Genomic DNA, 57,177 nt, shown 5'->3' on the forward strand with positions numbered 1-57,177 from the left:
GAACACACACCCGCCAGCCACGTCACTTGGCTGCTATTGGCCAACATCACCTTGGGCCTGAACCGATGCCGCTGATTCCCCAACACCCTCTAAGTACCGCAGCCCCGAGCGGCCCTCCGCGGTGCGCATAGCGGCCGGGCGAACCCCGCAAGCCGTAGTGCTTACCGTGCAGGATAATGGGTTGGGCTTGAGTGAGTTGCAGCAGCGCCAGCTGTACGGGCTGTTTCAGCGCCTGCATACCCACGTGGAGGGTACGGGCGTGGGGCTCTACATTGTGAAGCGCCTGATAGAAAACGCGGGCGGCAGCATTGCGGTGCAGAGCGAAGTAGGGGTAGGCACCACGTTCACCGTCACGTTTCCGGCCTGATTGCCGGCCCACAAACCCTACCCATACACCTCGTAGGCCACCCGGAAGGTGTTGCAGTGGGCGTCCACAATGTCGCGGAGTTGCTCGGAGTAGCCCCCGCCCATACTCACGGCCACGGGCAGCTGGTGCTGCCGGCAGAGGCGCAGCACGTACTCGTCGCGGCGGCGGCAGCCGGCCTGGGTGAGGGCCAGCTTGCCCAGCTTGTCGGTGGCCAGCACATCTACCCCGGCCTGGAAGAAGATGAAGTCGGGGCGGGTTTGGGTTAGCAAAGGGGGTAGGGTTTCCTCCAGAATCCGGAGGTAGGTGGCGTCATCGGTGCCCAGGTCCAGGGCCACGTCCAGGTCCGACTGCTCTTTGCGCAGGGGGTAGTTGGCGCCGGCGTGCATGCTGAAGGTAAACACGCGCGGATCATCCCGGAAGATACTGGCCGTGCCGTCGCCCTGGTGCACATCCAGGTCTACTACCAGCACCTGCTGCACCAACTTGTGGTGCAGCAAATGGGCGGCGGCAATGGCAATGTCGTTGAGCACGCAGAACCCTTCGCCCCGGTCGCGGAAGGCGTGGTGGGTACCGCCGGCCAGACTCATACCAATGCCGTGCTCCAGGGCCTTACGCGCCGATTGCACCGTGCCGGCCGAGCTACTCAGGGAGCGGCGCACCAGCTCCGGGCTCTGGGGCAGCCCCAGGCGGCGCACTTCGGCGGGCGTCAACTGCAGGTCGCGGACGCGGTGCCAGTAGTCTTCGGAATGCACCCGCAGAATATCTTCTTCGGCGCAGAACCCCGGGTCGTAGAAATCCTCGGGCGGCGCAATGCCCTGCCACAGTAGCTGCTCCCGAATCAGGGCGTATTTGGCGATGGGGAAACGGTGGCCGGCGGGCAGCTGAATGCTGTAACGGTCAGAAGTAGCAAGGCAGGGCATGCGGGAATGGGCAGTAGCGGGGAGCTTGCTGTACGAAGAGAAGCCGAAAGAAGGCGAAGGGCCGATATCAGCCTGGTTAATCCGCCTCAACCTCTCCGTTAGTCTGGCTTAAATCGAGCAGCCACCGCGGCGGCTCGGCTTCCAGGGCCAAGGCTGCCACATTAAGCCAGGCCCCGGCCCGGTCAAGCACGGCCGAATCAGATGTCACGACGATATCCGGGGTGTCGGCCAGCACAGTATCGGGGTTCATGACTACCTCCACCGTCCAGGACAACCCGAGGGCGGGGCCCAGCTCCCGCAGGCGCGCCGCCAGCCGGCCGCTGTTAGACACGGGCTGATCCAGCAGCCACCGTACGGGACCGGGCGCCAGGGGGAGCAGGGCCGCCGCGGCCAGCCGAATGGCCCGGTCGGTTTCCTGCACGGCCCGGTAGGTGCCGTGTATGCTCGATAAGTCGCGCAGGGCGCCGTCGCGGCCGCGCAGCACCACGCCCCCACTCAGGGCCGTTTCCAGGGTAATCAGCAGGTTAAAGCCGTCGATAGAAACCGGACGGCCGCCCAGGGGAACCGCCGGGAGCTGGGTAGCTTGGCGCCGCTGGTACTGCTCATCGGTGCAGGCGGCCCGGCCCACGGCCCAGCGCTGCCGCTCGGTCAGGGCGTACCGGTCGCCGACTAGCTTGAGGGTAGCACTCGGTGGGTAGCCGCGCGTCAGGAGCCAGGACAACTCCCCAACGGCCTTACACAGCACAGGTACCCAATTGGGGGCAAACAGTTGGGTATCGGCCGGGTGGGGGCCCCGGTGGCGCGTGTCGGCAGGTCGCATAGGTGGCTTTGTGGACGGATAAATGGACAGCAAAGAAAGAACGTCATATCGAGCTTGCCGAGGAATTTCCCTGGCTGACGTTGCCAACGTATTTGACATGTCGAGCTGGTCGAGACATCTCGCTCGAATCGTTGGGTTAGTACCACAACGTCAGCACACGAGATGTCTCGACCAGCTCGACATGACGTTCTCAAGTACTTATTATTAAGTGCTTATACTATTGGTCAGGTGAGGCTACCCATCTACACACTTTGGCAAGAACTGAGGGGTAGCGAAGGCAGGATGCGCGGTAAAGCACCGGATTTCTTCGGCAACGGCGGTCCATCAAACTTACCATCTCACTACCTCGCCACCTAGTGCATGTTGCGCTCCTCAATCAGCTTGAAAAAGGCTTCCGCGTACGACTCGCCGATGGGAATGATGGCCTCGCCCATGTAAATGCGGTTTTTGCGGATGGAGTCGATGTGGGCCAGGGCCACGATGTAAGAGCGGTGCACACGCACGAAATCCTGGGGCGGCAGGCGGTCCTCGAAGGCTTTCAGGGAGTTGAGGGTTAGGATGGGCTTGGCGCCGGCGTAAATCTTGATGTAGTCCTTGAGGCCCTCCAGGTAGCGGATGTCGCGCAGGTTGAGGCGCTGGGTGTGGTAATCGGCCTTCACGAAGATGTAGTCGTCGGGCGGGGTAGGGTTGGGGGCGGGCGCGGGGGTAGGGGCCGGGGCGGCAGCCGGCTCGGGCAGCTGATGGGTGAGGCGGGCCTGGGCTTTCTGGGCCGCTTTCACGAACCGCTCGAAGGCAATAGGCTTGACCAGGTAGTCTACGGCGTTCAGGTTGAAGCCTTCCAGGGCAAACTGCTCGTAGGCGGTGGTGAAAATGACCAGGGCCTGGGGCTGCATGCTGCGCACGAATTCCACGCCCGTCAGGTCGGGCATCTGGATATCCAGAAACAGCACATCCACGGCTTCGCGCTGCAGCACCGTCATGGCTTCGAGGGCGCTGCGGCAGGTGCCCACCAGCTCCAGAAACGGCACGCGCTCCACGTAGCTGGTGAGCAGGCGCAGGGCCAGGGGTTCATCATCAACGAGCAGGCACCGGAGCATGGGCAAGGGTTAGGGTTAGTTCTACCAAAAATTCAGCGTCGGTTTCCTCTACGTGCAGGTGGTGGCGGCCGTCGGGGTAGAGCAGGTGCAGGCGCTGGCGCACGTTGGGCAGCCCAATGCCCGAGTTGGGGTCGGGGGCACCGGTGCGGGGAAAGCGCGAGTTCTGCACTGTAAACAGCAGGTGGTCTTCGCGCACCAGTACATTCACGGCAATGCGCGAGAAGTTGCGGGCGCTGATGCCATGCTTGAAGGCGTTTTCCACGAAGGGAATCAGCAGCATGGGCTCAATCAGATGCCCATCCAGTGGGCCATCGACGGTAAATCGAATGTCTACTTCCTCAGGGTCGAGGCGTAGGCGCTGCAGGTCGATGTAGGTGCGCAGGTACTCCGTTTCGCGGGCCAGCGGCACCCTCGCGGCGGCCGACTCATAAAGCATGTAGCGCATGAGCTGGGAAAGCTGCATGATGGCCTCCGGGGTATCATCGGACTTGAGCTGGGCCAGGGAATAAATATTATTGAGCGTGTTGAAGAGAAAATGCGGGCTTACCTGCGACTTCAGAAAGGCCAGCTCGGCGGTCAACTGCTTGTTTTCCAGCTCCCGCCGGGCACCTTCCGCATCAAACCACTCGCTGGTAATGCGCATGCCGCTGCTAATAATCCAGACCAGAATACCCATCAGCCACATGCCGTGCGGGGGTCGGGAGTAACGCATGGCGCCGGGCGGCGGCCCGTGGTGCAGGGGCTGCAGTACGCCAGTGATGCGGAGCAGCAAGGGCATATACAGCAGGGCCAGCAGCCCCAGGGCTACCAGGAAATAGAGCGTGAACTTCTTCCGGGCAAAAAGGCGCGGAATCAGCACGTAGTAATTCAGATAGAAGTAACCCGCCAGCTGCAACGGCAGCATCAGGTGCCGGGGCTGGAGCGGCGGCGGGTTGTCTGACAGCAGCCGCGGAATGGCCGCTACCCCCACCCAGGCCGCCACGTGCACAATCACGCGCAGGATCCGCTGACGGGTGGTTTTGTCTTGGTTGAACATGCAAGAGGGGCGTAGCTAAAAGCCGGTAAGAATACGAAGGGTACGAATAAACTCGTCATCCTGAGCATGTGGCGTATCAAGCCAGCGACGAAGGACCTTCTCACGTTTGGACAGGCTACGGGGCACTTGTCGTGTAAGCGTAAGAAGGTCCTTCGCTGCGCTCAGGATGACAGTCCTATTGTAGGGGCCGGCTAGCGGGTACCGCCGCCCTGAGGGCCGGGGCGGCGCATGCGCTCCTGCTTTTTAGCCTGGTACTGCTGAAACTGCTCGGGCGTGAGCACGCCCTGCAGCTTGGCATCGGTGCTTTCCTCCAGGCTACGCATTTGTTGCATGCGGGCCTGGCGGCCGGTGGTTTCGCCGCTGGCGCGCAGGCTCTTCATCTGCTGCATCTGTTCCTGCTGAATGGCAGCTACTTTGGTTTGCTGGTCGGCCGTGAAGTTCAGCTCCTTGGTCATTTCGGCCAGTAGGTTGCCGCGTCCGCCACGGCCACCACCCGGACCACCGCGGCCCTCGGCAGGGGTAGCAGCTTCGGCCGTGCCTTTGGCTTTCACCTTGTCTTTTTTGGCTTTGACTTTGGTTTTGGCGGGAGCCGTCTGGGCCAGGGCGACGGGAGCGGTAGCGCCGGCCAACAGGCCGAGCAGGAGGGAAGCTGCCAGAAACTTTTTCATGGAGTAGTACAGAGAGAAAGAAGAAGTGGAATGCTGATCTGGTTTGGTAGATCAGTGCACAAACCTACCCTGCGGCCTTCCTGACACACGAAAAACATCTACCAACTCCGCCGTTTCCTCGACGCTACCCCCACTGGGCTGCACAAAAGGGTGAACCAAGGCGGCCTACTCCCGCTCCCAGGGCTAACAGGCGGCTAGCTTACACAAGGCCATGCAAGTAACATAGTAGGCATATTCCTGCCATCAGGCGCTGATGAAGTAAATTGTCAACCGGTAAAAACTACTGCGGTATGGCTATTTGCGTTCCTGTTGTATATAAATTTGAATTTAAATCATTCTAAATAATTATTAAAAAGGCCGAATAGATAATCTAAAACGATATTTCCGTGTAGGATGAAAAATATTTTATAAAATTTTTGAACTCCTATTGTATAGTAGAAAATAACTTTTCTATCTTTGTCACGTTCAACAGCCCAAATACTAACGACTTTACGCCTTCCTCTGTCATGCGCTGCCACTTTAATCAATATATGCCATCACTCAGCAAGCTGGATCGGGAGATTCAGCCGGGGTTCGGCGCGCCAGCAGACAGGTAAGGTTTCTATCCTAGGACCATCCTCCGCAAAACGCCCGAATCCTGCCAGATTCGGGCGTTTTTGTTTTCTCTGTTACCCTATTCCTACTTCCTGCCATGTTATTCTTCCTACCCTCGCACTCCATTCTTACCGACGCTAATTGCCAGTTACCTTCAGGGGTAGCACGTTGGCAACACGGTAGTAAACCAGAGTAGCAACAGCAGCTAATGGCTACCTCTTACGCGCAAGTAAGCGCCGCATGAGCTCGAATTAGCTACCCTATTTTCCTGTTACTTTAAATAATAAACGCTGCCGATTTGTGGCGTAACGAGAAAATATTGCCTCTGTATTTTATGGGTTATTACTTAATAATTCACGTCGTGAATTATGCTGGGAAAATTATGCGCTCTTCTGAATAATAATTGCGAGTTGTTTATTCCAGCTACAAGCTCACATCTACTTCTCACTACCTGATCTTTTCATCCGATGCGTTTCAATTTACCCTTCCGCCGGCCTACCCCGGCTCCGGTGCTCAACCATGAGGGCGCACCGGCCTATACTCTCACTCCTGCGCTGGAACTGTACGCCGCCGTGGCTACCGCCGCCCTCAGCGACCAGTTCTATGAAACCGCCGACACCCGCTTGGTGCGGCTGCAGGAACTGGTAGCCCGCAACGACCCCGAGTTTGTGGCCTGCTTGGCCGTGTATGCCCGCGAAAAGCTGCATCTGCGCTCTGTGCCGTTGGTGCTAGCCGTGGAGCTGGCCCGCCGGCACCAGGGCACCAACCTGGTTAGCCGCCTGGTAGCCAGCGTGGTGCAGCGCCCCGATGAAATCACGGAACTGCTGGCCTACTACGCTCAGGCCAACGGTCGTACCGGCCTCAAAACCCTCAACCGCCTCTCCAAGCAGGTGCAGAAAGGGCTGGCTCAGGCCTTCAACCGCTTCGATGGCTACCAGCTGGCCAAGTACGACCGGGCCGGCGCCGTGCGCCTCCGCGACGCACTGTTCCTGGTGCACCCGCGCCCCGCCGACGAGACCCGGCAGGCCCTGTTCAACCAGCTGGTGGCTGGCACCCTGCCCACGCCTTACACCTGGGAAACCGAGTTATCGGCCCTGGGGCAGGTAGGCTTTGCCACGGAGGCGGAAAAAGCGGCCGCGTTCCGCCAGAAATGGACGGAACTGGTTGGCAGCGGTAAGCTGGGCTACATGGCCCTGCTACGCAACCTGCGCAACATTCTGCAGGCCGGCGTGCCCCCGGAGGTAGTAACGCAGGTGTGCGCTACCCTCGCCGATGCCCGGGCGGTGGCCCGTAGCAAGCAGCTGCCGTTCCGCTTCCTGGCCGCGTACCGCGAGGTGCTGGCCCTGGAAGAAGGCACGCTGAAGTCGGTGCTGGCGGCGGTGGGTTTGCGCCAGAGCCCGGTGCCGCAGGTGCTGGCCGCCCTGGAAGCCGCCATCGGCCACAGCGCCGCTAACCTCCGTGGGTTCGGCTCCGAAACCCGAGTAGTAGTGGCCTGCGACGTATCGGGCTCCATGCAGCAGCCCATTTCCCCACGCAGCAAAGTGCTGTACTACGATGTGGGCCTGGTGCTGGGAATGCTCCTGCAGAGCCGCTGCCAGAACGTGGTAACCGGCATGTTCGGCAACACCTGGAAGCGGCTGACGCTGCCCCGCGGTCCGGTACTCGGCAACGTGCAGGAGTTCTACAAGCGCGAAGGCGAGGTAGGCTACAGCACCAACGGCTACCTCGTTATCGAGGACTTGCGCCTGCGCCGGGAGGTAGTAGATAAAGTGATGCTGTTCACCGACTGCCAGCTCTGGAACTCCCACTTTAACGGCTCCAGCGTGGTCAAAGAGTGGGCGGAGTACCGGCGCACCGTCGCTCCGCAGGCCCAGCTCTACCTCTTCGACCTGGCCGGCCACGGCACCACGCCCCTGCAGGTACATCCCGAGCACGGCGCCGCCCTGATTGCCGGCTGGTCGGATAAGATTTTCGACGTGCTGGCGGCTCTCGACAACGGCGGCTCTGCCCTCACCGAAATCGAGCAGATCGAGCTGTAAGTCAAAACGAATGTGAACCACTATACAAGCTCGACATGACAGGTAAGGCTATGGTATTCTTAATATGAAGTATCCATTTACAAGAATTACTACCCCCTTACATCTATCTAAACTATGCGGCCCTGGGAGTGGCTTGCGGCAGCCCAACAGCGGTGCCACTCCCGGGTCACGTCCCGACAACCTGTACTCCCATGAACCGAGAAATACGACAACGCATAGCCCACAGCACCCTTGATGCTTTGCAGCGAGGTAGCTACGAAAACCCAGCCGGCCAATGGATAGACCTCCGGGAATACCAGCAAGCCGCCGAAACCGGCAGCCACTTGTACCGCCCCGAAGACGGTGCTGACCTACTGCGCGAGTTTGACCAGCCTGCGGGCGAGCCGGCCGAAGTGCGGGTATGTCCGGCTACTACCCTCGAAGCGGCCGCAGGCCTGGTGGGCCAGTTCGAGCGGGTCGGTTGCCTGAACTTCGCTTCGGCTCGCAACCCCGGCGGCGGGTTTCTGGGCGGGAGTCAGGCCCAGGAAGAAAGCCTGGCGCGCTCCTCGGGTTTGTATCCGTGCCTGACGCAGTTCAAGGAAATGTACCGCCACAACAGCCTTCCCGGCAGCACCGGCCTCTACAGCGACTACCTGGTGTACTCGCCCCAGGTGCCCGTGCTGCGGGGCGAAGCAGGGGAGTGGCTACCCCAGCCCTTCCAGTTGGATGTGCTGACGGCCCCGGCCGTAAATGCCGGCGCCCTGCGGCGCAACTCCCCGGAGCTGCTACCCCAGCTGGAGCCCGTGATGCGCCACCGCTTGCGGCTGGTGCTGGCCGCGGCCGCCCGCCACGGCGTGGAGGCGCTGGTCCTCGGGGCCTGGGGCTGCGGGGTGTTCGGCAACGACCCAGCGCAGATAGCTGGGCTATTTGCCGAAGCCTTAGCTGACCCGGCTATCCGGGGCCGTTTCCGCCGCCTCGACTTTGCCATTTTCGACCCCAAACCGCCCCACGCGGTACTAACAGCCTTTGAGCAGGAACTTCATTCTCTGATAGCGAAGGCCTAGTAGAAATACAAACACGGTAGTAAGGAAGTGGTCAGGTGCTACTACCCCTGCAAAGAGGCCTAAATCTATCTGAAGCGTAGATTTTTTACAGTTTTTCGCATATCATAATCACCCGTTGTCACGTTCATACCCATGAAGTTTTCTTTTAAGCTCCTCGTATAATAACATAACTACTCCCAGAAGCCACGGCTTCTACTGCTTGGGACGGCGGCTGACCACTTGATGGCTGCCGCCGGCCGGGGCGGCTCACCGCCGGAGCCCTGTGCTTCGGCGGACCGCTCCAAACCGGCTGACCTCTGCCCGTTTGGGTGCCGTAGGCAGGCGTTACTTCGTCTTGGTTGAATACGCCGGTACTCCCGGTGTAGGGTTCGATTCCCATCCCGCAGCTCCGGCTGCGGGGTACTCGCCGGCCGCTAGTTGCCCCAAACGCCGAGGTTCAGCCGAAAAATCACCCCGCCGGGTGTCGTAGCGCAGCGTTCCTTCGGGTCGCCCGTTCGATTCGGGCCAGTCCAACCCCGTTTTTACCTTGGGCTGTAGCTCAGCTGGTTAGAGCAGAACAGCCTTCGGGCCGGTCATTTCGCTGCTCGTTGGTTGCCCCGGCAGGTTACCTTTTTTCCGTGGGAGTGGGTGCCGTAACCAGGCCCTACTTCGCGCTCTTAACGCCCAGGTCGCGGGTTCGAATCCCGCTGGTGGCTGCTTCGGCAGTTGCTGTAGCTCAATCAGGTAGAGCAGGACAGTAGGCCCGGCGCTTGTTGCCCCACCCCCGCGGAAAACAACAAGGTGAGTGTCGTAGGAAAGCGGTACTTCGTCGGTTGGCCTTCTGTGGCCCGCGGGTTCGAATCCCGTCTTGCCCGTCCGCGGGTAAGTGGCTGAGTGGTTGAAAGCACCCAGTTTACAGAACGCTTTCCGTTTATTACCTCACCTCTAATATCATCTGTTCGGGTGCCGTAGGGCGGCCATACTTCGCATTTGCTTTGCCCGGGTCGTGGGTTCGAATCCCACCAGCTGCTACCCTCGGGTAGGGGCTGTAGCTCAGCTAGGTAGAGCAGGATACAGGGGCCGCCCGCCTGTTGCCCCGAACAGATATAATTGATTACTCCCGAGCGGCCGGCTGGTGTCGTAGGGCAGGCATACTTCGTCTGAAAAACCTAAGGGCTTGTCCGCTTTATTACTCTGACGGTTGCTCCTTTTTCTTCCGCTTTCGGATGCCGTAGGGTCGCGTTACTTCGGCCTGACTGCGGGTGCACACCCACCCCTCAGGATACGCCGCCCGCCCGTTGCTCCGTCGCCGGAAATTTCTTTCAAATACATTTTACCTCGCATGGCCTCACAACTACGCGGCAACGACCTTCGGCAGCTTGGCTTCCCGGAGGGTCGTGCCATCGGACTCGCGCTGGCGCAACTGCAGCGCAAACACCTCAAAAAACTCTCTCAAACCGACCAGCTCACGCTCCTGAAAAGCCTGCTGGCCGACCCTACTACCTACCTCACCCACCTCGACTGGAGCCACACGGCTGCCGCGTTGCTACCCCCGCCCAGCCGGCACATTGCCCTCTCCGAGCGCAAGGAATACGCCGTGTTCGGGGCCGAGTACATCGAGCAGGGCGCCATCCATCAGATGGAAACGGCCATGAAGCTGCCCGTTACCGTGGCCGGGGCCCTCATGCCCGATGCCCACCACGGCTACGGCCTGCCCATTGGCGGGGTGCTGGCCACCGATAACGCTGTAATTCCCTACGCCGTGGGCGTGGACATTGGCTGCCGCATGGCCCTTTCAGTATTTCCACTACCCCCGAAGTTTCTGGACCAGCGGGTGCAGGAGCTGCGCAAGCTGCTGCTGGAGTACACCAAGTTCGGTAACCGCGACGTATTCCGCCACGGTCAGAAGCTGGGCCACGCCGTCCTCGACCGTGCCGAGTTCCAGGAAATCCCCTTCCTGCGCAACAAGCTCGACACGGCCGCCGCGCAAATCGGCTCCTCCGGAGGCGGCAACCACTTCGTGGAGTGGGGCGTGGTCGACATCACCGACCCCAGCAACGAGCTAGGGGTGCCCGTGGGTCAGTATCTGGGGCTGCTTTCGCACTCTGGTTCCCGCGGCCTGGGCGCCAGCATCGCCAACCACTACACCAAGCTGGCCCAGGATACCTGCCAGTTGCCCGCCGAAGCCCGCCACCTCGCCTGGCTAAGCCTCGACACCGAAGCCGGGCAGGAGTACTGGGCCGCTATGAACCTAGCCGGTGACTACGCCTCGGCCTGCCACCACCAGATTCATCAGCGCCTGGCTAAAGCCCTCGGCGAGCGGCCCCTGGCCAAAGTGGAAAACCACCATAACTTCGCCTGGAAAGAGCGCCTCCTCGGCGGCCAGGAAGTGGTCGTTCACCGCAAAGGGGCTACCCCGGCTGGTAAAGGCGTACTCGGTATCATCCCCGGCTCCATGACGGCCCCCGGCTTCATTGTGCGGGGGAGGGGCGAGGCGGCCTCGTTGGCCTCCGCTTCCCACGGGGCGGGCCGGCAGATGTCGCGCACCCTGGCCAAGCAGGAATTGGGCGAGGCGGAGGTGCGCCGCTACCTCCAGCAACACGGCGTAGAGCTACTAGGCGGCGGTGTGGACGAAGCGCCCCAGGCCTACAAAGACATTCACCAGGTCATGCAAAGCCAAACCGAGCTGGTGGACATACTGGGTTCCTTCTCGCCGCGCATTGTGCGTATGGAGGGCGGCGTCTAGCTATCAGCAGGCGTCGGCAACGCAGTCGGAGTTGCCTGCTTCCCCGCCCACCAACATAAAAATAGCCCCAGTCCCGCTTCGCGTCGGGGCTGGGGCTATTCATATAAAGTCAGCAGAAACAGTTAGTGCGGGAAAGCTCAGGCATTATGGGCGATGACGCCGATGACGATACACTACTACCGGCTGGGCAGAGGCACCTGCGAACAAACCTGGCCCGTGGTTCGGCCGGGGAAAGGCGGGTAGTAAATCAGCCAGCAATAACAAGGCTACCGCAGTAGCCGCCAAGTTGGGGATAGAGCCGGAGGAATTCATAGGAGGCGGAGTAAAGCATACGGAATGTGAGCAGTTGCCTACGGCCGGTGTGTGAACCTGAGGAAGTATGGAATAGGGCGGGGAAGCTAGCACCGGCAGACACAAAAAGAGCCCTATAGTAACTAGCTCTTTTATATACGAAAACAAAGGTATTAATGGATTGGCAGGGTAGTGAAAATTTTGGTATGAACCGCGCTTGGCGCCCGATGAACAATGCTTTAATGCCTACTAATCAGCTAAAAGGCCAGGTAGAAATACTGCTTCGGGTAAGAGTTATAAATAGTATTTAATTTATTCTACTCACCCCAAAGCGGGCTGGGCAATCCAGTAATTAACCCCGCTTGATTGCCCCTTTGCGCCCAGTAGCTTCCGTTGAAGAGGAGGTTAGAATACGCTCTATTTCAGCTGCTTCCGCAAGTAGGGCAGCTTGCCGTGCCTGCAGCAAGGCCTGGGCACTACTGCCGCTGCGCAAAAGCTCCGCACGAGCCTCCGAGGCAAACTCATGCAGCCAGGAAGGAGGCGTGCTGCCAGCCGGGGCCACCACCGCCGTAAGGGTAGGAAGCGCTGCCAGCCGACGACGCGCCCATACGGCCCGTTCGGGCAGCCGGCGTAGCTCTGCCGCAAGCTGCTCGGCTCGGTGCTGGCACGTTTGCTGGTGCTGGCGCAAGGCGGCAGCATCTGGTGCCTCGGCGGCCGGTTCAGAGGGGGTAGCCTGCTGAGCCAGGGTAAGGGCTGCCTGGGGCAGCGACGCCCGCAAGGGGAGTCGGCGCACTCCGCGCTCTACCTGCGAGACCATGGCTTTGCCCAAGCACAGACAGCGGCCCAAACCTGCCTGGCTCAGGCCAAACCATGCCCGCAGAGCAGGCAGCAGGGTAAGTGGTTCAGTTTTCATTTTTGCGACACTGCTTTTCTCTATTCGTAACGTTGAAAAATGAGAAGCAGTTGCCTTGCTTAGTTGCTTTATAATTAACAAAAGTTAAAAATTATAAAGCAATAGCCTCGTCGCTTGCCGCCTTGGTGGGTGTAGTGTAGTCCCGGAGCCAGAACCCGCCCGAAGCAAGTGCACGGACTGAACCCGAAGCAGGCGCGTCAAGGTAAGAAAATAGAGGACACCTAGCGGCTGTTAGCTTCTTTAGCTAAGAGCTACTCCTGACAGAAAAATGGCCTTGTGACTGGCTTCCCAAATTAGTAAAGCTCTCAGCACAAGGAATTGGCCGCAGGTTCCTAGATTTCCGGCCGCTACTCCCGGTACGAGGGGTAGCGGCCGGCCATTCCCACGCGTCGGCCCCGCTCTGATTTCTCAGCTAGTATGACTACTTCCGCTATTAAGCGAACCGCTGCTGCCCGCTGGCAGGGCCGCGGCACGGATGGTGCCGGGCAGCTTACCACCGGCAGCACAATTCTGCAAGGCGCCCGCTACAGCTACCTCACCCGCTTCGAGGAAGGCATCGGGACCAACCCCGAGGAGCTGATTGCAGCTGCGCACGCGGGCTGCTTTGCCATGAAGCTGGCCTTCAACCTGCAGGCTGCTGGCTTTGCGGCCGACTACATTGACGCGCGCTGTGAAGTAGTGCTGCAGGATGGCTGTATCAGCGCCTCGCACCTAACAATAAGTGCCGGCGTACCGGGCCTGAACCTGGCTCGCTTTCAGGAAATGGTGGACGATGCCCGGCAGAACTGTCCCGTGTCGCAGGTGCTACGGGCCGATATTCACTGCACCGCTCACTTAACCCAATAGGGTAGGGGTAGTTTCGCTTGCTGCTAGGTTGCCGCAGGGGAGGAGGTGGCAGCAGGCGTCGGCTCCAGATATACGGCGTCGCCGACCCGGATGCGGCCGCCCTGTACAATGCGGGCCGTAAGACCCCCGTGTCCGCGCATGGCGTTGTAACCGCCCGGGCCCAGCTCTTCCTCCATGCGCGAGCAGGGGTGGCACTCGCCGGTGATATCCAGGATAGCCTCTTCGCCGATGCGGATGCGACGGTTTTTCAGGGCCAGCAGGTTCAGGCCGCTGACTACCAGGTTACGGCGGAGGCGGCCCGGCTCTACCGGCTCGGTGAGCCCCAGAAAGCCGGCCACGGCGGCCAGGTGCTCGTGCTGCACCAACGTGACCTGGCGCTTGCCGCCGGGTTTGGGGCGGGCGTGGTCGCCCAGCAAGTGGCGGTCGGTTTCCAAGGTGGCCTCGGGCACCGCCTGTAGGGGCTGGCGCCGGGCCGGGCGCAGCCCAATCCACTCTAGGCGGCCTACCTGCGGCAAGGTGCCCAGCAGCTGGGCGATAGTGGACTTGTCGTCGCCAACGAAAGGGAAAGGCATAGAAAGAACGTGAAAGGTGAAAAATACAAGGCCGGTGCGGCAAGCCTGCCGGGCCGCCAACCGGATTTCCGGGTGCCGGATGGCGCCGCTCAGGTTAGCCGCCCGCGCCAGCAGCACCAGGCTCAGCAGGACCCCTACCACCGTTAATCCGGCCATGGGCCGAGAGCGGCTAGTCAGCTGCAGCGTCACCAGCGCCAGTGCCCCGGCCAGAGCGGGCCGGGCGGGGCAGGCTCAATAAAGTGCTTCCGCCGCGGAGTCTGACCACCTGCCCAGGGCGGAACAAACCTAACAACGGTAGCGGCGCTTTTTGGTGCCTGCCAGGGGGTAGGCTTGGCCCGGCCCGGCTCAGTACGCTGTTGTGCAATACGGCTGGGCTGGTCGGGTAGTCGTTGGGGGAGTGAATAAGCCAAATCAGCAGCAAATATAAGCCCCCCGCTAACCCCGTGCGGGCTTATGCGTATGGTAACACGGCGGTACGACCTGCGTTGCCGCCTTCTACGCAAATCAATTTCCTGCAACTATCATGGCCAAAACCACCGCCAAAAATGCACCGGCTGCTGCCGCTGCCCCAAAAGCTTCGGCCGCCAAAAAGGCTGCCTCTGCCACTGCTCCGGCTGCCAACGGCCAGTCCGGCCCCAGCGTGCAGCCCATCCTCAACCAGCAGTTTAACGCCCCCGCGGCCCTGCAGAAGTACGGAACCGTGTCGCAGCGTCTGCCCATCGGCCTCGACACCCAAGTCCGCCAGGAAAGCGTGGAGATGCTCAACCAGATGCTGGCCGATACCTGCTCCATTCGCGACATGTACAAGAAGCACCACTGGCAGGTAGTGGGCCCCACGTTCTACCAGCTGCACCTGCTCTACGATAAGCATTATGAGGAGCAGGATGCCCTGATTGACATGATTGCTGAGCGCATCCAGATTCTGGGCGGCGTAGCCGTAGCCATGGCCGCCGATATTGCCGAAGTAACCAGCATCCCGCGCCCCCCGCGCGACCGGGAAGAGGCTCCCATCCAGGTGTCACGTTTGCTGGAAGCCCACCAGATCATCCTCAAAAACTGCCACGAGTTTGCCAAGCGCGCCGACGAATCCGGCGACGACGGTACTAACGATCTGATTGTGAGCAATGTATTGCGCACCAACGAAATGCAGGTGTGGTTTGTGTCAGAGCACGTAGTGGATACGCCTCTGGCCCGCGCCGAGTAAGTTCTCGCACATCAGCAGTATAAAAAGGCTCCCCTAAGGGAGCCTTTTTTATGCCCGGACCCACTGCCCGCAGACACCAGGCAGTGGGTCCGGGCGAAAAAATGCAATGTTTTTTCCGCCTGACAATGAGGTGGAAACCGCTTGAAAGGAGAAAATGAGGGGTCTGCCAGCGAAAAAATAGCCCCATGGATTTGGTCCCTTCCGCCTGAGGCTCTACTTTTGTCCTCGATTCGCCGCCTCAGTGAATCCAGAAGCTCCGGCTTTTGCTTTGTAAGAAGAGTGCTTGCCGTTATCTGCGCACGTGGTGAAACTGGTAGACACGCCATCTTGAGGGGGTGGTGCCTTCGGGTGTGGGAGTTCGAATCTCCCCGCGCGCACTCTCAGAAACCCTGCTTCAGCCCGCTGAAGCAGGGTTTCTGCATTTTAGAGCGACAAGGCGTGCTGCTTCCAGATCGGCCCTGGCGGCCACAGTAACAAGAACGTCATGCCGGGCTTGCAGAAACATTTTGTTGGCTGACTATTTAGAGTCGCTAACCTAGCGATTCAGACAAGATGCTTCGACAAGCTCGATATGGTGCATCAGCTATTCCGACTACCTATTCCGCTCGCTCAAAAGGGTTAGCAGGCACCACCAACAGCACGTTTTCGCGCTCCACTACTACCTGCCCGGCAATGGCGCCTTTGGGCTTGCGCACAAATTTCTTGGGGGTGTAGGTAACGGGACAGAGCGAATCATTCTTGCGGCGCGAGTACCAGGCGGCCAGCTGCGCGGCTCGCTCCAGCACCGGGGCGGGCACGGTGTGGCCCGGCCGCTGCCGGATGACCACATGGGAGCCGGTTACGTCCTTGGCGTGCAGCCACAGGTCGTCTTTGTGGGCGTAGCGCTGGGTGAGCAGGTCGTTGTTCTGGGCATTGCGGCCCACCAGAATAGTAAACCCGCTGTCTTCGAATACCTTGAAGGGCAGCTCCTGGGCGGCTTTGGCGGCCGTGGCCGGGTCGAGGCCGTGCTGCTTGCGCCACTGCCGGAGGGTTCGGAGGTCGCCGGGAGGTAGGGCGGCCAGCTCTTCCAGGCGCTCCAGGCACCACAGGGCCTCGGTTTCGCGGCGCTCGGCGCGGGCGCTTAGCTCCCGGGTTTCCAGCTGCTGATTTTTGGCCTTGCGGTAGAGGTTCTGGGCTGTGCGCTGGGGTGTTTTGGCGGGCTTGAGCTTGATGACGCGCGGTTGGTTGTCCTGGTAGAAATCGACTACCTCCACCTGCTTGGCACCGGCCGGAATCTGGCTGAGGTGAGCCATAATGAGGTCGGCGGTTTGGCGGTAGCCCACGGTGTTTTCCAGAGCGTGCAGGCGGCGCTGGGCGTGCTGGGCGCTGGTGGCGGCTTCGTCGGCGCGCTTTTCCAGCTGCTGGCGCACCTGGCGCAGCTCGGCCTCATAGGCGCGGCGGTTGAGCAGCAGCGGCACGAAGCGGCGCAATGCCCTGGTGGGGTCGGTGGCGGGCAGGGTCAGCTCCACTTCTCCCACGGGCAGCAAACTCAGGCGCGTGCGCCCATCCAGCCGGATAACGTAGAAAGCCGCCGGGTTTTCCAGCTCCTGCACCACCTCGCGCACCAATTGCCATTTAACTTCTAGCGGAGCTGGGTCGTAGCCGCGGGTATGCAAGTAGGCTACCACTACGTCGTTGAGGCTGGGGTAGGCTTTCAGCGGATTGCCCGTGGGGCTTGCGGCCTCGGCAGGGGTAGGGCTGATGCCAGGAGCCAGAGGCCGCAGTTCCGCATCGGCGGTGTAGCGCTGGTGAAACAGTTGGGCCTCGGCCTCGGGGGTAGTCCGGAAGATGGCATTGGGTCGGGTGCTGTAGAGCTTCAGCAGCAGGGTAGCACCGCCCTGGAAGGTAAACTGCAACACCCGGTCGTTCGTCCAGGCAGAAACTTCCGCCACCTGCTGGCCCAGCAGCTCCGGCAGCAGGTCCACGGAGTTCTGCCGCGCCCGGTGAAACGACTCGGGCAGGCTAATGAGCGGGCCCGCGGCGGCCAGCAGTACCCGCAGCCAGAATTCTTCTGCGCCATTGGTCAGGCCTAGCACCAGCTCGTCTTTCTCCTGCGAAAAGCACGCTACCACCGTGTAGCCGGCCAGTTGTTGAGTAAGAGCCGGGGCGAGCTGGCGCAGGAAGTAGTAGTTGGTGTGCACGATGGGCTACGTGATGAGAACGACAACCGGTGTATCCAAGTCAAGGACACTATTTCCGGTATAGCTATCAAATAAGGTGTAGAAGTGAGAATAGTATTTTTTGAAAAAATCCTGCAAATCTGTTCTCTTGAAGGATATAAAACGACTATAGCTATTAGCTTCCCACTCGAATGCCAAAAACAAATAAAGCTCGTCCCCCGGATACGACGTTGCCACATTCAATAAGAGGTGTACTAACTGCGTTTCGCCTCTATCGGCATATTCAAAAATAGATAATTCATAAAACGCCTCCTGGGAATTCGGTCCTATTTTTCGGCGCTTTTCTGTGTCGATGTACAAAAGCCTATCAATTTGCTGACACTCACAGAAAGACTGTAGTCCTGGACTAACCTCCAGATCTACCGAGAAATCATCGACGACAGCTTGGTGATTTAGACCTTCGATGCTATCGATAACATTTGCTACCCAAGCAGCTAGGTTGGGAGAAGAATCAGACCGAAAGCCAAATGCACAAAAACTAGACATCAGATTTCACCGCCTATACCACCACCCGCAATCCATCATAGGCCAGCTTGATGAAGCTGGGCAGCTCGGCTTCAATTTCGCGGTGGCGGCCCAACTGGTGGCTGATGTGGGTGAGGTAGGCGCGGGTAGGGGCCAGGTCCTCCAGAATATCAATGGCTTCCTGCAGGGTGAAGTGCGAAATGTGCTGCTCGTGGCGCAGGGCATTGAGCACAATTACCTCGGAGCCGCGCATGCGCTCCAGGGCCTCGGGGCTGAGGTAGTTGGCATCCGTCACGTAGGTGAAGTTCTCCACCCGAAAGCCCAGAACGGGCAGCTTGTAATGTAGCGCCCGAATAGGCTGAAACTCCACGCCTTCCACCCAAAAGCTATCGGTGTCGCTGAGGATGGGGTGCACCTGCACCTGCGGGATGCCGGGGTACTTGTGCTCGGCAAAGATGTATTCGTACTCGCGCCGGAGCTGGTCGAGCACGCGGGGCTCGGCGTACAGGGGCATATCCTGCTGCTGGCGGAAATTATAGGCCCGAATGTCGTCGAGGCCGCCGGTGTGGTCCTTGTGCTCGTGGGTGAACACCAGCGCATCGAGGTGGTTGATGTGCTCCCGCAGGGCCTGCTGGCGGAAATCAGGGCCCGAATCAATAATGATGCTCTTGCCCTGCACCTGCAGATGCACCGACACGCGCAGACGCTTGTCGCGGTAGTCCACCGAGCGACATACCACGCAGGAGCAACCAATAACGGGCACGCCCTGCGACGTGCCCGTACCAAGGAAGGTAATTTCCATAGGGGGTAGGGGCTTAGGATTTGTAGTCCCAAACCCCATCAGTTAACCAATGTACTGCTTCACCACACGCACCAGAGCGTCAAAGTCGAGGGGTTTGGGCAGGTAGTCGGTTACGCCGGCCTCCCGGAACTGCTCCATGGAGTAGTTGTTGGCGTTGCCGGTAATGGCAATAACCGGAATCTTGGCGATGCGCGGATCGGAGTGGCGGCGGATTTCGCGGGTGCATTCCATGCCATCCTTCACGGGGATGTTGATATCCATCAGCACACAGTCGATGGGCTGGCTCTCTACCTGCTTGATGACTTCGCCGCCATTCTTGGCCGATACGATACGGTATTTCTGGAGTTCCAGAATTTTTTTAGTCAGGTTCAGGATAACGGAGCTGTCCTCAGCAATCAGAATCGTCTTAGAGTCGGCCATGAGGGAGTAAGGTTGGGGTAGTTCAGTGAGAGGGTTATAAGTTCGTTTTCAGGGAGTTCGCTCAGAAGTTCCGGGCGAATGGCCGCCTACAGGGCTTGCGTTAGAGAAGGGTACGCAGCCTTGAATTGTGCAAAGTAATCAAGCAGACGTTGAAATTCCGCCGGTGTTGTATCCGTACGGCCGTTTTTCAACTCATGTTCTAACGCTTTGGCACATTCTGCCATTTCCTGAATCCCCAACGTGAAGCCCGTGCCCTTTAACTGGTGCAAATGGGGTAGGATCTGCTCATACTGCCCGTCGGCCACCAAGGCAGCGGCCTCCTGCAGCACCTGCTCGGCTTCCTGCTCGAAATCCTGGTAGAGCCCGGCCGCGAATTCGCCGCCGCCCAGCTGCCGGAGCTGTTCTACAATTTCCAGGTCAATGGGTGGGTTGGTGGCGGGAGCTACTTCCTCAGGCGTGCCGGCAATACCGGCTTCGGCCTCAGCAGCGGCCGTGGCCCGGCCTGTCGTCCAGCGGCGCAGAATGGCGTAGAGGTCCTGGCTTTTCACCGGCTTCGAGACGTAGTCGTCCATGCCCTGCTGCACAAACCGCTCGGCATCCTCCTTCATGGAGTAAGCCGTCATGGCCACAATGGGCGGACTGGCCGCCCCCAGGCGCTGCCGGATTTCCTGCATGGCCGTGACGCCATCCATTTCGGGCATCTGGATGTCCATGAAAATCAAATCGTAGCGGGCTTTAGGGGCCGTGGCCCGGCTGATGGCCTCAAATCCATCGGAAGCCACCACAATGTTGCAGCCCAGCTTATCGAGCAGGCGGGTGGCTACCTTCTGGTTGATGGGGTTGTCATCAACGAGCAGCACCCGCGGGGCCGACTCAAAGCGGACCACTTCCTGGGGCCGCTCCCGGGCCGTGAGGCGTTCCTGCACAATTTCCTCCTCGTTGCGGGCTACCTGGCAGCGGATAGTGAACCAGAACGTAGAGCCGTCGCCGACGTTGGAGTACACCCCAATTTCGCCCCCCAGCAGCTCGGCCAGCTGCTTGCTGATGGCCAGGCCCAGGCCCGTGCCGCCAAAGGCCTTGGTAGGGGTAGTGTCGAGCTGGGTGAAATTGGTGAAGAGCAGCTTTTCGTTTTCCTCTGATATACCAATGCCCGAGTCCTGCACCGCAAAGCGCAGGGTGTGCTCCTCGCCATCCGTCACCGTGGAGGACACAATGATGCTTACCGTGCCCGAAGACGTAAACTTGATGGCGTTGGAAGTGAGGTTGCTCAGGATCTGGAGCAGGCGCGTTTCGTCGGTAATGATAAAGCGCGGCGTGTGCGGGGTGATGTGGTAGGTAAAGGTGAGGTGCTTCTGGTTGGCCCGGTTGGCAAACAGGGAGTGAATCTTGTCCAGGGTGTAGTGCAGGTCAATCCCCGACTCGCTGAGCTGGAGCTTGCCGGCCTGAATTTTCGACAGGTCCAGAATGTCGTTGAGAATGGCCAGCAGCGCATCCGACGACTTGCGCAGGGTATCCACGTACTCCTCCTGTTCCTCGGAGGCCACGGTCTGGTGCAGCAAATCAATCATGCCGATGATGCCGTTCATGGGCGTACGCAGCTCGTGGCTCATGTTGGCCAGGAACAGCGTTTTGGCCTCCAGGGCCTGCTCGGCGGCTTCCTTGGCCTGGCGCAGGTCGTCCTGCATTTGCTTCAGCTCCGTAATGTCGCGGGCAATGCCCTCGGTGCCCCCGCCGGCCCCGTCGCCTACCTGCCGGGCGTTTACCAGCACGCTCACGGCGTGGCCGGCCTTGTGGCGCATGGCAATTTCGAAGTTGCGGGCCACGCCGTTCTGCCGCACGCTTTCCAGCAGGGAAATACGCTGCTGCGGATACATGTAAAACTCGCCGATGTAGTGTCCCAGGGCTTCTTCCGGGGTGTAGCCCAGGATGTCGCGCACGGAGGGGCTCAGCAGCGTGAGCATACCTTCGCCGTCGGTGCGGTAGTACACGTCCTGGAACGACTCGAAAATGGCCCGGAATTTTTCCTCCTGAGCGGCCAGCTCCAGCTGGGAGCGTTTTTTGTCGGTGATGTCGTGGGCAATGCCCGAAATTTCCTCGAAGGAGCCGTCGTCGAGGTAAATCGGGTTGAGGTAGATTTCGCGCCAGGTGTCCTGGCCGCGGGCGTCGCGCAGGCGCACCTCAAAGCGCTGCGGGTGGCCCTGGAAGGCCTTGCGGTAATTTTCAATGAAGGCGCGGCGGGCTTCCTCTTCCATCAGGGCCACGTCGGCCTGCCACAGGTTCACGTTCAGGGCCGGGTACACGCCATTGCGGCGCAGGAAGTAAGCGGCGTAGTTGCGGTTAAAGGACGACAGGCGGGAGTGCGTATCCACCGACCACATCAGGTGGGAGCCGCTCTCAAAGATGGCGTTCAGGCGGGCGTTCTGCTTCTGAATCTGCACCTCGTTGCGCTTGCGCTCAATGGCCAGGGCTACCTGGTTGGAAATAAAGTGCAGAATCTCAATGTCGGCGGCCGTATAGGCATCGGCTTTCTGATAGTCCTGCACGGCAATCACCCCAATAATCCGCTCCCCAATGCTCAGGGGTGAGCAGAGCATCACTTCCGGCATCAGCCCGTAGGCCGTGATGGTGCCACTCTGAATCAGCTCCTGCAGGTCGTCGCGCAGCAGGTACTGGGGCCGCCCCGTCCGGATGATGTACTCCGAGATGCCCGAGGAGAAGGGCCGGGCCATCATGCTCTGGTCGCCCTGGGCGTTCTGGTCCACGAAGTAGGCGAACTGCAGCTGGGTGCGGGCCTCATCGCAGAGGGCAATGTAGAAGTTGTTGGTTTCGATAATCTTGCTCAGCTCCCGGTGAATGGCCCCGTAGAGGGAGTGCAAATCCTTGGAGCTGATGGCCAGGTTGGCAATGCTGTAGTACACCTTCTGCAGGCGCTCGGCCTTGATGCGGTCGGTGATGTCGTGCAGAATGGCGCGGGTGCTCACCGGCTCCCCGTCCTGCCAGGAGCAGCTAATGGAGCCAATTAGGTGCACCGGCTTGCCCGATTTGGTCAGGAAAACGGTTTCCAGCTTATTGACTTTCTCGCCCTTGTACAGGTTGCGCAGCTGGTAGAGCAGCTTGGACTTGTAGTAAGGGTGCACCACATCCGAGAGGCTCAGGTGGGGCAGGTCGTGGTCGTCGTAGCCCAGCTTCTCCTTCCAGGCTTTGTTCACGAACAGAAACCGGTTGTCGATGCTCAGGTTCTGAATCAGGTCGTGGGCATTGTCGAAGAAATCCTGGAGGCGGTTGCGGTTGTCGGTGAGGGCGCGCACGGCCACCTGTTTGTCGGTGATGTCGCGGCCCACAAACAGAATGCCCGTGATGGTGCCCTGCGTGTCCCGCTCGAACTCCGAGTGCCAGAAGAAGGTGCGGCCCTGCCCGGAAATGGTGAGCAGGGAGCGTTCAAAGAAATCCTGGAGCTGCTCATCTTCAATGGCCCGCTGGAAAGCAAAGCGGCGGGGCTCCTGCTCCGTGGCGGGCGCAAACAGCGAAAAATATTCCTTGCCGTACAGAGTGGCGGCCGGGCGGCCGGTCAGCTCACAGAAATACTCGTTGATGTCCTGAATCCGGGCTTCGCGGTCTAGCAGCAGGTAGCACATACCCGCCCGGCTAAGCACGTCGCGGAACTGCCCGCGCGAAAAATCGGCCAGTTGAGCGCTCGTTGAGTCCAGCAGGTGGGCAGAAGCCGCCGGTGCTGCCGGCACATACGGAGCCACGTCGCGCAGGGTCAGCAGCACCAGCGAGGTTTCGCCCACACCCAGGCGGCTCAGGGTAGCCCAGGCCGCCAGGCTTACCCCGTCGGTGCGGCGGCCACTCCAGCGCAGAGAAGCCCGTTCCTCGGTTTGCAGGCAGCGGATAACCTGCTCGTGCAGCTGCTGCTCCGAAACAAGCTGGTTGGCCGGGGCCGGATCGGGGCTCACGGAAAAAGCCATGAGTCCGGCGCCCAGCAAGATGGGACGGGTAGTACCCAGGTAGTGCACCGCCCGCTGGTTGCAGTCGAGCAATGCGCCCGCGGAGTCATATAGCAACAGGCCGTCGAACGATTCTTCGAACAAAGCCCGATATACGTCGGCTGACAAGCCAGACCCCTGGGAGGGAGCCGCTGCCGTTGTATTCGGAAGTGTATTCATGGAATAAGGAGGATGCGCGGGAGCAATGCGGCCGGTGGCCGGCACCAAATGAAGTTCTTAAATTTGCGACAATTCCTGAAATTACTGCCTTTTTTCACCCAGGACCTTGCCTTCTACCGTGCCGCTTCGTCTGGTTTTCACCGTTACTACGGATTTGAATTACGACCAACGGATGCAGCGTATCTGTGGTTCCCTGGCCCGGGCCGGCTACGACGTGGTGCTGGTAGGCCGGCAGTGGCCGGCCTCGGAGCCGCTCACGCCCCAACCGTACCAGCAGCACCGCCTGCACTGCCGCTTTACGCGGGGCAAACTGTTTTACCTGGAGTACAACCTGCGCCTGCTGGGGTACCTGCTCGGGTGCCGGGCCGCCGCCTGGTGCGCCATCGACCTGGATACGGCCCTGCCCGTATGGCTGCGGGCCCGCCTGGGCGGTCAGCCTTTCCTGTATGATGCCCACGAGTTGTTTACCGAAACGCCGGAGGTAGTGGCCCGCCCTCGGGTGCAAAGCCTGTGGCGGCGGGTGGAGCGGTTTATTGTGCCGCGGGCTACCCGGACCTACACCGTGGGGCCGGCGCTGGCCCGCCTGCTGGAGCAGCGCTACGGCCGGCCGTTTGGGGTGGTGCGCAACATCAGCCGCCTGGCCGAAGCGCCGCTGCCGCCCGCCCCGGTGGCAGCCCCGGAAAACGGATTTATCCTCTACCAGGGCGCCCTCAACGTGGGCCGGGGGCTGGAGCAGCTGCTGGAAGCCATGCCTCACGTAAACGGGCGGCTGGTGCTCTGCGGGGAAGGCGACTTGTCGGGGGCGCTACGGACGCGGGCCGCCGAGCTGGGCCTGCTGCAAACCGGCCAGGTAGAGTTTCGCGGGTACGTGCTGCCCGCCGCCCTCCGCGAGCTGACCCGCCAGGCCACGGTGGGCGTTATGCTGCTCGAAAACCAGGGCCTGAGCTATTATTACTCCTTGGCCAACAAGTTCTTCGACTACCTGCACGCCGGCATTCCGCAGGTGGTCATCGACTTTCCCGAGTATCGGGCGCTGACCGAGCAGTACCCCGTCGCCGACCTGGTGGCCGACCTGCAGCCCGCTACCCTGGCCGCCGCCCTCAACCGCCTGCTGCCCGGCGGCGACGCCGCCCATTACCACCGCCTCGCCGCAAGCTGCCGCCACGCCCGTCTGGAGCTGAACTGGCAGCAGGAGGAAGCCCGGCTGCTGGATTTATACCAGGCAGTGGTAGGAGGGAAGAGGGTGCATGGTGAACCGTGACAGGTGACAGGGAAACCGTCATGCGAAGCCTCTTGCTCGGGTCGTTCTGGTAGGGCCTCACCCCCTCCGGCCCGCCCTCCAAGGGAGAGGGAAGCCCCCCGATTGAGTTAGCCAGAGGCAGAGATGTTTCGACTCCGGCTGCGCCTCCGCTCATTAGGACTGTGCTTTTCACCCGCCCCCACTTACCTCCTCCCTTTTACTTGTCACCTGTCACCTGTCACTTTTCACCTCATCACCTTTTCGCATGCTCGCTGAACTCTTTGCCGCTACCCAACCTACGCTCCTGGTAATTACCGGGCCCACGGCCGTAGGCAAAACAGAGTTGTGCGTGCGCCTGGCCCGGCAGCTGGGTACCGAAATCGTGTCGGCCGACTCGCGGCAGTTCTTTCGGGAGCTGACCATCGGCACGGCCAAGCCTACCCCCGCGGAAATGCAAGGGGTGCCGCACCACTTTATCAACTCGCACAGCATTACGGAGGAATACAACGCCGGGCGCTTTGAGCAGGACGCCTTGGCCTTGCTAACTCAGCTGTTTCAGCGGCACCGCGTGGTTATCCTGACGGGCGGCTCGGGCCTGTACCTGCAGGCCGTTACGGAAGGCCTCGACGAGCTGCCGGCCGTGCCGCCCGAGGTGCGCCAGCAGCTGCGCACCGAGCTGGAAGCCCACGGCCTGCAGCCCCTGGTGGCCGAACTCGCCCGCCTCGACCCCGTTGCTCACGCCCGCCTCGACCGCCAAAACCCCCAGCGGGTGCTGCGGGCCCTGGAAATCAGCCGGGGCACCGGGCGGCCATTCAGCTCTTTCCACGGTGGAAAATCGGCCGAACGGCCCTTCCGGCCGGTGAAAATTGCCCTAACCCGCGAGCGGGAGGAACTGTACCGGCGCATCGATGAGCGCATGGACCAGATGCTGGCCGCCGGGCTGGAAGAAGAAGCCCGCGGCCTCTACCCCCACCGCCACCACAATGCCCTCCAGACGGTAGGTTACCAGGAGCTGTTCGGTTACTTCGAGGGGCACTACGACTACGCCGAGGCCGTGCGCCTGCTCAAGCGTAACTCCCGCCGCTACGCCAAGCGCCAGCTCACCTGGCTCCGCCGCGACGCGGAGTATCAGTGGTTTCATCCGGAAGAGGTGCAAAGAGTAACTGAGTAGCTGAGGGAAGTGTCAGGGCGAGGACGCAGGACGACGCCATCCTTCCTGACCAGCGTGCTACCCCCCCCCCCTTGAAACGTGATAAGCCCTTGACGTATAGCAGCGTCAAGGGCTTACTCTATTTATCCGGTTTGTCACATGGGAGAGAGGAAGGATGGCTTCGATACCCTCGCCATGACAGCACTTTACTCTGCTGCTCCGTTCCTCTCTATACGCTCAGGATTTCCACCATGCGCATAAAGCTCTGGTTGATCATCTTCTTTTTGTGAATGGTATCCACGAAGGGCGTGTACACCAGCTTGCGGTCCACGATGCCGGCCATCACGTTGCGCATGCCGTTCATGAGGCCCTCCACGGCGGCAATACCAATCTGGGAGGCCAGCATCCGGTCGGAGGCGGAGGGGGCGCCGCCCCGCTGAATGTGCCCGATGATGGTCACGCGCGTGTCGAGCTCTGGAATGGCGGCTTTCACCTGCTGGGCTACGGCGTGCACGTTGCCTTCTTCCTCGCCCTCGGCTACTACCACCAGAAAAGAGGTTTTGGAGCGCTGCCAGCTGGTTTTCAGGCTGTCAATGACGGCTTCCGTGGACATCTGCGTTTCCGGTACCATTACAATTTCGGCCCCGCCGCCAATGGCGCACGGAATAGCAATGTAGCCCGAGTCGCGGCCCATTACTTCTACAAAGAAGCACCGGTCGTGCGAGTCGGCCGTGTCGCGGATTTTGTCGATGGCCTCCAGGGCCGTGTTCACGGCCGTATCGTAGCCAATGGTATAGTCGGTGCCGTACAGGTCATTGTCGATGGTGCCGGGCACGCCTACCGTCGGGATGCCGAACTCCTGCTCGAAAATCATGGCCCCGGTGAAGGTGCCGTTGCCGCCAATGGCCACCAGCCCATCAATGCCGTGGTTCACCAGCTGGTCGAAGGCCTGCTGCCGGCCTTCCTTGGTCAGGAATTTCTGGCTGCGGGCTGATTTAAGGATGGTGCCGCCCTTCTGAATCGTATTCGCGACGGAAGCTGAATCCAGCTTCACAAACTCGCCCTTAATCATGCCGCTGTAGCCGCGCATGATGCCATATACCTCAATGCCGTGGTACACGGCCGTGCGCACCACGGCGCGAATGGCCGCGTTCATACCGGGCGCGTCGCCGCCGCTGGTGAAAACTGCAATGCGTTTCATCATATACTCGCTCTTCCGTACTCAAACAAAAACCCGACGAGGCCGGGTCGGGCAAAGGTGGTAAATCCGGCCGGAAACTACAGCCTTTGCCCCAGTAAAAGATAAAATAGGGCCGGCCGCCGGCTATTTTTTTACGGCCTGCGTATCGGCCTATTGCGTACTGCGCGGCCGCTGGTTAACTTCCCTAACCGGCCGCCGCTCCCTGGTTGCCGCCCGCCCGGCTGTTCTACCCCACCTAATGCCCGCCCGTATGTTTGGTTTTTTTGAAAACGAGCAGACCAGAAAAGTCAAAAGCCACCTCATGAACCTGGTGGCCCTGGCCAAGGCCGATGGCCACCTCGACGAGCGGGAAATGAACTTTATTGTAGCGGTGGGCCGCAAAAACGGCATGCGCCCCGACGAGGTGCGCTCCATTGTGGGCAATGCCAGCACCATTCACCTGGTTATTCCCGAGAACGACTCCGAGCGGTTCGACCAGATTTTTGACCTCGTGGACATGATGCTGGCCGATGGGGTAGTGGACGATACGGAAATGGATTTCTGCGTGGATATGGCCGAGAAGCTGGGCTTTCGCAAAGACGTAGTGGCCGTGCTGGTTCGTCGTATTTCCCAGGGTGTGAAGGACGGCTTCCCCCGCGAGCAGATCAAAGAAGACACCCAGACCTTTCTGGGGAATTAATATTACTAATGAAGAAATAAGAATGAGCCGTTCAGCATCCCTTGTTAGGGGTAGCTGAACGGCTCATTCTTCATTTTTAATTCTTACTTGTCAATTGACCTAAGCAGGGCGGCGCAGGCCTCGTCAATCTGGGCGTCGGTGATGGTCAGGGGCGGGGCAATGCGCAGGGAGTTGTCGCAGAACAGAAACCAGTCGGTGAGCATGCGCTCCTGCCAGAGGGCCCGGTCGATGATGGGCTTGAGCACCGCAAACGACTCAAACTCGACGGCCATGAGCAGGCCCTGGCTGCGCACCTCCCGGATGGCCGGGTGCACCAGCTGCCGCCGAAACCGCGCCGCTTTTTCGGCCACCCCAGCCAGCAGGTTTTCCTCCTGAATTACGCGTAGCGTAGCCAGTGCCGCCGCGCACGACACCGGGTGCCCCCCAAAGGTGGTGCAGTGGCCCAGAATAGGGTTGGTTTTGAAGCCCGCCATGATTTCCTGCGACGAAATGAAGGCCCCGATGGGCATGCCGCCGCCCATGCCCTTGGCCGTGAGCAGAATATCGGGCTCGATGCCGAACTGCTCGAAGGCCCAGAACGTGCCCGTGCGCCCAAAGCCGCACTGAATCTCATCGAGGATGAGCAGGGCCCCTACCTCGGTGCAGCGCTGGCGCAGGGCCGGCAAGTAGCCGGGGGCGGGCACGCGCACGCCGGCCTCGCCCTGCACCGTTTCAATGACCACGGCCGCCGTGTGCTCGTCAATCAGCTGAAGGTCCTCGAAGTGGTTGTGGCGGAAGTGGCGCACGTCGGGCAGCAGGGGCCGGAAGGAGTTCTTGAAGCCCTCGGAGCCCGTGATGCTGAGGGCGCCGTGCGTGGAGCCGTGGTAGGCGTTGTAGCTGCTGAGCAGGCCGGTGCGGCCGGTGTGGCGCTTGGCCAGCTTGAGGGCGCCCTCCACGGCCTCGGTGCCGGAGTTGGTGAAGTACACGTTGTCGAGGTGGGCGGGCAGGGTCTGGTGCAGGGCCTCCGCGAGCTGGGCCGGCGGGGCCTGCACTACCTCGCCGTACACCATCAGGTGCAGGTACTTATCGAGCTGGCTCTGGATGGCCTGCAGCACCCGCGGGTGGCGGTGGCCCACGTTGCTGACCCCAATGCCGGAAATCAGATCGAGGTAGCGCTGGCCGTCGGCGTCGTACATGTACACGCCTTCGGCGCGCTCAATTTCCAGCAGCAGCGGAAAATCGGAGGTTTGGGCCTGGTGGCGCAGGAAAAGCTGGCGGGGAGTAAGCATACTGGTAATAACAACTTCGGCCCGCAAAGGTACGCCCAAAGCCGGGGTTTGCCGGCCTGCCAGGGGTAGGAAAGGCCGGGTGGGCAACATAAAAAAGCGGCTGCCGGGGCAGCCGCTTTTCGCCTGTCAGAAAGAAAGGAAACAAGACTAGTCGTCGGTGCGGGGGGCTGGGGTGCGGCCACCGCGGCGGTCGGCCACGCGCTTGATAACTTCGCGGGTGAAGTCGCGCTCGGCGGCGTAGAGCTGGCCTACCTGCCGGATGCTCAATACCTTCTGAAACTTCTCGAAGTAGTCTGTTTCCAGTTTTACCTCCTGCTGGCGCAGGGCCAGGGCCTGGGTCAGGTTTTCCCGGATCTGCTGGTCGGTAAGGGCTTCGGGGCTGGCAATGCGCAGCTGGCGCATGCGGCGGTTCAGGTCGCGGCGCTTGGTGGTGAAGTCGTTATAAACGGGCCAGAACTTCTGGGCCTGGTCCTGGGTCAGGGAAATCTTATCGGTGAGGTAGGCGATTTTGGCATTTTCCAGTTGGCTGAGCCGATCGGCCCGCCCGGTCTGGGCAAAGGAGAGGGCCGGCACTACTGCCAGCAGCACCAGCACCAGCAAGCGACGAAGCACGTATGTCATGAGAATAAAACAAGGGGTACGCAAAAGCAGAAATTAGAGGTAGGCATCCTCGGTGGGCTGAGCATCCAGCAGGTCCTGCACTTCCTGGTCCGAGGCATGCAGGTAGCTTTCCGTGGGCAGAGCGGTGGCGGCCGCGGGCAGCTCAGCCAGGTCCGTCAGCGTTACGCGCTGGTCGCTGGCCAGCAAGTACTGCACCATCTGCTCGCGCGGTACCTGAGCCAAGGCTGCCGCGGCCGAAGTGCCCGGGGCAGGGGCCGGGCTCAGCAGCACCGACGCCGCAAAGCCGCCCAGTACCACCACCGAGGCCAGGGCCGTGCGCACGGGAGCCGATAAGGCCGTGAGCCAGCCCCGGGCCGTTTCGCCGGGAGCATCGGCCTGCACGCGCTGCATTACCCGCATCGGCAACTGCTCGAAGTAGCGGTCCGGGGGCGGCGCCAGCGGCGGATGCGGCCGGCGCGGGTGTTCATCCAGACGAAAAGGAGTAGGCATATCGGTTAGAGGCGGCCGGGGGCGCCGGGTTTAATCGTTGGGGAACTGGTGGTTTACGTACTGCTCGATTTTCTTGACGGCGTGATGGTAGGAGGCTTTCAGGGCCCCTACGGAAGTGCCCGTTACCTCGGCCATCTGCTCGTAGGGCATCTCGTCGTAGTAGCGCAGGTTGAACACGAGGCGCTGCTTGTCGGGCAGGCGCAGGATGGCTTTCTGCAGCTTCAGCTCCACCTCGTCGCCGGCCAGACTGTCGTCGGCCTCCAGCTTGGCCGTTAGCTCGGCTCCCACATCATTGAGGGGGAGGAAAAACCTGCGGCGCTTGCTTTGCAGAAAACTCAGGCACTCGTTGGTGGCAATGCGGTACAGCCAGGTGTAGAGGGAGGCATCCTGGCGGAAGTTCTCCAGGTGGTTCCACACCTTCACAAACACATCCTGGGTCAGGTCGTCGGCGTCGTCGTGGCTGACCACCATTTTGCGCACGTGCCAGTACACCTTCTGCTGGTACTTGCGCACCAGCTGGTTGAAGGCCACGTTGCGGGTGGCGGGGTCACGGAACTTGGCGAGAATCTCCTGGTCTTCCAAGGGGCGCAGGCGGGGCGGGTTAGGGCGGGTGTGGGAGCTTAGAGGGGGTAGGGCCCGCCGGGTTTAACGGCCGGCTGAAAAAAGGGTGGACCGGACCCGCCGAAGTAGGATATGCGTTGATCTATCCAGTAATTTGGCCAGATACTGTTCACCTTACTACTTAATATGAGCCAACCTTCTACCCAAGTTGAAATTGAGGACGAATACGCCTGGACTTTCTTCGGCTCAAACGCTGAGTACTACTTGAAATACTGGCGGCTTCGACAGCAAGGCAACAGTATTAGCTTTAATGCATCTGCCTTCTTCGGGGGCTTATTCTGGTTTGCCTACCGCCGCATGTACCTGATTTTATTTCTCATCGTGGTGGTTGCTATGCTGGAAGGAATGCTGGAAGATGTTGTCTTCAGGCTACCGCCAAGTACGGGCCGGACATTGCTGGCAAACCTGGTGTTCTGCAGCTTGTATGGCTTTTTGGGGAATAGCCTTTATCTGTGGTATGCAGAGCGCAGAATGCGGAAGATTCTGCATCTGGGCCTGCCCAAAGAAGAGTTGCTACGGCGCCTACGCCGGGCCGGCGGCACCAGCTGGAGTTTGCTGCTGGTGTTGCTAGGCGTAGCGGCGTTGAGCATAGGGGCTTATTACTGGCTTAGCCATACGTAGCCAGCTAGTACGCTACTTCGTACTGAACGACACGCCCACCGTCACGTTGGTGTTGTCGCGGGGCTTGCCCTCCAGAATGCGGTTTTCGAAGGTGTAGGTGTAGGTGCTGGTAATGGCAAAGCGGGGGGTGAAGCGCAGTGCCAGGCTCGACTGTTGCGTGACGCGGTAATCGTCGAAATTCTGCAGGTTGGGCTGGTAGAACGTAACGGAGTTCAGGCTGAACCCGCGGTAAGTGTAGGCCACCTTAAGGCGCGTGGAGTTGCGGGCCACCGTGCGCCGGGAGCCATCCTGAAAGTAGGTAGCCTCCCGAATGATCAGGTTACTCACGGCTACCTCCCGGTTCAGCGAGTCGGTGTAAATAGCCCAGCCGGGGCCGGCACCTATCTGGTAGCGGTTATCAATGCCGCGCAGGTTGCTGCGCTCGTAGCCCCCGATGCCGTAGAAGCGGAAGCGCCCTTTCCAGTAATAGGGGGTGGTATTGAGCAGCCATTCCCGCTCCCTAAGCCGACCTTCCTGCTTGCCAAACGTGAAGCTGCCCGTAACCGGCGCCCCAAAGTGCAGCCCCCGCAGCAGGGTAACGGAGTGGGAGGTAGCAAACAGCGTCCGGTTGACGCCGCCCGAGGTGTACTGCCCCGTCAGCTGCCCGGTGTAGCGAATAATGGTGGTATCGGCCCGCTGGGCTCGGGCGGGGCGGACAAGCAGAAGCAGCAGAGGAAGCAGAAAATAGCAGAAACGCATGCGGGCGGCGGAGAAGCCTCTCCAAAGTGTCTGCAAGTATAAGCCCGGAAACGGAGGTAGGAAGGGGCGTGGGGCAGATTGGAATATAGAGAAATGCTACTTTTAGCCCTCCACTCGTCCTTTCCGCCATGAGCAGCATGATTCAGTTCGTCGCCAACCACGACGATTTATCCACCGACAAAGGCTTTCAGTTCAAATTCTACTGCGACAAATGCCGCAATGGGCACATGTCGCGCTTCCACCCCAACGCCATCGGCATTGCCGGGGAGCTGATGCGGGCGGCGGGCAGCCTGTTCGGGGGCAGCTTCTCCAGCGCCGGCAGCGCCGCCTACCACGTGCAGCGCGCCATTGGCGGCAAGGCCCACGATGCGGCCCTGGAAAAAGCTGTGCAGGAAGGTAAAACCTACTTCAAGCAGTGCACCCGCTGCGGCCACTGGGTGTGCCCCGACGTGTGCTGGAACCACCGGGCCAGCCTCTGCGAAACCTGCGCCCCCGACGAGCACGAGGAGCTGGCCGCCCAGCAGCGCCAGGCCGCCAGCGAGCAAATCCGCACCAAAACCCGGGAGCAGGACTACACCCAAGGCCTCGATTTCCTCAACACCGGCGGGCTGGTGCAGTGCCAGAGCTGTCAGGCCAAGCTGGCCCCCGGCCAGAAGTTCTGCCCCACCTGCGGCACCCCCAACGCCGCGGCCCAACCCAAAGACAAATTCTGCGGCGACTGTGGCGCTAGTGTAAAGCCTGAGCAGCGGTTCTGCAGTGAGTGCGGCGGCAAGCAGGGGTAGGACCCAACTCCCTGTCTTTCGGGAGCACGCGTGAGGTTTCAGAGGAAGTAGCTCCTGTAGGTGACTTAAAAGCAGCACAGTATCAACCAAAGCATTTTTTACAGCTTCGGAATAGCATTCTCTATCTATCGTCTTACCTATGGAAGATATTTTTGAAGAAAAGCTGCAGGGATTACTGGACCAGCATAAACTGGAAGAAGCTATTGCAGTTGTCGAGCAGCAGATCCTGCAAAATCCGGTTGCTGATTTTAAGCCTGTCGTGGGTAAAAACCTGCTCCATATCACGGAGGCCTTAGTGCAGTATCTTGACCATTGCTTCGCCGCCGCCGAAAACAAAATCCAGGTCAAAAGTCTGTATGCGGAAATGAATAGTTTTACTATCAACTACGACCTGTGGTATGTTGATGTGTTTGCCTATGATCGAAACGAGGGCCTTGAGGATACGGACTGGCTGGCCGATTCTGACTACCAGTCGGCAGCCAGTCAGCCTATAACCGGGCTGGAGGATATCCAAGCAGTTTACCAGGACTATATGGATACGGCTAAGTGGGAGGATGATGCTAGGGAAGTGGCTGCTCATGAGTGTGCCGCCTTGATTGTGCTGCGCGTACAAGAACTCTTTAAAGCTGCGAAAGCAGTAGCTACAGCCAGAAAGCTTGCCTGGGCCTCCGTACCGGTTTATGTAACCGCGCATGACGCTTATTTCAATCTGCTTTATCAAGTATAGAGCAAGAAAAGCCCCCAATTGCGAACCGCAGTTGGGGGCTTTGTAGTACTGGTGAAAGATCTACTTCCGGCGGGCCATTACTTTCTCCACGGCGGCCACAATGGCCTGCTCGTTAAGGCCGTATTTCTCCATCAGCTGGTCGGGCGTGCCCGATTCGCCGAAGGAGTCATTCACGGCTACCATTTCCAGAGGCAGGGGCTCCTCGCGGATCAGCAGCTGGGCGATAGAGTCGCCGAGGCCGCCGTTCATCTGGTGCTCCTCGGCCGTTACCACGCAGCGCGTCTTGCGGGCCGATTCCAGAATCAGCTGGGCATCCAGGGGCTTGATGGTGTGGATGTTGATGATTTCGGCGTTGATGCCTTTCTCCGCGAGCAGCTTGCCCGCCAGGATGGCTTTCCATACCAAGTGGCCGGTGGCGAAAATGCTTACATCGGTGCCTTCGTTGAGCACGATGCCTTTGCCTACCTCAAACTTCTGGTCGGCGGGGGTGAAGTTGGGCACTACGGGGCGGCCGAAGCGCAGGTACACCGGGCCTTCGTAGTCGGCAATGGCGATGGTAGCGGCCTTGGTCTGGTTGTAGTCGCAGGGGTTGATGACCGTCATGTGGGGTAGCATCTTCATCATCCCGATGTCCTCCAGAATCTGGTGGGTAGCACCATCTTCGCCCAGCGTGAGGCCCGCGTGCGAAGCGCAGATCTTCACGTTTTTGCCCGAGTAGGCAATGCTCTGCCGGATCTGGTCGTACACGCGGCCGGTCGAGAAGTTGGCGAAAGTGCCGGTGAAGGGAATCTTGCCCCCGATGGTGAGGCCGGCGGCCAGGCCCATCATGTTGGCTTCGGCAATGCCTACCTGGAAGAAACGCTCGGGGTTGTCCTTGATGAAGGCGTCCATCTTGAGCGAGCCGATAAGGTCGGCGCAGAGGGCCACCACGTTGGGGTTGGTTTTGCCCAGCTCTTGCAGGCCCGCGCCAAAGCCGCTGCGGGTATCCTTCGATTCGGTGTAGGGAAAGTCTTTCATGCTATTGGTAGGTTGTAGGGTTCTTGGTTTTTTTAATCATTTGTCATGCTGAGCTTGTCGAAGCATCTCTACCGCTTCGTTGCAGGCTTCATTAATTAGCCAGAGGGAGAGATGCTTCGGCTGCGCTCAGCATGACGGCCTTTGTAGTAGCTGATTCACTTCCAGCCGCTCCCGCCACTGTACTCCTGCGGGCAGCTCAGCGGCGCTGAACTCCAGATGAATCACGCGGCGCGGGCGGTTGCTGGTGCTACGGTTGGAGGCGTGAAGCGTCAGGGGCTGCATCAGCATCAGGCCACCGGCTGGTACGGGGCAGGTAACGGCTTGGGGCGTATAGGCAGGGTGCTGCTCGTTCGGGATGACGCCGTGCCGGTGAGAGTCGGGCACCACGCGTAAGGCGCCATTGGTTTCGTCGCAGTCGTCGAGGTGAAGGCGTAGCGTGAAAATGCCTTCCAGAATCGCCTGGGGCGGCAGTACTGCTACTTCACCGCTTTTGCTACTCCAGGGGCCGTAGCCGGGCAAGTCCAGCCGATGGTCCACGCTGATCATCACATCCTGGTGCCAGGCCACCAACCAGTTGGAGCCGGCGGGCTTATCGAAATAAATAGCCTTGGTCAGATGCGGAGTAGCACCAGGGAACAGCGCCGCCAGCACTTCCCGCAGCCGAGGCGTCAGGAGTTGCTCCCGGAGCTGCGGAATCTCGCCCAGCAGGTTTCGAATGGCAAATACATCCTGGCTGCGGCGAAAATTAGAAGAAGTAGTTTCTACTGCCTCAATGGTTTGAAGCAGTGCCCGGACTTCTTCCGGAGAGATGATGCCCGGTAGGGTTGCGTAGCCATGTTTCTGCAGATTTTGCGCTACGTTCTGCAGACCGTCAGGCAGCGGCGCCGCCGAAGCATCTTGTGTGCTGCCGGTGCAATGAGAATCAGGCGTCAGCACGCGAGATGCTTCGCTCCGCTCAGCATGACCGTTCAGCTGGGTTTCTTTTGCTACACTGCTTCTCATCGCCCAAAAATGCTGACCGACGAGGTTTGACCCGGCCGGATGGTGAAGTTGCGGACATCGGTGAACTGGCTGCCGGTGGCGGTTTTGGTGCGGAACACCAGGCGGTAGGCCCCCGGCTGCAGGGGTAGGTTTATTTTGCTGCTACCCCCGTCGGGCAGGTTGTACACCCACGTCTGCGACTCGTCGTTGTTCAGCTTATAAATGCTGCCGTAGCCCTTTAGATCCGACACGATGTTCAGGATGCCGGGCGCCTCGTAGGTCACAGCGGTTTCCTGGCCCTGCTTCACCGAGATTCGGCGGATCTGGCGGGGTAGGGTCAGTAGCTCTACCTCGTAGTTGCCGGCCAGCAGCTTTTGCCGGCTCCCGAAGGGTAGGGCCACCACCGTGGCCGCGTTGCCCTGGGCCCGCACCACTGCCTGCACCGTACCATAAGGGTTGGGGGTGAGGCTGGGGTTTTGGAGCCAGAGCGTGCCCTGGGGCGTTTTGTAGGTGAGCACATTGGCCTTACCAGGCCGAATAGGCAGGTTCTGCTGGCGCACCGGTGGCACCGTGTTAATGACCAAATCGTAGCTCTGCAGGGCGTCGATGTCGAGCACGTCGGGTTTTCCCTGAGCGTCGCGGAAGTGTACGTAGTTGTACTCCGGCTGCTCCGTGACGTTGTTCAGGAAGGTCATGTTCACGTTCGACTCCACCGGCCGACCCGCCTCATCGGTCAGGTTGACGGCCACCGTGGTTTTGGCCAGGGTCTGGGCTACTACATCGCCCAGGATGGTGCGAAAGGTCTGCACATCGGCCGCGTTGTAGTACTGCCCCAGGCATTCCAGCTGCTTGCCAAACTCCCGCTCGGCCCCAATGCCAATCACAAACGGCTTTAGAAACACATGCTTGCGCTGCAACGCTACGGCCGTAGCGCACGGGTCGCCTTTGCAGGATTCCAGACCGTCGGTAATCAGAATGAGCACGTTGCGGGCCGTGCGGTCAGCAGGAAAATCCTGGGCCGACTGCAGCAAGGAGTAGGTGATGGGCGTGTTGCCTTTCGGCTCGATGGTTTTCAGCCGCGCCTTGATGGCCCCCGCGTTTTTGGGCGCGAAGGCCACTTCCAGCTTCGAGTCCTCGCAGTTATTCTCCTTGTTTTCGTGCTGATGACCGTAGGCGCGCAATGCCAGCTCCAGGTTGGGATAGGCGTTGAGCGAGTCCACCATCTTCGAGAGCAGGTTCTTAGCCACGTCCCAGCGCTGCTGCCCTTCCCAGGGCGCCCGCATCGAGCCCGAAGCATCGAGCACGAACAGGATGCGGGTAGTCCGGGGCTTCTCGGGCGCTACGTTCTGGGCACGGCTTGGCCCGGGAGCCAGCAGGCTCAGCAGCAAGCACGTAACCAAAACCAAGTAGCGCATTTCAGAAGCGGATAGAAAAAAGAACTGTCATGCTGAGCGAAGCCGAAGCATCTCTACCTCTGGCTAACTAATGATGCTCGCTCAACCAAGCGGTAGAGATGCTTCGACAAGCTCAGCATGACAATTAGGATGCTACTAATAGTCGCCAGCTTTTTCAACTACCAGCTGCTGCAGGGCCTTCTCCAACTGCTCGTCGTTAGGAGCCACGCCGTGCCACTTGTGCGAGCCCATCATGAAGTCAACGCCGTAGCCCATCTGCGTGTCCATCAGCACCATGATGGGCTGACCCTGGCCGCTGAGCTGCACGGCTTCTTCGATGGTGGGGAGGAGTTTCTCGAGGTCGTTGCCGTCGGTTTCGAGTACGCGCCAGTTGAAGGCTTCGAACTTGGCGCGCAGGTCGCCGAGGCCACCAATTTTTTCGGTCGGACCGTCAATCTGCTGGCCGTTGCGGTCCACGAAGGCAATCAGGTTATCAACCTTATGGTGAGGAGCGTACATGGCGGCCTCCCAGATCTGGCCTTCTTCCAGCTCACCATCACCCATTAGCACGAATACCTTACGGTCGTCGTTGTTGAGCTTTTTGGCTTGGGCAGCTCCGATGGCCACGCTCAGGCCCTGGCCCAAGGATCCGGAAGCTACGCGCACACCGGGCAGGTGCTCGTGGGTAGCGGGGTGGCCCTGCAAGCGCGAGTTCAGCTTGCGGAAGGTAGCCAGCTCGCCCACGGGGAAGTAGCCCGAGCGCGCCAGCACCGAGTAAAATACCGGCGAAATGTGGCCGTTGGACAGGAAAAACAGGTCTTGCCCGATGCCGTTCATGTCGAAGGGCTCGGGGGTGTGCTTCATCACCTTGAAGTAGAGCGCCACCAGCAGATCGGTGCAGCCGAGCGAGCCGCCAGGGTGACCCGAGTTAACGGCGTGTACCATGCGCACGATGTCGCGGCGCACCTGGGCAGCAATCTGTTTCAAATCATCCACCGAGCGGGTGGGGGTAGGGGCGTGCGTTTCGGCGGAAGCGGCAAATGAGGAATCCTGAGCCATGTGCTGAGTTAGGGTTTGATGGGGAAACAAAGGTAGGAAGTTGGGGTGAGGAGGTGATGGGGTGACAGGTGATGAGGTGATGAGGTGATGAGGTGATGAAGTAAATGGTGAACGGACTGGCGGCAGACTTCTGGCCGCAGGCCAGGCGTCTGCCCGCCGGGAAATGGGGCAAGTCTCCCGACTTGCGGCCGCCGCAGGCGGCCAGCTCGCGTCAGGGCCATCTGCGCCGCTAGGGTGCTTGGGTGAAGTGATGCTAGACTGTAAGTAATCCAGGTGAAGCAAACGGCGCAGTACCGGATGGCCGCCGTTGGCGGCCGCAAGTCGGGAGACTTGCCCCATTTCCCGGCGGGCAGACGCCTGGCCTGCGGCCAGAAGTCTGCCGCCAGTCCGTTCACCATTTACTTCATCACCCCATCACCTCCTCACCCCAACCCCCACAAAAAAGCCCCGCCGCAACAGGCGAGGCTTTCAGTACTTTACAGCAGTTGAGCCGCGTGGTTCTTGGTATCGACTTTGGTGATGACCTTCTCAACGCGGCCCTGCTCGTCAATCAGAAAGGTGTAACGCATGGTGCCCATGTACTTGCGGCCGTACATTGATTTTTCCTGCCACACGCCGTAGGCTTCCACTAGTTTCTTGTCCTCGTCCACCAGCAGGGGAAAGGGCAGCTCGTACTTGGTGGCAAACTTCTGGTGCGACTTTTCTGAGTCGATGCTCACGCCCAGCACCTGAATGCCGGCCCCGAGCAGGCGCTGGTAATTGTCGCGGAGGTTACAGGCCTGGGCAGTGCAGCCCGAGGTGTCGTCTTTGGGGTAGAAGTAGAGAGCCACTTTGCGGCCCGCGTAGTCCTGGAGGCGGTGCGTAGCGCCGGTTTGGTCCTGGGCTTCGAAGGCCGGAGCCTGGTCGCCCACTTGAGGTAGTGCCATGGCGCGAAGATAAGAGTGAATGAGTAAGTGAGTGGATGAGTGACTTTGATAATCTGTCATGGCGAGCAGCGCGAAGCCATCCGTCCTGAACACTGTGCTACCCCCTGAAACGCGACAAGCCCTTGACGACGACTGCGCGAGCGTCAAGGGCTTATCACATTATTAGGCTGGTCACACGAGAGAGGAAGGATGGCTTCGTCGTGCCTCCTCGCCATGACAGGACTGCACTCACTCTCTCATTCACTAACAGGCTGGGGCGTGAAGAGCAGATTTTCAACGGGGAAGCCCAGCTCGCGGGCGTGGGCTACCAGCCGGTCGCGGATGCTGCGGTCCAGGTGCGGGGTGCGGCTCAGAATCCAGAGGTTTTCGCGGCCGGGCTCACCTACCAGGGCGTAGCGGTAATCGGAAAGGTCGAGGTCCAGAATCCAGTAGTCGCCCTCGAAGGGCCAGAAGAACTGCACTTTCAGCTTGCTGTTGGTGTCGTCCACAGCGCGGGCTGTGGCGGTGGCCTTTTTCACGGGGCCGTTGATGCCTTCCTGGTGGCAGGTATTGACTACCCGCACCTTACCGTCCGGCAGCAGCTTGTACTCGGCCGTCACGTGCTGGCAGCCTTTCTCGAAGCGGGCGGGCAGGCGGGCCACCTCGTACCACCGGCCCATGTACTTATGCAGGTTGACGTGGGCCACGGTGGGCAGGGGTGGGTGGAGCTTGCGCCGGGCGTAGGCGTAGGCCGCCACGCCGGTAGCTACCGTGGCACCAATGACGGTAAACAAAACCGGGCGCCGACGCTTGAGCAGGTTTGCCATAGGAAAGGGGGGTAGGGGAAAGCCCACTATACGCATGGCAGCACCTCCCGGATACCCCCGGACCAACGGCGCAGCCGCCGGGCTGGTTGACGTTCACGCCGACCGGCCCGGCGGCTGCCTACCCCGGCCATCTGCTTAAATCTCCAACGGAAGTCAGTACGAAGCCAACCGCTCCGGCAGCGCACCCTGGGGCCCAAGGTCAACGGTAACGGCCGCTTTGCGAGGGCAGCCGTATAGCTTCAGGTTACTCTTTCCTTCCGATTATGCTGCACCTGGAACAACTCTCGCTCAACATCCCGGAAACCACTAAGCCGCGCGTCGTAATTATTGGGGGCGGCTTTGGCGGCGTGAACCTGACCAAATACCTGCCCGACGACCAGTTTCAGGTGGTCATGCTCAGCAAACAGCACTACTACGGCTTCTGGCCCCTGCTCTACCAAGTGGCAACGGCCGGCCTGGAGCCCGAAGCCATTGCCGAGCCCATCCGCAAGCTGTTTGATGACCGCACGGATTTTCACTTCCGCTACGTGCGGGTAACCAACATTAACCCCGCCACCAAAACCGTAACCACCCTGATTGGCGAGGTGCGCTACGACTACCTGGTTATTGCCACCGGCACCAAGTCCAACTACTTCGGCAACGAGCAGATCAAGCAGAACTCCTTCGGGCTGAAAAACCTGACCGATGCCGTGAACCTGCGCAGCCAGCTGCTGCAGAGCTTCGAGCAGGCCAACATTTCCAAGGACCCCGAGCTACGGCAGAGTCTGCTGAACGTGGTAATTGCCGGGGCCGGCCCCACGGGCGTGGAGCTGGCCGGCTCCCTGGCCGAAATGCGCCAGCACGTACTCCCGCGTGACTACCCCGGCCTCGATTTCCGGCTGATGAACATCTACCTCGTCGATGGTCTGGATAGGGTGTTGCCGCCCATGTCACCGGAGTCGAGCAAGAATACGCACGAGTACCTGGAAAAGCTCGGCGTCAATATCAAGCTCAATAAGCTGGTTTCCAGCTACGACGGTGAAACCGTGACCTTTAAGGACGGGGAGCAGATCAAAACCCAGACTTTGGTGTGGGCCGCCGGGGTAGCCGGGGCCACCATCGACGGCCTACCCCCCGAAACGGTGGAAAGGGGCCGTTACCTCGTCAACCACTTCAACCAGGTTCAGGGCTTCGAGGACGTGTTTGCCATCGGCGACATTGCCGTGATGAAATCGGAGAAATGGCCCAAGGGGCACCCGCAAGTGGCCCAGCCGGCCCTGCAGCAAGGGCGCCTGCTGGGCAAAAACCTGGTGCGCCGCATGCGCGGCGAAGCCTGGGAGGCCTTTGACTACTTCGACAAAGGCTCCCTGGCTATTGTAGGCCGGGGCCGCGCCGTGGCCGATTTGCCCGGTAACAAGAGCCTGAAAGGCTTTATTGCCTGGGTGGCCTGGCTGTTCGTACACATTTACTACCTCATCGGCTTCCGTAGCAAGCTGATTGTGATGACGAACTGGCTCTACCGCCTTTTTACCTACCAGCGCGGCACCCGCATCATTATCCAGCCCTACGTACAGCCCGGCGACAAAGTCGCCGAGGAATTCGTCCGGCAGCACGTGAGTGAGTGACGTTTTTGGCTACATAAAAAGAGCGGCTTTCCTAAACTAGGAAGGCCGCTCTTTTCGTGTGGCTCACGTAGTGTGAATCTAAATAGAACGTCTTGTCGGGACATCTCGCGGGCTGATGTTGAATTACCGCTACAACGTCAGCCCGCAAGATGTCTCGACAAGCTCGACATGACGTTCTGCTGCTTCTCTATTCGCAGCTTTAGTTGCCGCATCCCCAGACGCTACAGCGTCACGTGAATTACTTTTTCATTGCCGGCCTGGTCGGTGAGGCGCAGGGTAGCGGGGCCGCGCAGGGGCGGGCCCAGCTTGTCGTCGCGCTCCGAGAAGAGGGTAGCGTTTTTGTGCTCAAAGCGCAGCAGCCGGAACTGCCCGTTTACTTCCAGCTGGTAGCTGGCAATGCCCGAAAGGTCGTCGCCGATTTTGAACACGACTCCGCCGGGGCCTTTGCTCAGCAGGCGGGCCGAGGGCGGAATGGTATCCGTCAGGATGCGGAACTGGCCGAAGGTTTTGATGGGGGCCGTGATGGTGTTGCCCTGCCACTTGCCGCCCACGTAGGCCCGCCCGCCCTTGGGCGTCACGCTGTAAATGGCCGAGCGGCGCTGGTCCAGCACGGGCGTTTCGGGCTTAAGGGTGAGGGCCAGGGTACCGTAGAGCGGCGTGCGCGGCTGCTGTACCGTCCAGAGGCCTTGCTTGTAGCTGGTTTGCACGAAAAGCGTGTCGAACAGGGTGTTCGGCCCGAAACCCAGGTTCAGATTCGCCGTGGAGAAGCCAAACTCCCGGCCCGCCGGAATCAGGGCCTGCTGGTCGAAACGCTTGGTTACGCTCCCGAACTGCAGGGAGTCGGGGCGGCCGGCCCGCAGGTCGTAGAGGTACACGTTCTGGCTCTGCTCGGTGTAGCTGGGCTTGAGCGTGAGGCGGCGGTTGCCGCGGTAAAGCGTAAGGTTGCCCCCTACGGAGGCTGTATCAGGGTCGGCCGCGGTGGCTACCAGCAGGTTACGGCTGATGTCGTAGCGCAGGCTCTGGGTTTTAACGGCCGCCGAGCGGGTTTTGCGGTAGGCCGGCTCCGTACCGCGCAGCACGAAGCGCAACGGGGTCACGTTGCCGTAGGAGTCACTCATCCGGATTTCCACGCGGTACACCTGGCCCGGCTCCACGCGCAGCTTGCCTTTGCTGGGGCCGGTTTGGTAGATGCTCAGCCCGTTGCCGTCATCCACGAACAGCTTTTCCAGTTGCCGGCCCTGGGTAGCCCGCCACTCGTAGTCCATGTGCTGGTTTACCTGGCGGGAGCCCTCCGGAAACGGAATGTCATCGATGACGTGGGCGTAGTGCGGCTGCCCGTTCACCAGCACTTCCACCTTCTGAAAGCCGTTCTTGTTCCAGGCCTGGTCGAACCTATCAAAGCCCTGCACCAGTAGCCCTACCGTGCCGTTGGCCGCAATGGTATCGGCCCACACGTAACCGCCCCCGTTGGGCAGGGGCGGGGCTTTCGGCACGAACACGGCCTTGCCAAAGCGGCCCTGCACGCGGGCATTAATGTCCAGGGCTTCCACCGCAAACGCCTGCAAGGAGGGCGCTACGTGGTCCTGAATTTCCTGAAATCCGCCCCACTGCAAAGGGTTGAGCTGGCCGCCCTCGGCCGTGCGCACCTCCCAGTGCAGGTGCGGACCGGCCGAGCCGCCGGTATTGCCCGATAGGGCCACCACCTCGCCGCGCTTCACCGGAAACTGCTCGGGCTTGAAGAACAGCTCCAGCTCGTAGGTTTTCTTCTCGTACTGCTGGCGGCGCATTTCCTCCGCTACCGGCCCCCGGAAATGGTTGAGGTGGCCGTACACCGTCGTCAGGCCGTTGGGGTGGGTGATGTAGAGCACGTTGCCGTAGCCGAAGCTGCTCTGTTTCATGCGCGAGATGTAGCCCTCGGCGGCGGCATACACCGGCAAATCCACCCGGCCATCGGTCTTGATGTCGAGGCCGCCGTGAAAGTGGTTGGGGCGCAGCTCGCCCATGCTGGCCGCCAGAAAGTTCTGCTGGCCGGGCTTGATGGGAAACAGGAAGTAGCCTTGCGGTACTTCGGGGCGCTTACCGGGGGTAGGGGCCGTAGCCCGGGACACTTGGGGTTCTTTGGTCGAGTCGGGCTCCTGGCCCCCGCACGAAGCCGGCTGCAACCCCAGCAACAGAACAGGAATGGCTACGCTGAGAAGGCGGCGCGGCCGGGTATTCAACAAATCAGGCATTCAGGAAAGGAAATCAGCAGCGGAAAAAGGTGGCGCTGGCGCCAGTGAGCCCGGGCAAGCCATTATCGTGCCTTCCCGGACGCAAAGGCCGGGGGCAAGGTTGCGCCGAAGGTAAAAACGCGCCAGATGGCAAGAGCATAGTGCAGCGGCCCGCAGGGGTAGGGCGACTGTCGTTGCGCGCGGCGCGCGGAATAACAACCAGAGCGGAGGATAGCTTACCCTATGCTACCCCTACTTCACGGCCAGATTCAGCAATTTTTCCTCCCCGATGAAGCCCGTCAGCTGGTCGCCTACCTTCACCTGGCCCACACCGCTGGGCGTGCCCGTGAAAATCAGGTCGCCCATTTTCAGGGTGATGAACTGGGAGATGTAGCTGATGATTTTGTTGAAGTCGTGGAGCATGAGGCTGGAGTTGCCCTGCTGGCGCACCTCGCCGTTCACTTCCAGGCGAAAATCGATGTTCTTCAGGTCCGGGAAATCCGTAACGGGCTTGAACTCCTGCGAAATCGGGGCTGAGCCGTCGAAGCCTTTGGCCAGCTCCCAGGGTAGGCCTTTGCCTTTCAGCTTGCTTTGCAGGTCGCGGGCCGTGAAGTCGATGCCCAGGCCGATGGCGTCGAAGTAGGTAGGGGCAAACTTCTCGTCGATGTTCTTGCCGTTTTTGCAGATGCGGAGCACCAGCTCAATCTCGTGGTGAATGTCCTGGGAGAAATCGGGCAGGAAAAACGGCTGGTTGCGCTGGAGCAGGGCCGTGTCGGGCTTGGCGAAGATGACCGGGGCGTCGGGCGTTTCGTTCTGGAGCTCGGCAATGTGTTCGGCGTAGTTGCGCCCGATGCAAAGAATTTTCATACAGCGGAAAGGCTTGAACTGGAAAATGCGTAGGAGCCTGACACGGGCCGGATTAGCCCGCGCCGGTTTTCCGAAGAGAGAAAAACCGGCGCCCGGCGGGTGGCGCGCCGACTCCAAAGTCCTCAAAAGTAGCCTTAATTCGTGGCGCCGAAAAGGTAAAATTCCTCCCGTCTGGAGGGCGGCGTGGTTGGTTGCAAACATTTTGCCCGCCGCCTCACGTATAGCCATTCTACTACCGTCCGGGCCCATCCGCTACGCAAAGCCCCGTGCGACGGGTCCATCCGCCTTTCTCTCACCTCTTCCCCTTGCCTATGAAACTCCACCGATTTGCCCTGGCCGGTTGTCTATTTTTCGCGGCGGCTTGCTCCACAGTTCCCATCACCGGGCGCCGGCAGCTCAGCCTTGTGTCAGACACCGAAATGAATACGATGTCGGCGCAGGAATACCAGAAAGTGCTGGCTTCCAGCCGGGTAATCAACAGCGGCGAGCAGGCGGCCATGGTAAAGCGCGTGGGTCAGCGCATTCAGCAGGCCGTGGAAATGTACTTTCGCCAGCAGAATGCCCAGGCCCAGCTGGAGGGCTACGCCTGGGAGTTTAACCTGCTCGACGACAAGCAGGAAAACGCCTGGTGCATGCCCGGCGGCAAGGTGGCCGTGTACAGCGGTATTCTGCCCATCACGCAGGATGAAAACGGCCTGGCCGTGGTCATGGGCCACGAAATTGCCCACGCCGTAGCCCGGCATAGCTCGGAGCGCATGAGCCAGCAGATGGCCGCCCAGGGCCTGGGTAGCGTGCTGTCGGCCTCGGCCGGCCAGAACCCTACGGCCACCCAGAACGTGTTTCTGCAGGCGGTGGGGGTAGGCTCGCAGCTGGGCCTGCTGAAATACGGCCGCAGCCAGGAATCGGAAGCTGACCACCTCGGACTTATCTTTATGGCCATGGCGGGCTACAACCCCGATGGCGCCGTCGCGTTCTGGCAGCGCATGGATGCCCGCGAAAATGCCGCTTCCCCGCCCGAATTCCTTTCTACTCACCCCTCCAACGGTACCCGGATTGCGGCCATCCAGAAAGAGCTGCCCGAGGCCCGCACGTACTATAAAGGCCGGTAAGCGCGGCCGGCTTATTTACTTCGATGAATCGTTTTCTGCGTTTACCTTTTTCTTCGCTGCTGGGAGCTGCCCTGCTGGTAGCCGGCCTGAGCGCCTGCGAAACCACCAAGCGTGGCTTTCCCGAAACCAGCTCCCCCACCAATGACCCCGACGTAATAAACCGCCGCAAGCTGGAAGCCAGCAGCAAGCAGGTAGCCGAAGTAGCCGATGGCAAAATTCGCTACATCGTGCCCCGGGAGCAGCTCTCGGGAGCTTTTACCCGCGCGTTCGGCGACGGCACGGCCATCGACAAAACCATGATCCGGAAGGTGCAGGAAACGCCCAAGGATAAGGCCGTGTACTACCTGGTAGGCATTGGCCTGCGCGACGGTATGTTCCGGGCCATGGCCCTGCCCCTGCAAACCTCCTCCGATAACAGCCTGTACCTGAGCTCCAACGCAGCCCGCTACATCATTACGGGGGTAGGGTGCACGTTCTGCTTCTTCAACTTCGAGAAAAACGAAATCGTGGGTACTACCTGCGAGGAAAATACCGGCGGCAGCCGCTGCGACCTGCGCGTAGAAGACAACAACACATTCTTTCCCCGCCGCTAGCCATGCTCAGCCGCAAATGGATTCTGCGCCTCTCGCTTACGGCCCTGGCCCTGCTCGTCACCACCGACCGGCGTCGGCCCAAGCCTGCGGCTCCCCCGCCGCCCAAAGACAAGGACGACAAGCCCGCCGATTAGCCCTCACGAAAAAGGCCCGCCAACTGGCGGGCCTTTTTCGTGGGAAATGTACCTTACCCGAATTTTATAGCTATGCCCATGAAATACCGTTCGTTGATAATCAGTGGGATAAGTGGAGCGGTCCTACACTTCTTTCTGATGTTCGGGAGCCCGTTACTAATGACCTGGGGCGGGAAACCCACCTGGTGGCAGCATGTTATGAAGGCTTTACTTAGTTGGCCTATGACTCTGTCAGGCGCCACACTCCAAGGCCCGATGCCCTCCTATGTATTCGTGGCTCTTATCCTGTTCAATGGCTTTTGCTGGGGAGTGGCTATGTACTTGCTGCTCCGGGGGCTGCGCTCTTTACAGCATGCCTTCCTCGGCTAGCTCCACGAAGCGGGCAATGCGGTTCACCAGCAAATCGGGGTTTACCTTGTCCAACGGGTGCGGCGTGTTCATGATGATTTCGAAGGTAGCGCGGGGCATGTGGTCGGCGAAGTAGCGGGAGGCATCTACGCCGGCGGTTTTGTCCAGCTCGCCCACCAGTACCTGCACGGGCACCTCCAGGGCGGCCAGTTTTTCGGGCGTGAGGGGGGGCGCGTCGCCGAGGCCGCGCATGAGCGTGCTGGTGGCCTGCAGCAGGTCGGGGAGGGGGGTAGGGGCGTGCTGCTGGGTTAGCTGCTCCACGAATTGAGGCACCTTTTCCCGCATCTTTTCCAGGTCCAGATGCCGGGTTTCCAGCACAGCCGAAGCCGGCGACCAGTCAAACTTGGTGCCCAGGGTGGTGATGCTGCTGAACAGCTCGGGCCACTGCACGGCCGCCGTCAGGGCCGCGTAGCCGCCCATGCTGTAGCCGAACACGTGCACGGGGGGTAGCAGCTGGTCCTGAACGAACTGCCGGATTTCCTGCGCGAAGTGCTTCATGGAAAACTCGCCGGCTACCAGGGGCCGGCCGCCGTGCCCGCTAAAGCAAAAGCAGTGCACCTGGTAGAAGGACGGCAGCTCGCGCGTCAGAAACTTCAGCTGAGCCTCCGAGGCCAGTGCTCCGTGCAGAAGCAGAATGGTATGTTGCATGTCTTGATTCCGACAGAAGCAGAAAGCACCGGGCGGGAAAAGCGCGTAAGCCGTTTCGCCGCCCCAAGTACCTGCTACTCGGTATTACTTCGTCACTTCAGCGGCCAGCTGGGCCAGGTCCAGCCCGTCAAACGTACCCGACGACATCATCAGCAAGTTGGCCTGCTGCCAGCTCTGGGCGTGCAGGAAATCGGCCAGCTCCCGGCTGTCCGTGAACACCCGCAGGTCGGGGCGCTGGAAGGCCTGCTGCACGGCTGCCGCAGGCAGGGGGGGTAGGCGCTTGTGCTCCAGCACATGGGGGTTGAAGTACACCACGGCCACGTCGGGGGTGTCGAAGGTGTGGGCGTACTGGGGCAGGAAGGCCGGGTTCAGGGAGCTGAAGGTGTGCAGCTCCAGGCAGGCCACCAGCTTGCGCTGGGGGTACTGCTTTTTGAAGGCGGTAGCGGTGGCTTTCAGCTTGCTTGGGGCGTGGGCAAAATCCTTGTACACTACTGATTCCTGACCTTCTCGCACCAGCTCCAGCCGGCGGGCCGCGCCCTTAAACGAGCCCAGGGCTTCATAAAAATCCTTGCCCTTGATGCCCAGCTGCTTGCACACTTCCTTGGCGGCCGAAATGTTGCGCAGGTTGTGCTCCCCGAACACTTTTACGGGCACTTCATCGTCCTTCTTGGTAATAAGGTAGGTTTTCCCGTCCCGGATAACGTGCTCGTGCGGGCCGTAGCCAATGTAGGTTACATCGGGGTTGCTGGGCACGGTTACCAGCTGCACTTGCTCGTCGTTCTGGTCGTAGATGAGCACGCCGGCCTTGGGCGTCATCTCCGCGAAAATCTTGAACTGCTCGCGGTAGATTTCCTCGGTAGGAAACACGTTGATGTGGTCCCAGCTGATGCCGGAAATAACCCCAATGTGGTGCTGGTAGAGGTGAAACTTGGGCCGCCGGTCAATCGGCGACGACAGGTATTCGTCGCCCTCAATGATGATGATGGGCGCATCTTCCGTGAGCTGCACCATCAAATCGAAGCCTTCCAGCTGGGCCCCCACGGCGTAGTCGAACTTGCGGCCATGGTAGCGCAGTACGTGCAGAATAAGGGAGGTAATACTGGTTTTACCGTGCGAACCCCCAATTACTACCCGCTGCTTGTCGCGGGAAGCCTCATAAATAAACTCGGGGAAGGAATACACCCGCAGCCCTAGCTCCTGGGCCCGCAGCAGCTCCGGGTTATCGGGGCGGGCGTGCATGCCCACAATCACGGCATCGAGGTCCTGGGTAACCTTCTCTGGAAACCAGCCTTCCTCGGCCGGCAGCAGGCCAGCTTTGGCCAGGCGGCTTTTCGCGGGCTCAAATATTTCATCGTCGGAGCCGGTAACGTGGGCGCCGCGCTGGTGCAGGGCCAGGGCCAGGTTATGCATAATACTGCCCCCGGTAGCAATCAGGTGCAGGCGTTGGAGCGAAGAGGGGGTAGCAGTCATTCAGGATAGAGAGTAAGCAGGCGGCAAAGGTAAGGGTTTGGGTTTTGAGTGGTGAGGTGAAGAGGTGACAGGTAAATGGTGACAGGTAAATGGTGATGAGGTGATGAGGTGAGGAGGTAAATGGTGACAGGTAAGTAAATGGTGAGAGGTAAAAGGTAATCTGCCGCCAGTACGCCCTGTCACCTCTTACCTGTCACCATTTACCTCATTACCTCTTCACCCCATCACCTTATTCACCCCAAACTCAAAAAAGAAACCTTTCCCGGCGCTTCCGGATTGTAGGCCTCAGCCGTTAGCTTTGTACCCCTTTGCGAAAATGGGGCGTCAGGCCCGAGGAAATTTCTCTCGCCTCAACCACAAACGGCCCAACCTGCTTACCTTGTAGTGCTACCTCAGTGATGAACGACCGGATGGATGACCGCCTGAAACTATCGGCCTCGCGGGCCAAAGCCGCCTGGAATAACCGCCCCGCGGTGGTCCCGATGGGTGGCCCGGCCGGCAAGCTGCCGCCGCAGGCGCTGGAGCTGGAAGCCGCTGTACTAGGGGCGCTGATGCTGGAGAAGGACGCCCTTACCACGGTAATTGATATTCTGAAGCCCCAGAGCTTCTATAAAGATGGCCACCAGCGTATTTTTAAGGCCATTCTGAATCTGTTTGATAAGTCGGAGCCGATTGATATTCTGACGGTTACGCACGAGCTGCGCGAGATGGGCGAGCTGGAAGCAGCCGGCGGCGCGCACTACGTAGCCAACCTGACCTTCAAGGTCAACTCGGCGGCCAACATTGAGTACCACGCCCGCATCATCACCGAAAACGCCATTAAGCGCGAGCTAATCCGTATTGCCTCGGACATTCAGCGCGACGCGTTTGAGGATACCACCGACGTGTTCAACCTGCTCGACAGCACGGAGCAGTCGTTGTTTGAAGTGTCGGAATCGAACATTCGGAAGAACTTCGACGACATGCGGAGCCTGATGGGCAAAGCCATCAAGGAGCTCGAAGAAAAGAAGGACCAGAAAGACGGCCTGACAGGCGTACCCTCCGGCTTTTCGGCCCTGGACCGCGTAACCTCTGGTTGGCAACCATCTGACCTTGTGATTATTGCGGCTAGGCCCGGGATGGGAAAAACGGCTTTCGTAGTGTCGGCGATGCGCAACGCGGCGGTGGAGTTCAAGAAGCCGGTGGCTATCTTCTCGCTGGAAATGTCCTCGCTGCAGCTCGTAAATCGTCTGATTTCGGCGGAGGCGGAGCTGGATTCCGAGAAGATCAAGAAAGGCAACTTGGCCGACTACGAGTGGGCCCAGCTCAACCACAAGATTTCGGCCCTGTCGTCGGCCCCGATTTACATTGACGACACGCCGGGCCTCAGCATCCGGGAGCTGCGCACCAAGTGCCGCCGCCTCAAGGCCCACCACGACATCCAGATGATTATCATCGACTACCTGCAGCTGATGACGGGTAACACGGATGGCAAGGGGGGCGGTAACCGCGAACAGGAAATTGCCTCGATTTCGCGGGCCCTGAAAGGAATTGCCAAGGAATTGAACGTGCCGGTGCTGGCCCTGTCCCAGCTTTCCCGCTCCGTGGAAACCCGCGGCGGCGACAAGAAGCCCCAGCTTAGTGACCTTCGTGAATCGGGGTCTATCGAGCAGGACGCCGACATGGTAATCTTCCTGTACCGCCCCGAGTACTACAAGATTACCGAAGATGAAATGGGTAACCCCACCCAGGGTACCGGCGAGGTAATTATTGCCAAGCACCGAAACGGCTCCCTGGAAACGGTACAGCTGAAGTTTATCGGCCGCTTCACCAAGTTTGCGGACCTCGACGGCGGCGGAGGGGGCTTCGGCGACGCCGGCTTCAACCCCGGCGCTTTCCCCACCAGCACCTTCGACGACGATGCGTCTGGCTTCGCGCCCAACACTATCCGGCTGGGCTCCCGCATCAACAACGACGGCCCGCCGCCCGCGCAGCCCTTCCCGCGCAGCACCTTCGACGACGGTCCGCCGCCATTTTAATGGATGGGTACTACATGAAAAAGCCTCCTCAGTATGTGCTGAGGAGGCTTTTGTGTTTTCCAGTAAGTAGGAAATAGCCTTGGGCTACGCTCTACTTATACGCCGCTGGCGTAGTCCGAATCATCAGACGAGGAGCTGGAGCTGCCCCGGTAGCCCTGGCTACGGCCGGCCATCGACGACGACGAGGAACCCGACGACTTGTTGTCGGAGTCGTAGCCCGAAGAGAAGCCAGACGAGTAATCGGAATTGCCTGAGTTGTAGCTGCCGCCTACGCGGTTTTCGTTCTGGCGGTCAAAGCTGCTGGAACCGTAGCTGCTAGAAGAGCTGGCGCTGCGGTTAGGGCCTTTGTCCATGCGGCGGCTCTCATCTACCTGTGAGCTGGAAGAGGAGTAGCCCGAAGGATGTACCTGGCTGCCGGAGCGGTAGTTCTGGTTGGGGCGCTGGGCCTGGGCGCTGTCGCCGTAGTAGCTAACGCCTTTTATCTTTTTGCTTGATTTGCCCGAGCGGGTAGCCAGGTAGCCCAGGCCTGCCAGGGCCACAACGCCGGCCACTTTCTGGGTGGTAGAGAGCTTGTTGATTTGCTCCCAGGAATTGGGCAGGAATTCACGGACGCCCTGAGGAAGCTGATCTACAATTTTCTGGATGCCAGCCTGTTCCATCCAGTTCTTGGCACCGCCGGAGGACTGCTGATCTGAAGATTTGTTGGAGGAGCCCCCAGCTTTTGGCTGGTTGCTGGCATTTTGCTTCGAATTCTGGGGCTGATCAGCTGCGGATGAGCCGGCCGCCTCGTTGGTGGGAGTGGCAGATTGATTGGGTTCCATGCAGTTGAGTTGCGTTAAGGGTACACAGATAAGCCCTGCCTGCGTGGCAGTTAGCTACCCTATGCGCAAAAAACAGCCAATGGGTTACACATTAGACAATGTTTTTTCTGGTTTACACCATATTCTATTGCTTGCTCTTGAGCTGATAGAGAGCGTATGTAGCACAGTTCTCTGAATGAAAAAGAGCGCCATGCACAGCGCAGCAATGCTACCCGAACATGCCCACGGCGTCCTTGCTCGGCAACGCAGTTTTGCCCATCAGGAAAACATCGACCTGCCGGGCGGCCTCCCTACCCTCCGCAATGGCCCACACCACCAACGACTGCCCCCGGCGCATGTCGCCGGCCACGAATACGCCCGGCCGGGAGGTGAGGTAATCAGTGGTAGCAGCCTGCACATTGCCCCGTTCATCCAGTGCCACCCCTAGCTGCTGCAGCAACCCTTCGTAGCGGGGCGAGGTGAAGCCCAAGGCCAGCAGGGCCAGCTGGCAAGGAATTTCGCGCTCCGAGCCCTCTATTTCCTGGAAGCCCAGGCGGCGACCCAGCACGTCGGTTTCCCAGGTTACGTCCGTCACCAGCAGGGCGCGCAGGTGGCCGTGCTCGTCGCCGAGGAAAGCCTTAGTGTTCACGCCCCAGTAGCGGTGGCAGCCTTCCTCGTGGGAGGTGCTGGTCCGGAAGAGGGTAGCAGGGTAGTGGGGCCAGGGCTCAAAACCGGGCCTCTCGGGGCTGGGCTGGTGCATGAGGGCCAGCTGCGTGATGGTACGGGCCTGCTGGCGGTTGGCCGTGCCCACGCAGTCGGAGCCCGTGTCGCCGCTGCCAATGACGACTACCTCCCGGCCCGTGGCCAGCAGTTCCGGCGTTTCAATCGGCAGGCTGCTCACGCGGCGGTTGTGCTGGGTGAGGTAGTCCATGGCGAAGTGCACGCCGGCCAGTTCCCGGCCCGGAATGGGCAGGTCGCGTGGCACCAGAGCCCCGCCGGCCAGCACCACCGCGTCGAAGGTGCGGGTTAGCTCCTCGGCCGCAATGTCGCGGCCTACCTCGGTGTGGCAGCGAAACACTACCCCATCCTCCTGCAGCAACCGTAGGCGCCGGTCGAGCACCCATTTGTCGAGCTTAAAGTCGGGAATGCCGTAGCGGAGCAGGCCGCCGGGCTGGTCGTCGCGCTCAAACACCGTGACGGTGTGGCCGGCCCGCACCAGTTGGGCGGCGGCGGCCAGGCCGGCCGGTCCCGAGCCCACCACGGCCACCGTTTTGCCGGTTTTCAGCAGCGGGGCCGTGGGCTGCACGTAGCCTTTCTCGAAGGCAATTTCGATGATGTGCTTCTCGATTTCCTCAATGGCCACCGGTGCCGCGTGCAGGCCCAGCACGCACGCCGACTCGCACGGGGCCGGGCAGATGCGGCCGGTAAACTCCGGAAAGTTGTTGGTGGAGCTCAGAATCTGGTAGGCCTGGGCCCAGTCCTGGCGGTACACGGCGTCATTGAACTCCGGAATGATGTTACCCAGGGGGCAGCCTGCGTGGCAGAACGGAATGCCGCACTCCATGCACCGCCCCGACTGCCGGTGCAATTGCCCCTCATCGTAGCGGCCCACAAACTCCCGGTTGTGGCCGATGCGCTCCTGCGGGTGCGCCTTGGCGGGCGCCTCCCGCTCAAATTCCTTGAAACCGATGCTATTACCCATGGTACTGTATAGAGTAGGGGAAGGAGTGGTTAGAACGAAGGCTCCCCTCCTTGGATAAGGAGGGGTTGGGGGTGGTTGACAATCGTTGAATGTTGACTAGCTCTAGTTGTCGTTCTAGGGTTTCAACCACCCCCAACCCCTCCTCATCTGAGGAGGGGAGCTAGGTTTTAGTCCTAGGTCTCGAATACTACTGAGCCGTTTCGTAGCGGGCTTTTTGCAGGACCTTCTTGTATTCCGAAGGAAAAACCTTCACGAACTTGGCGGCTTCCTCGGGCCAGTTGCTGAGCAGGAAGGCGGCCAGCTGGCTACCGGTTAGCTCGGCGTGGCGGTGCAGTAGGTCTTGAATGTGGGCGTCGTCGTCGGCGTCGAGCGGGTCCAACTCTACCATTTCCTGGTTGCAGTTCTGCGGGAAGGAGCCATCCGGGTCATAAATCCAGGCGATGCCCCCGCTCATGCCGGCGGCAAAGTTGCGGCCGGTGCGGCCCAGAATCAGGGCGCGGCCGCCGGTCATGTACTCGCAGCCATGGTCGCCGACGCCTTCCACCACGGCGGTAGCGCCGGAGTTGCGCACCGCAAACCGCTCCCCGGCCTGCCCGCGCACGAACAGCTCGCCGGAGGTAGCGCCGTAGAGGGCCACGTTGCCGATAATGATGTTCTGCTCGGGCACGAAGCTAGCCGCCGGGTCGGGGCCGATGATGAGGCGGGCCCCACTGAGGCCCTTGCCCACGTAGTCGTTGGCCTCGCCCACGAGGCGCAGGGTGAGGCCCCGCACGTTGAAGGCCCCGAAGCTCTGGCCCGCGGCCCCGCGGAACGTAAAATCCAGGGTGCCATCGGGCAGGCCGGCGGCGTGGTAGCGCTTGGTTATTTCGTTGGAAAGCAGCGTGCCCAGGGTGCGGTCGGTGTTGCGCACCTGGAACTCGGCCCGCACGGACTGCTGGTGTTCCAGGGCTGGCTGGGCGTGCCGGAGCAGCTGCCAGTCGAGGATGTGGCTCAGGCCGTGGTCCTGGTCCTGGCTGTGGTGGAGGGTGCTGCCGGGCTCGGGCGAGGTCAGGTAGAGCAGGTCACGCAGGTCGAGGTGGCGGGCCTTCCAGTGCTGAATACCGGGGCGCGGCTTCAGGAACTGGGCCCGGCCCACCATCTCATTTACCGTCCGGAAGCCCAGCGCGGCCATGATTTCGCGCAGCTCCTCGGCCATGAAGCGGAACAGGTTCACGATGTGCTCAGGCTTACCGCTGAACAGGCGGCGCAGCTCGGGGTCCTGGGTGGCCACACCCACGGGGCAGGTGTTGAGGTGGCACTTACGCATCATCACGCAGCCGCCCGCCACCAGGGCCGCCGTGGCCACGCCCCACTCCTCGGCCCCGAGCAGGGTAGCCACAGCCAGGTCGCGGCCGGTTTTCAGCTGGCCGTCGGTTTGCAGCACCACCCGGCTGCGGAGCTGGTTACGCACGAGCGTTTGGTGCGCTTCGGCCAGGCCCAGCTCCCAGGGCAGCCCGGCGTGCCGGATGCTACTCAGGGGCGAAGCACCGGTACCGCCGTCGTAGCCGGCCACCAGAATCACGTCGGCGTGGGCTTTGGCTACCCCGGCGGCAATGGTTCCTACCCCTGCCTTGCTCACCAGCTTCACGTTGATGCGGGCCTGGCGGTTGGCGTTTTTCAAATCGAAGATGAGCTGGGCCAGGTCCTCGATGGAGTAGATGTCGTGGTGGGGTGGGGGCGAGATGAGGCCCACACCGGGGGTAGCGTGGCGCACCCGGGCAATCCACTCATCTACCTTGTGGCCGGGCAGCTGGCCGCCCTCCCCGGGCTTGGCCCCCTGGGCCATCTTGATTTGCAGTTCGTCGGCGTTGGTGAGGTAGTGGGCCGTGACGCCGAAGCGGGCCGAGGCCACCTGCTTGATGGCCGAGCGCATGGAGTCGCCGTTTTCCATCACCTCGTAGCGCAGCGGGTCCTCGCCGCCCTCGCCCGTGTTGCTCTTGCCCCCGATGCGGTTCATGGCAATGGCCAGGGTGCTGTGCGCCTCGTGCGAGATGGACCCGAACGACATGGCCCCGGTAGCAAAGCGCCGCATGATGCTTTCGGCCGGTTCCACCTCGGGCAGGGGCACGGCCGGGCGGTGGTAGGCAAAGTCCAGCAGGCCGCGCAGGGTAGCGGTGCCCGCCGCGGGGCCGTTCACCAGCCGGGCGTAGCGCTGGTAGGTGTCGTAGGAGCCGGTGCGGGTGGCGTGCTGGAGCAGGTGCACGGTTTCGGGGTTGAACTGGTGGGCCTCGCCCCGGCGCCGCCACTGGTACACTCCGCCCTCGGGCAGCAGGTGTTGCTCCTCCAGGGTGCTGCTCTTAAAGCCCTGGAAGTGCTTGAACAGGGTTTCGCGGGCAATTTCGTCCAGTCCCAGCCCGCCAATGCGCGTCACGGCCCCGGTGAAGTAGGCATCCACTACCTCCCGGTTCAGGCCCAATATCTCAAACACCTGGGCCCCGTGGTAGCTCTGCAGGGTGCTGATGCCCATCTTGGAGAAAATCTTCAGCAGCCCGTCGCACACGGCTTTGGTGTAGTTGGCTTCTAGTTTTCCTACCTCCTGCCCGGGGGCCAACCGCCCGCCCGCGTGCAGGGTCCGGATGGTGCTCAGGGCCAGGTAGGGGTTGATGGCCGTGGCCCCGAAGGCCAGCAGACAGGCAAAATGGTGCACTTCCCACACGTCGCCGGCCTCTACCACCAGCCCCACCGAGCCGCGGTAGCCTTTGCGAATCAGGTGGTGGTGCACCGCCGATACGGCCAGTAGGGTCGGGATGGAAGCGTGCTCCGAGTCGAGGTAGCGGTCCGAGAGAATCAGCACCTCGAAGCCATCATCCACAGCGTCTTCGGCGTAGCGGCAGAGGCGGTCGAGGCCGGCTTTGAGCGCGCCCGGCTTGCCATCGGCCCGGAAGTAGGTATTGATGGTTTTGGCGTTGAACAGGCCCGTGTCGATGCTGCGCAGCTTTTCCAGCTCGTGGTTGGTAAGGATGGGGTGGCGCAGGGCTACGCAGTGGCAGTGCATCTTGTCCTCGTCGAGGATGTTGCCGTTGTTGCCCAGGAAGGTGGCCAGGCTCATCACCAGCCGTTCCCGGATGGGGTCGATGGGCGGGTTGGTGACCTGAGCGAAAAACTGCTTGAAGTAGCTGCTCAGGTGCTGGGGCTGGTCGGAGAGGACGGCCAGCGGGGTGTCCACGCCCATGGACCCGATGGGCTCCTTGCCTTCCAGGGCCATGGGCGTCAGGATGGTGTCGATGTCCTCGCGGGTATAGCCGAACACCTGGTGGTACTTGAACACCGACTCGGCCGAGAGGTCGGTGAACACCAGCCGGGGCTCGGGCAGCTCCTCCAGCCGAATCTGGTACTCGCGCAGCCACTGCCCGTAGGGCTGGCGGGTAGCGGCCTGGGTTTTCAGCTCCTCGTCGGTAATAATCTGGCCGGCCTGAGTGTCAATGAGCAGCATTTTGCCCGGCTGCAGGCGGCCCTTGCGCACTACGCTGGCCTCGGGCAGGCCCGCGCCCAGCACCCCGGCCTCGGAAGCTACCAGCACCCGCCCGTCGGTGGTGAGGGCGTAGCGCAGGGGGCGCAGGCCGTTGCGGTCCAGCATGGCCCCAATCATGCGGCCATCGGTGAAGAGCAGGGCCGCCGGGCCGTCCCAGGGGGCCATAAAGGTGGCGTGGAACTCGTAGAAGGCTTTTTTGAGCGGGTCCATCTGCTCGTTGCCGTCCCAGGCCTCGGGCACCAGCATCATCATCACGTGGGGCAGCGAGCGGCCGCAGTGCAGGAGCAGCTCCACGATGTTGTCGAGGCAGGCCGAGTCCGACTGAGTCGGGTCGATGACGGGCAGCAGAATCTCCATTTCCTCCGCTGTAAAGTAGGGCGAGAGGTAGGAGGGTAGGCCGGCGTAAAACCAGTTGAGGTTGCCGCGCAGGGTGTTGATTTCGCCGTTGTGGGCCAGTAGCCGGAAGGGCTGGGCCAGCCGCCAGCTCGGGAAGGTGTTGGTGGAAAAGCGCGAATGCACCAGCCCCAGCCCCGAGGTGACCCGTTCATCCGACAAATCGGGGTAGTAGCTGCGCAT

At 60.7% G+C, this 57,177-nt stretch carries 47 protein-coding genes, 1 tRNA gene and 1 pseudogene (1 of these 49 only partly in view); 18 read left to right on the plus strand and 31 right to left on the minus strand.

Annotation, left to right across the window (positions count from 1 at the left end):
- Positions 1-112: 112 nt before the first annotated feature.
- Positions 113-367 (plus strand): annotated as a pseudogene (locus tag GGU46_RS10525) (ATP-binding protein); the annotation flags it as partial.
- A 17-nt stretch (positions 368-384) separates the two neighbouring features.
- On the opposite strand, the gene GGU46_RS10530 reads toward GGU46_RS10525, so the two are convergent.
- From GGU46_RS10530 to GGU46_RS10550, 5 genes are all read right to left on the minus strand, one after another.
- Positions 385-1,287: a histone deacetylase family protein gene (locus GGU46_RS10530; RefSeq protein ID WP_183403515.1), complete on the minus strand. Its 903-nt coding sequence runs from the start codon at positions 1,285-1,287 to the stop codon at positions 385-387.
- Positions 1,288-1,363: 76 nt separating this feature from the next.
- Entirely contained in the window at positions 1,364-2,107 is a 744-nt protein-coding gene (locus tag GGU46_RS10535) for a DUF434 domain-containing protein (RefSeq protein WP_183403516.1), read from the minus strand.
- 353 nt (positions 2,108-2,460) lie between these two features.
- Positions 2,461-3,204: a LytR/AlgR family response regulator transcription factor gene (locus tag GGU46_RS10540; protein ID WP_183403517.1), complete on the minus strand. Its 744-nt coding sequence runs from the start codon at positions 3,202-3,204 to the stop codon at positions 2,461-2,463.
- Complete coding sequence (locus GGU46_RS10545) at positions 3,182-4,240, minus strand: sensor histidine kinase (RefSeq protein WP_183403518.1); 1,059 nt, start codon at positions 4,238-4,240, stop codon at positions 3,182-3,184. Before GGU46_RS10545 ends, GGU46_RS10540 begins: the two co-directional genes overlap by 23 nt.
- Before the next feature lie 191 nt (positions 4,241-4,431).
- Positions 4,432-4,908, minus strand: a complete 477-nt coding sequence (locus GGU46_RS10550) for a hypothetical protein (RefSeq protein ID WP_183403519.1) — start codon at positions 4,906-4,908, stop codon at positions 4,432-4,434.
- A gap of 1,061 nt (positions 4,909-5,969) precedes the next feature.
- Here GGU46_RS10550 and GGU46_RS10555 point away from each other — a divergent pair.
- From GGU46_RS10555 to GGU46_RS10565, 3 genes are all read left to right on the plus strand, one after another.
- On the plus strand, positions 5,970-7,541 hold the full coding sequence (locus GGU46_RS10555; RefSeq protein ID WP_183403520.1) for a TROVE domain-containing protein: 1,572 nt from the start codon (positions 5,970-5,972) through the stop codon (positions 7,539-7,541).
- Positions 7,542-7,732: 191 nt separating this feature from the next.
- Positions 7,733-8,584 carry a TIGR02452 family protein gene (locus GGU46_RS10560; RefSeq protein ID WP_183403521.1) on the plus strand — a complete coding sequence of 284 codons (852 nt, stop codon included), beginning with the start codon at positions 7,733-7,735 and terminating at the stop codon, positions 8,582-8,584.
- A 1,321-nt stretch (positions 8,585-9,905) separates the two neighbouring features.
- Positions 9,906-11,309, plus strand: coding sequence for an RtcB family protein (locus GGU46_RS10565; RefSeq protein WP_183403522.1), 1,404 nt, complete (start codon positions 9,906-9,908; stop codon positions 11,307-11,309).
- A 643-nt stretch (positions 11,310-11,952) separates the two neighbouring features.
- Here GGU46_RS10565 and GGU46_RS10570 read toward each other — a convergent pair.
- Positions 11,953-12,513 (minus strand): hypothetical protein, encoded by a 561-nt coding sequence (locus tag GGU46_RS10570; RefSeq protein ID WP_183403523.1) that lies wholly within the window; start codon positions 12,511-12,513, stop codon positions 11,953-11,955.
- A gap of 417 nt (positions 12,514-12,930) precedes the next feature.
- Here GGU46_RS10570 and GGU46_RS10575 point away from each other — a divergent pair, with 417 nt between their 5' ends.
- Complete coding sequence (locus tag GGU46_RS10575; protein WP_183403524.1) at positions 12,931-13,359, plus strand: OsmC family peroxiredoxin; 429 nt, start codon at positions 12,931-12,933, stop codon at positions 13,357-13,359.
- 23 nt (positions 13,360-13,382) lie between these two features.
- On the opposite strand, the gene GGU46_RS10580 is transcribed toward GGU46_RS10575, so the two are convergent.
- Positions 13,383-14,087: an MOSC domain-containing protein gene (locus tag GGU46_RS10580; RefSeq protein ID WP_317171903.1), complete on the minus strand. Its 705-nt coding sequence runs from the start codon at positions 14,085-14,087 to the stop codon at positions 13,383-13,385.
- Between the two features lie 367 nt (positions 14,088-14,454).
- Between GGU46_RS10580 and GGU46_RS10585 the strand changes: the two genes are divergently transcribed.
- Positions 14,455-15,135 carry a Dps family protein gene (locus tag GGU46_RS10585; protein ID WP_183403525.1) on the plus strand — a complete coding sequence of 227 codons (681 nt, stop codon included), beginning with the start codon at positions 14,455-14,457 and terminating at the stop codon, positions 15,133-15,135.
- 295 nt (positions 15,136-15,430) lie between these two features.
- Positions 15,431-15,512, plus strand: a tRNA-Leu gene (locus tag GGU46_RS10590).
- Positions 15,513-15,731: 219 nt separating this feature from the next.
- Here GGU46_RS10590 and GGU46_RS22455 read toward each other — a convergent pair.
- The 5 genes from GGU46_RS22455 to GGU46_RS10615 all read right to left on the minus strand — a co-directional run bounded on the left by GGU46_RS22455 (position 15,732) and on the right by GGU46_RS10615 (position 23,207).
- A complete protein-coding gene (locus GGU46_RS22455; RefSeq protein WP_183403526.1) occupies positions 15,732-17,315 on the minus strand; it encodes an NFACT RNA binding domain-containing protein in 1,584 nt (527 codons plus the stop codon).
- A 6-nt stretch (positions 17,316-17,321) separates the two neighbouring features.
- Positions 17,322-17,840 carry a hypothetical protein gene (locus GGU46_RS10600; RefSeq protein WP_183403527.1) on the minus strand — a complete coding sequence of 173 codons (519 nt, stop codon included), beginning with the start codon at positions 17,838-17,840 and terminating at the stop codon, positions 17,322-17,324.
- 13 nt (positions 17,841-17,853) lie between these two features.
- Entirely contained in the window at positions 17,854-18,621 is a 768-nt protein-coding gene (locus tag GGU46_RS10605) for an MBL fold metallo-hydrolase (RefSeq protein WP_183403528.1), read from the minus strand.
- A 42-nt stretch (positions 18,622-18,663) separates the two neighbouring features.
- Entirely contained in the window at positions 18,664-19,041 is a 378-nt protein-coding gene (locus GGU46_RS10610; RefSeq protein WP_110978142.1) for a response regulator, read from the minus strand.
- Positions 19,042-19,127: 86 nt separating this feature from the next.
- Positions 19,128-23,207 (minus strand): PAS domain S-box protein, encoded by a 4,080-nt coding sequence (locus GGU46_RS10615; protein WP_183403529.1) that lies wholly within the window; start codon positions 23,205-23,207, stop codon positions 19,128-19,130.
- A 106-nt stretch (positions 23,208-23,313) separates the two neighbouring features.
- Here GGU46_RS10615 and GGU46_RS10620 point away from each other — a divergent pair, with 106 nt between their 5' ends.
- Together GGU46_RS10620 and miaA are read left to right on the plus strand one after the other, a co-directional pair.
- A complete protein-coding gene (locus GGU46_RS10620; RefSeq protein ID WP_183403530.1) occupies positions 23,314-24,468 on the plus strand; it encodes a glycosyltransferase in 1,155 nt (384 codons plus the stop codon).
- Positions 24,469-24,712: 244 nt separating this feature from the next.
- The gene (gene miaA / locus GGU46_RS10625) at positions 24,713-25,618 is read left to right on the plus strand and encodes a tRNA (adenosine(37)-N6)-dimethylallyltransferase MiaA (protein ID WP_183403531.1); all 906 of its coding nucleotides are present in this window, start codon (positions 24,713-24,715) and stop codon (positions 25,616-25,618) included.
- A gap of 208 nt (positions 25,619-25,826) precedes the next feature.
- On the opposite strand, the gene pfkA is transcribed toward miaA, so the two are convergent.
- The gene (gene pfkA, locus GGU46_RS10630; RefSeq protein ID WP_183403532.1) at positions 25,827-26,798 is read right to left on the minus strand and encodes a 6-phosphofructokinase; all 972 of its coding nucleotides are present in this window, start codon (positions 26,796-26,798) and stop codon (positions 25,827-25,829) included.
- Positions 26,799-27,048: 250 nt separating this feature from the next.
- On the opposite strand from pfkA, the gene GGU46_RS10635 reads away from it, so the two are divergent.
- A complete protein-coding gene (locus GGU46_RS10635; protein WP_183403533.1) occupies positions 27,049-27,477 on the plus strand; it encodes a tellurite resistance TerB family protein in 429 nt (142 codons plus the stop codon).
- 83 nt (positions 27,478-27,560) lie between these two features.
- Here GGU46_RS10635 and GGU46_RS10640 read toward each other — a convergent pair whose 3' ends face one another.
- From GGU46_RS10640 to GGU46_RS10655, 4 genes are all read right to left on the minus strand, one after another.
- Positions 27,561-28,745, minus strand: coding sequence for an aspartate aminotransferase family protein (locus tag GGU46_RS10640; RefSeq protein ID WP_183403534.1), 1,185 nt, complete (start codon positions 28,743-28,745; stop codon positions 27,561-27,563).
- Between the two features lie 147 nt (positions 28,746-28,892).
- On the minus strand, positions 28,893-29,366 hold the full coding sequence (locus GGU46_RS10645; RefSeq protein WP_183403535.1) for a hypothetical protein: 474 nt from the start codon (positions 29,364-29,366) through the stop codon (positions 28,893-28,895).
- Between the two features lie 33 nt (positions 29,367-29,399).
- Positions 29,400-29,855 carry a hypothetical protein gene (locus GGU46_RS10650; protein ID WP_183403536.1) on the minus strand — a complete coding sequence of 152 codons (456 nt, stop codon included), beginning with the start codon at positions 29,853-29,855 and terminating at the stop codon, positions 29,400-29,402.
- Positions 29,856-29,885: 30 nt separating this feature from the next.
- On the minus strand, positions 29,886-30,437 hold the full coding sequence (locus GGU46_RS10655; protein WP_183403537.1) for an RNA polymerase sigma factor: 552 nt from the start codon (positions 30,435-30,437) through the stop codon (positions 29,886-29,888).
- Between the two features lie 165 nt (positions 30,438-30,602).
- On the opposite strand from GGU46_RS10655, the gene GGU46_RS10660 reads away from it, so the two are divergent.
- A complete protein-coding gene (locus tag GGU46_RS10660) occupies positions 30,603-31,097 on the plus strand; it encodes a DUF2628 domain-containing protein (protein WP_183403538.1) in 495 nt (164 codons plus the stop codon).
- 12 nt (positions 31,098-31,109) lie between these two features.
- On the opposite strand, the gene GGU46_RS10665 is transcribed toward GGU46_RS10660, so the two are convergent.
- The gene (locus GGU46_RS10665; protein ID WP_183403539.1) at positions 31,110-31,835 is read right to left on the minus strand and encodes a DUF481 domain-containing protein; all 726 of its coding nucleotides are present in this window, start codon (positions 31,833-31,835) and stop codon (positions 31,110-31,112) included.
- A 137-nt stretch (positions 31,836-31,972) separates the two neighbouring features.
- Between GGU46_RS10665 and GGU46_RS10670 the strand changes: the two genes are divergently transcribed.
- Positions 31,973-32,617, plus strand: coding sequence for a zinc ribbon domain-containing protein (locus GGU46_RS10670; protein WP_215906328.1), 645 nt, complete (start codon positions 31,973-31,975; stop codon positions 32,615-32,617).
- A gap of 139 nt (positions 32,618-32,756) precedes the next feature.
- Positions 32,757-33,344 carry a hypothetical protein gene (locus GGU46_RS10675; RefSeq protein WP_183403541.1) on the plus strand — a complete coding sequence of 196 codons (588 nt, stop codon included), beginning with the start codon at positions 32,757-32,759 and terminating at the stop codon, positions 33,342-33,344.
- A 60-nt stretch (positions 33,345-33,404) separates the two neighbouring features.
- On the opposite strand, the gene GGU46_RS10680 is transcribed toward GGU46_RS10675, so the two are convergent.
- From GGU46_RS10680 to GGU46_RS10705, 6 genes are all read right to left on the minus strand, one after another.
- On the minus strand, positions 33,405-34,361 hold the full coding sequence (locus GGU46_RS10680) for a transketolase family protein (protein ID WP_110978154.1): 957 nt from the start codon (positions 34,359-34,361) through the stop codon (positions 33,405-33,407).
- 126 nt (positions 34,362-34,487) lie between these two features.
- Positions 34,488-35,297, minus strand: coding sequence for a phytanoyl-CoA dioxygenase family protein (locus GGU46_RS10685; RefSeq protein ID WP_183403542.1), 810 nt, complete (start codon positions 35,295-35,297; stop codon positions 34,488-34,490).
- A 62-nt stretch (positions 35,298-35,359) separates the two neighbouring features.
- Positions 35,360-36,757, minus strand: a complete 1,398-nt coding sequence (locus GGU46_RS10690) for a vWA domain-containing protein (protein ID WP_183403543.1) — start codon at positions 36,755-36,757, stop codon at positions 35,360-35,362.
- Positions 36,758-36,892: 135 nt separating this feature from the next.
- A complete protein-coding gene (locus GGU46_RS10695) occupies positions 36,893-37,795 on the minus strand; it encodes a transketolase (protein WP_183403544.1) in 903 nt (300 codons plus the stop codon).
- Positions 37,796-38,271: 476 nt separating this feature from the next.
- Positions 38,272-38,721 carry a thioredoxin-dependent thiol peroxidase gene (gene bcp, locus GGU46_RS10700; protein ID WP_183403545.1) on the minus strand — a complete coding sequence of 150 codons (450 nt, stop codon included), beginning with the start codon at positions 38,719-38,721 and terminating at the stop codon, positions 38,272-38,274.
- A gap of 236 nt (positions 38,722-38,957) precedes the next feature.
- Positions 38,958-39,527 carry a lipocalin family protein gene (locus GGU46_RS10705; protein ID WP_183403546.1) on the minus strand — a complete coding sequence of 190 codons (570 nt, stop codon included), beginning with the start codon at positions 39,525-39,527 and terminating at the stop codon, positions 38,958-38,960.
- A 263-nt stretch (positions 39,528-39,790) separates the two neighbouring features.
- Between GGU46_RS10705 and GGU46_RS10710 the strand changes: the two genes are divergently transcribed.
- The gene (locus tag GGU46_RS10710; RefSeq protein WP_139921058.1) at positions 39,791-41,131 is read left to right on the plus strand and encodes an NAD(P)/FAD-dependent oxidoreductase; all 1,341 of its coding nucleotides are present in this window, start codon (positions 39,791-39,793) and stop codon (positions 41,129-41,131) included.
- Between the two features lie 221 nt (positions 41,132-41,352).
- Here GGU46_RS10710 and GGU46_RS10715 read toward each other — a convergent pair whose 3' ends face one another.
- Positions 41,353-43,362 carry a M23 family metallopeptidase gene (locus GGU46_RS10715; RefSeq protein ID WP_183403547.1) on the minus strand — a complete coding sequence of 670 codons (2,010 nt, stop codon included), beginning with the start codon at positions 43,360-43,362 and terminating at the stop codon, positions 41,353-41,355.
- 231 nt (positions 43,363-43,593) lie between these two features.
- Positions 43,594-44,208: a fumarylacetoacetate hydrolase family protein gene (locus GGU46_RS10720; protein ID WP_183403548.1), complete on the minus strand. Its 615-nt coding sequence runs from the start codon at positions 44,206-44,208 to the stop codon at positions 43,594-43,596.
- A 311-nt stretch (positions 44,209-44,519) separates the two neighbouring features.
- Here GGU46_RS10720 and GGU46_RS10725 point away from each other — a divergent pair, with 311 nt between their 5' ends.
- From GGU46_RS10725 to GGU46_RS22315, 3 genes are read left to right on the plus strand one after another with little or no spacing between them, the layout of a single operon-like run.
- Positions 44,520-45,317: a M48 family metallopeptidase gene (locus GGU46_RS10725; protein WP_139921064.1), complete on the plus strand. Its 798-nt coding sequence runs from the start codon at positions 44,520-44,522 to the stop codon at positions 45,315-45,317.
- A 23-nt stretch (positions 45,318-45,340) separates the two neighbouring features.
- Entirely contained in the window at positions 45,341-45,910 is a 570-nt protein-coding gene (locus GGU46_RS10730) for a hypothetical protein (RefSeq protein WP_183403549.1), read from the plus strand.
- Between the two features lie 2 nt (positions 45,911-45,912).
- Entirely contained in the window at positions 45,913-46,044 is a 132-nt protein-coding gene (locus tag GGU46_RS22315) for a hypothetical protein (RefSeq protein ID WP_262890941.1), read from the plus strand.
- A 345-nt stretch (positions 46,045-46,389) separates the two neighbouring features.
- On the opposite strand, the gene GGU46_RS10735 is transcribed toward GGU46_RS22315, so the two are convergent.
- Complete coding sequence (locus GGU46_RS10735; RefSeq protein ID WP_183403550.1) at positions 46,390-47,100, minus strand: alpha/beta fold hydrolase; 711 nt, start codon at positions 47,098-47,100, stop codon at positions 46,390-46,392.
- Positions 47,101-47,184: 84 nt separating this feature from the next.
- Entirely contained in the window at positions 47,185-48,570 is a 1,386-nt protein-coding gene (locus GGU46_RS10740; RefSeq protein WP_183403551.1) for a UDP-N-acetylmuramate--L-alanine ligase, read from the minus strand.
- A 482-nt stretch (positions 48,571-49,052) separates the two neighbouring features.
- Between GGU46_RS10740 and dnaB the strand changes: the two genes are divergently transcribed.
- Complete coding sequence (dnaB, locus tag GGU46_RS10745; protein WP_246399029.1) at positions 49,053-50,588, plus strand: replicative DNA helicase; 1,536 nt, start codon at positions 49,053-49,055, stop codon at positions 50,586-50,588.
- A 95-nt stretch (positions 50,589-50,683) separates the two neighbouring features.
- On the opposite strand, the gene GGU46_RS10750 is transcribed toward dnaB, so the two are convergent.
- The 3 genes from GGU46_RS10750 to gltB form a co-directional block, all read right to left on the minus strand.
- Positions 50,684-51,409 (minus strand): hypothetical protein, encoded by a 726-nt coding sequence (locus GGU46_RS10750; RefSeq protein ID WP_183403553.1) that lies wholly within the window; start codon positions 51,407-51,409, stop codon positions 50,684-50,686.
- 208 nt (positions 51,410-51,617) lie between these two features.
- On the minus strand, positions 51,618-53,090 hold the full coding sequence (locus GGU46_RS10755) for a glutamate synthase subunit beta (protein WP_183403554.1): 1,473 nt from the start codon (positions 53,088-53,090) through the stop codon (positions 51,618-51,620).
- 187 nt (positions 53,091-53,277) lie between these two features.
- Positions 53,278-57,177, minus strand: the 3' portion of a protein-coding gene (gene gltB, locus GGU46_RS10760; RefSeq protein WP_183403555.1) for a glutamate synthase large subunit. The gene runs 621 nt beyond the window's last position; only the last 3,900 of its 4,521 coding nucleotides appear in the window; its start codon lies off the right edge, out of view; the stop codon is at positions 53,278-53,280.

The sequence above is a fragment of the Hymenobacter latericoloratus genome, from assembly GCF_014199535.1.
Classification (GTDB): Bacteria; Bacteroidota; Bacteroidia; order Cytophagales; family Hymenobacteraceae; genus Hymenobacter; species Hymenobacter latericoloratus.

Coding starts and splice junctions, on each gene's coding strand:
- GGU46_RS10530 (WP_183403515.1), bottom strand. CDS start 1,287: ATGCCCTGCCTTGCTACTTCTGACCGTTACAGCATTCAGCTGCCCGCC.
- GGU46_RS10535 (WP_183403516.1), bottom strand. CDS start 2,107: ATGCGACCTGCCGACACGCGCCACCGGGGCCCCCACCCGGCCGATACC.
- GGU46_RS10540 (WP_183403517.1), bottom strand. CDS start 3,204: ATGCTCCGGTGCCTGCTCGTTGATGATGAACCCCTGGCCCTGCGCCTG.
- GGU46_RS10545 (WP_183403518.1), bottom strand. CDS start 4,240: ATGTTCAACCAAGACAAAACCACCCGTCAGCGGATCCTGCGCGTGATT.
- GGU46_RS10550 (WP_183403519.1), bottom strand. CDS start 4,908: ATGAAAAAGTTTCTGGCAGCTTCCCTCCTGCTCGGCCTGTTGGCCGGC.
- GGU46_RS10555 (WP_183403520.1), top strand. CDS start 5,970: ATGCGTTTCAATTTACCCTTCCGCCGGCCTACCCCGGCTCCGGTGCTC.
- GGU46_RS10560 (WP_183403521.1), top strand. CDS start 7,733: ATGAACCGAGAAATACGACAACGCATAGCCCACAGCACCCTTGATGCT.
- GGU46_RS10565 (WP_183403522.1), top strand. CDS start 9,906: ATGGCCTCACAACTACGCGGCAACGACCTTCGGCAGCTTGGCTTCCCG.
- GGU46_RS10570 (WP_183403523.1), bottom strand. CDS start 12,513: ATGAAAACTGAACCACTTACCCTGCTGCCTGCTCTGCGGGCATGGTTT.
- GGU46_RS10575 (WP_183403524.1), top strand. CDS start 12,931: ATGACTACTTCCGCTATTAAGCGAACCGCTGCTGCCCGCTGGCAGGGC.
- GGU46_RS10580 (WP_317171903.1), bottom strand. CDS start 14,087: ATGGCCGGATTAACGGTGGTAGGGGTCCTGCTGAGCCTGGTGCTGCTG.
- GGU46_RS10585 (WP_183403525.1), top strand. CDS start 14,455: ATGGCCAAAACCACCGCCAAAAATGCACCGGCTGCTGCCGCTGCCCCA.
- GGU46_RS10600 (WP_183403527.1), bottom strand. CDS start 17,840: ATGTCTAGTTTTTGTGCATTTGGCTTTCGGTCTGATTCTTCTCCCAAC.
- GGU46_RS10605 (WP_183403528.1), bottom strand. CDS start 18,621: ATGGAAATTACCTTCCTTGGTACGGGCACGTCGCAGGGCGTGCCCGTT.
- GGU46_RS10610 (WP_110978142.1), bottom strand. CDS start 19,041: ATGGCCGACTCTAAGACGATTCTGATTGCTGAGGACAGCTCCGTTATC.
- GGU46_RS10615 (WP_183403529.1), bottom strand. CDS start 23,207: ATGAATACACTTCCGAATACAACGGCAGCGGCTCCCTCCCAGGGGTCT.
- miaA (WP_183403531.1), top strand. CDS start 24,713: ATGCTCGCTGAACTCTTTGCCGCTACCCAACCTACGCTCCTGGTAATT.
- pfkA (WP_183403532.1), bottom strand. CDS start 26,798: ATGAAACGCATTGCAGTTTTCACCAGCGGCGGCGACGCGCCCGGTATG.
- GGU46_RS10635 (WP_183403533.1), top strand. CDS start 27,049: ATGTTTGGTTTTTTTGAAAACGAGCAGACCAGAAAAGTCAAAAGCCAC.
- GGU46_RS10640 (WP_183403534.1), bottom strand. CDS start 28,745: ATGCTTACTCCCCGCCAGCTTTTCCTGCGCCACCAGGCCCAAACCTCC.
- GGU46_RS10645 (WP_183403535.1), bottom strand. CDS start 29,366: ATGACATACGTGCTTCGTCGCTTGCTGGTGCTGGTGCTGCTGGCAGTA.
- GGU46_RS10650 (WP_183403536.1), bottom strand. CDS start 29,855: ATGCCTACTCCTTTTCGTCTGGATGAACACCCGCGCCGGCCGCATCCG.
- GGU46_RS10660 (WP_183403538.1), top strand. CDS start 30,603: ATGAGCCAACCTTCTACCCAAGTTGAAATTGAGGACGAATACGCCTGG.
- GGU46_RS10665 (WP_183403539.1), bottom strand. CDS start 31,835: ATGCGTTTCTGCTATTTTCTGCTTCCTCTGCTGCTTCTGCTTGTCCGC.
- GGU46_RS10670 (WP_215906328.1), top strand. CDS start 31,973: ATGATTCAGTTCGTCGCCAACCACGACGATTTATCCACCGACAAAGGC.
- GGU46_RS10675 (WP_183403541.1), top strand. CDS start 32,757: ATGGAAGATATTTTTGAAGAAAAGCTGCAGGGATTACTGGACCAGCAT.
- GGU46_RS10680 (WP_110978154.1), bottom strand. CDS start 34,361: ATGAAAGACTTTCCCTACACCGAATCGAAGGATACCCGCAGCGGCTTT.
- GGU46_RS10690 (WP_183403543.1), bottom strand. CDS start 36,757: ATGCGCTACTTGGTTTTGGTTACGTGCTTGCTGCTGAGCCTGCTGGCT.
- GGU46_RS10695 (WP_183403544.1), bottom strand. CDS start 37,795: ATGGCTCAGGATTCCTCATTTGCCGCTTCCGCCGAAACGCACGCCCCT.
- bcp (WP_183403545.1), bottom strand. CDS start 38,721: ATGGCACTACCTCAAGTGGGCGACCAGGCTCCGGCCTTCGAAGCCCAG.
- GGU46_RS10705 (WP_183403546.1), bottom strand. CDS start 39,527: ATGGCAAACCTGCTCAAGCGTCGGCGCCCGGTTTTGTTTACCGTCATT.
- GGU46_RS10710 (WP_139921058.1), top strand. CDS start 39,791: ATGCTGCACCTGGAACAACTCTCGCTCAACATCCCGGAAACCACTAAG.
- GGU46_RS10715 (WP_183403547.1), bottom strand. CDS start 43,362: ATGCCTGATTTGTTGAATACCCGGCCGCGCCGCCTTCTCAGCGTAGCC.
- GGU46_RS10720 (WP_183403548.1), bottom strand. CDS start 44,208: ATGAAAATTCTTTGCATCGGGCGCAACTACGCCGAACACATTGCCGAG.
- GGU46_RS10725 (WP_139921064.1), top strand. CDS start 44,520: ATGAAACTCCACCGATTTGCCCTGGCCGGTTGTCTATTTTTCGCGGCG.
- GGU46_RS10730 (WP_183403549.1), top strand. CDS start 45,341: ATGAATCGTTTTCTGCGTTTACCTTTTTCTTCGCTGCTGGGAGCTGCC.
- GGU46_RS22315 (WP_262890941.1), top strand. CDS start 45,913: ATGCTCAGCCGCAAATGGATTCTGCGCCTCTCGCTTACGGCCCTGGCC.
- GGU46_RS10735 (WP_183403550.1), bottom strand. CDS start 47,100: ATGCAACATACCATTCTGCTTCTGCACGGAGCACTGGCCTCGGAGGCT.
- GGU46_RS10740 (WP_183403551.1), bottom strand. CDS start 48,570: ATGACTGCTACCCCCTCTTCGCTCCAACGCCTGCACCTGATTGCTACC.
- dnaB (WP_246399029.1), top strand. CDS start 49,053: ATGGGTGGCCCGGCCGGCAAGCTGCCGCCGCAGGCGCTGGAGCTGGAA.
- GGU46_RS10750 (WP_183403553.1), bottom strand. CDS start 51,409: ATGGAACCCAATCAATCTGCCACTCCCACCAACGAGGCGGCCGGCTCA.
- GGU46_RS10755 (WP_183403554.1), bottom strand. CDS start 53,090: ATGGGTAATAGCATCGGTTTCAAGGAATTTGAGCGGGAGGCGCCCGCC.